The sequence below is a fragment of the Roseovarius sp. Pro17 genome, from assembly GCF_035599575.1.
Lineage (GTDB): Bacteria > Pseudomonadota > Alphaproteobacteria > Rhodobacterales > Rhodobacteraceae > Roseovarius.
In genome coordinates this window covers 1,493,509-1,548,818 of sequence record NZ_CP141179.1, presented here as the reverse complement: position 1 = coordinate 1,548,818, position 55,310 = coordinate 1,493,509, and the positions used below count along the sequence as shown (strand labels likewise).

At 62.3% G+C, this 55,310-nt stretch carries 59 protein-coding genes and 1 tRNA gene (2 of these 60 only partly in view); 33 read left to right on the top strand and 27 right to left on the bottom strand.

Annotated elements, in window-relative coordinates:
- The 3 genes in view from U3654_RS07520 to U3654_RS07510 are tightly spaced (at most 50 nt apart) and all read right to left on the bottom strand, a layout consistent with a single transcriptional unit that may run on beyond the window.
- Nucleotides 1-211 carry the 5' end (the start) of an ABC-F family ATP-binding cassette domain-containing protein gene (locus U3654_RS07520; protein WP_324754721.1) on the bottom strand. The gene continues 1,598 nt to the left of window position 1, outside the view, so only the first 211 of its 1,809 coding nucleotides appear in the window; its start codon is at nt 209-211; its stop codon lies beyond the left edge, outside the window.
- Between the two features lie 9 nt (nt 212-220).
- On the bottom strand, nt 221-985 hold the full coding sequence (locus tag U3654_RS07515; protein ID WP_324754720.1) for a GNAT family N-acetyltransferase: 765 nt from the start codon (nt 983-985) through the stop codon (nt 221-223).
- A 50-nt stretch (nt 986-1,035) separates the two neighbouring features.
- Entirely contained in the window at nt 1,036-1,497 is a 462-nt protein-coding gene (locus U3654_RS07510) for an outer membrane protein assembly factor BamE (RefSeq protein ID WP_324754719.1), read from the bottom strand.
- Nucleotides 1,498-1,586: 89 nt separating this feature from the next.
- Between U3654_RS07510 and U3654_RS07505 the strand changes: the two genes are divergently transcribed.
- The 8 genes from U3654_RS07505 (at nt 1,587) to U3654_RS07470 (ending at nt 7,553) form a co-directional block, all read left to right on the top strand.
- Nucleotides 1,587-2,153, top strand: coding sequence for a DUF177 domain-containing protein (locus tag U3654_RS07505; RefSeq protein WP_324754718.1), 567 nt, complete (start codon nt 1,587-1,589; stop codon nt 2,151-2,153).
- A gap of 159 nt (nt 2,154-2,312) precedes the next feature.
- Nucleotides 2,313-2,519 carry a 50S ribosomal protein L32 gene (rpmF, locus tag U3654_RS07500; RefSeq protein WP_324754717.1) on the top strand — a complete coding sequence of 69 codons (207 nt, stop codon included), beginning with the start codon at nt 2,313-2,315 and terminating at the stop codon, nt 2,517-2,519.
- A gap of 71 nt (nt 2,520-2,590) precedes the next feature.
- On the top strand, nt 2,591-3,820 hold the full coding sequence (plsX, locus tag U3654_RS07495) for a phosphate acyltransferase PlsX (RefSeq protein WP_416384566.1): 1,230 nt from the start codon (nt 2,591-2,593) through the stop codon (nt 3,818-3,820).
- Nucleotides 3,817-4,791, top strand: coding sequence for a beta-ketoacyl-ACP synthase III (locus tag U3654_RS07490; RefSeq protein ID WP_324754716.1), 975 nt, complete (start codon nt 3,817-3,819; stop codon nt 4,789-4,791). Before plsX ends, U3654_RS07490 begins: the two co-directional genes overlap by 4 nt.
- Before the next feature lie 110 nt (nt 4,792-4,901).
- Entirely contained in the window at nt 4,902-5,204 is a 303-nt protein-coding gene (ihfA, locus tag U3654_RS07485) for an integration host factor subunit alpha (protein WP_324754715.1), read from the top strand.
- An 11-nt stretch (nt 5,205-5,215) separates the two neighbouring features.
- On the top strand, nt 5,216-6,205 hold the full coding sequence (locus U3654_RS07480; protein ID WP_324754714.1) for a MerR family transcriptional regulator: 990 nt from the start codon (nt 5,216-5,218) through the stop codon (nt 6,203-6,205).
- An 87-nt stretch (nt 6,206-6,292) separates the two neighbouring features.
- Nucleotides 6,293-6,369, top strand: a tRNA-Pro gene (locus tag U3654_RS07475).
- Between the two features lie 107 nt (nt 6,370-6,476).
- Entirely contained in the window at nt 6,477-7,553 is a 1,077-nt protein-coding gene (locus tag U3654_RS07470; RefSeq protein ID WP_324754713.1) for a 2'-deoxycytidine 5'-triphosphate deaminase, read from the top strand.
- A 24-nt stretch (nt 7,554-7,577) separates the two neighbouring features.
- Here U3654_RS07470 and U3654_RS07465 read toward each other — a convergent pair whose 3' ends face one another.
- From U3654_RS07465 to U3654_RS07430, 8 genes are all read right to left on the bottom strand, one after another.
- Nucleotides 7,578-7,778 (bottom strand): hypothetical protein, encoded by a 201-nt coding sequence (locus U3654_RS07465; protein WP_324754712.1) that lies wholly within the window; start codon nt 7,776-7,778, stop codon nt 7,578-7,580.
- A 72-nt stretch (nt 7,779-7,850) separates the two neighbouring features.
- A complete protein-coding gene (gene scpB / locus U3654_RS07460; protein ID WP_324755247.1) occupies nt 7,851-8,465 on the bottom strand; it encodes an SMC-Scp complex subunit ScpB in 615 nt (204 codons plus the stop codon).
- Nucleotides 8,466-8,508: 43 nt separating this feature from the next.
- Nucleotides 8,509-9,303, bottom strand: a complete 795-nt coding sequence (locus tag U3654_RS07455; RefSeq protein WP_324754711.1) for a ScpA family protein — start codon at nt 9,301-9,303, stop codon at nt 8,509-8,511.
- Entirely contained in the window at nt 9,293-10,303 is a 1,011-nt protein-coding gene (gene nagZ, locus U3654_RS07450) for a beta-N-acetylhexosaminidase (RefSeq protein WP_324754710.1), read from the bottom strand. Before nagZ ends, U3654_RS07455 begins: the two co-directional genes overlap by 11 nt.
- Nucleotides 10,304-10,325: 22 nt before the next feature.
- A complete protein-coding gene (locus U3654_RS07445; RefSeq protein WP_324754709.1) occupies nt 10,326-11,405 on the bottom strand; it encodes an SPOR domain-containing protein in 1,080 nt (359 codons plus the stop codon).
- A gap of 81 nt (nt 11,406-11,486) precedes the next feature.
- Entirely contained in the window at nt 11,487-13,232 is a 1,746-nt protein-coding gene (gene argS, locus U3654_RS07440) for an arginine--tRNA ligase (protein WP_324754708.1), read from the bottom strand.
- Between the two features lie 50 nt (nt 13,233-13,282).
- The gene (locus tag U3654_RS07435; RefSeq protein WP_324754707.1) at nt 13,283-15,181 is read right to left on the bottom strand and encodes a sodium:proton antiporter; all 1,899 of its coding nucleotides are present in this window, start codon (nt 15,179-15,181) and stop codon (nt 13,283-13,285) included.
- On the bottom strand, nt 15,171-16,364 hold the full coding sequence (locus U3654_RS07430; protein ID WP_324754706.1) for a deoxyguanosinetriphosphate triphosphohydrolase: 1,194 nt from the start codon (nt 16,362-16,364) through the stop codon (nt 15,171-15,173). Before U3654_RS07430 ends, U3654_RS07435 begins: the two co-directional genes overlap by 11 nt.
- Nucleotides 16,365-16,454: 90 nt before the next feature.
- Between U3654_RS07430 and U3654_RS07425 the strand changes: the two genes are divergently transcribed.
- Nucleotides 16,455-16,778: an iron-sulfur cluster assembly accessory protein gene (locus U3654_RS07425; RefSeq protein ID WP_324754705.1), complete on the top strand. Its 324-nt coding sequence runs from the start codon at nt 16,455-16,457 to the stop codon at nt 16,776-16,778.
- 35 nt (nt 16,779-16,813) lie between these two features.
- Here the strand turns inward: U3654_RS07425 and U3654_RS07420 are convergent, their stop codons facing one another.
- The 3 genes from U3654_RS07420 to U3654_RS07410 are packed head-to-tail and all read right to left on the bottom strand — an operon-like array spanning nt 16,814 to nt 19,517.
- Entirely contained in the window at nt 16,814-17,722 is a 909-nt protein-coding gene (locus U3654_RS07420; protein WP_324754704.1) for a DMT family transporter, read from the bottom strand.
- The gene (locus U3654_RS07415) at nt 17,719-18,807 is read right to left on the bottom strand and encodes a DUF6902 family protein (protein WP_324754703.1); all 1,089 of its coding nucleotides are present in this window, start codon (nt 18,805-18,807) and stop codon (nt 17,719-17,721) included. Before U3654_RS07415 ends, U3654_RS07420 begins: the two co-directional genes overlap by 4 nt.
- 56 nt (nt 18,808-18,863) lie before the next feature.
- Nucleotides 18,864-19,517, bottom strand: coding sequence for a hypothetical protein (locus U3654_RS07410; protein WP_324754702.1), 654 nt, complete (start codon nt 19,515-19,517; stop codon nt 18,864-18,866).
- A gap of 402 nt (nt 19,518-19,919) precedes the next feature.
- On the opposite strand from U3654_RS07410, the gene xth reads away from it, so the two are divergent.
- From xth to eno, 3 genes are all read left to right on the top strand, one after another.
- Nucleotides 19,920-20,702 (top strand): exodeoxyribonuclease III, encoded by a 783-nt coding sequence (gene xth, locus U3654_RS07405; protein ID WP_324754701.1) that lies wholly within the window; start codon nt 19,920-19,922, stop codon nt 20,700-20,702.
- Nucleotides 20,703-20,725: 23 nt separating this feature from the next.
- Nucleotides 20,726-21,622 carry a DMT family transporter gene (locus U3654_RS07400; protein ID WP_324754700.1) on the top strand — a complete coding sequence of 299 codons (897 nt, stop codon included), beginning with the start codon at nt 20,726-20,728 and terminating at the stop codon, nt 21,620-21,622.
- A gap of 72 nt (nt 21,623-21,694) precedes the next feature.
- A complete protein-coding gene (eno, locus tag U3654_RS07395) occupies nt 21,695-22,972 on the top strand; it encodes a phosphopyruvate hydratase (RefSeq protein ID WP_324754698.1) in 1,278 nt (425 codons plus the stop codon).
- Nucleotides 22,973-23,092: 120 nt separating this feature from the next.
- On the opposite strand, the gene U3654_RS07390 is transcribed toward eno, so the two are convergent.
- The 4 genes from U3654_RS07390 to zwf all read right to left on the bottom strand — a co-directional run bounded on the left by U3654_RS07390 (nt 23,093) and on the right by zwf (nt 27,633).
- The gene (locus tag U3654_RS07390; RefSeq protein ID WP_324754696.1) at nt 23,093-23,368 is read right to left on the bottom strand and encodes a glycine zipper 2TM domain-containing protein; all 276 of its coding nucleotides are present in this window, start codon (nt 23,366-23,368) and stop codon (nt 23,093-23,095) included.
- A 536-nt stretch (nt 23,369-23,904) separates the two neighbouring features.
- Nucleotides 23,905-25,506, bottom strand: a complete 1,602-nt coding sequence (gene pgi, locus U3654_RS07385; RefSeq protein WP_324754695.1) for a glucose-6-phosphate isomerase — start codon at nt 25,504-25,506, stop codon at nt 23,905-23,907.
- Between the two features lies 1 nt (nt 25,507).
- A complete protein-coding gene (gene pgl / locus U3654_RS07380; protein ID WP_324754694.1) occupies nt 25,508-26,179 on the bottom strand; it encodes a 6-phosphogluconolactonase in 672 nt (223 codons plus the stop codon).
- Entirely contained in the window at nt 26,176-27,633 is a 1,458-nt protein-coding gene (gene zwf, locus U3654_RS07375; protein WP_324754693.1) for a glucose-6-phosphate dehydrogenase, read from the bottom strand. Before zwf ends, pgl begins: the two co-directional genes overlap by 4 nt.
- Nucleotides 27,634-27,766: 133 nt before the next feature.
- Here zwf and U3654_RS07370 point away from each other — a divergent pair, with 133 nt between their 5' ends.
- From U3654_RS07370 to U3654_RS07360, 3 genes are all read left to right on the top strand, one after another.
- Complete coding sequence (locus U3654_RS07370; RefSeq protein WP_324754692.1) at nt 27,767-28,723, top strand: radical SAM protein; 957 nt, start codon at nt 27,767-27,769, stop codon at nt 28,721-28,723.
- Between the two features lie 190 nt (nt 28,724-28,913).
- Nucleotides 28,914-29,126, top strand: a complete 213-nt coding sequence (locus U3654_RS07365; RefSeq protein ID WP_324754691.1) for a DeoR family transcriptional regulator — start codon at nt 28,914-28,916, stop codon at nt 29,124-29,126.
- 368 nt (nt 29,127-29,494) lie between these two features.
- The gene (locus U3654_RS07360) at nt 29,495-30,181 is read left to right on the top strand and encodes a M48 family metallopeptidase (protein WP_324754690.1); all 687 of its coding nucleotides are present in this window, start codon (nt 29,495-29,497) and stop codon (nt 30,179-30,181) included.
- Between the two features lie 9 nt (nt 30,182-30,190).
- On the opposite strand, the gene U3654_RS07355 is transcribed toward U3654_RS07360, so the two are convergent.
- The 5 genes from U3654_RS07355 to U3654_RS07335 form a co-directional block, all read right to left on the bottom strand.
- Entirely contained in the window at nt 30,191-30,730 is a 540-nt protein-coding gene (locus U3654_RS07355; protein WP_324754689.1) for an RSP_2648 family PIN domain-containing protein, read from the bottom strand.
- Nucleotides 30,727-31,935, bottom strand: coding sequence for an RSP_2647 family RNA methyltransferase (locus tag U3654_RS07350; protein ID WP_324754688.1), 1,209 nt, complete (start codon nt 31,933-31,935; stop codon nt 30,727-30,729). The genes U3654_RS07355 and U3654_RS07350 overlap by 4 nt, the downstream gene beginning before the upstream one ends.
- A 37-nt stretch (nt 31,936-31,972) precedes the next feature.
- Complete coding sequence (locus U3654_RS07345; RefSeq protein WP_324754687.1) at nt 31,973-32,617, bottom strand: DUF6778 family protein; 645 nt, start codon at nt 32,615-32,617, stop codon at nt 31,973-31,975.
- Between the two features lie 183 nt (nt 32,618-32,800).
- Nucleotides 32,801-33,073 (bottom strand): hypothetical protein, encoded by a 273-nt coding sequence (locus U3654_RS07340; RefSeq protein ID WP_324754686.1) that lies wholly within the window; start codon nt 33,071-33,073, stop codon nt 32,801-32,803.
- The gene (locus tag U3654_RS07335; protein WP_324754685.1) at nt 33,070-35,904 is read right to left on the bottom strand and encodes a glutamine-synthetase adenylyltransferase; all 2,835 of its coding nucleotides are present in this window, start codon (nt 35,902-35,904) and stop codon (nt 33,070-33,072) included. Before U3654_RS07335 ends, U3654_RS07340 begins: the two co-directional genes overlap by 4 nt.
- A 171-nt stretch (nt 35,905-36,075) precedes the next feature.
- Here U3654_RS07335 and U3654_RS07330 point away from each other — a divergent pair, with 171 nt between their 5' ends.
- The 5 genes from U3654_RS07330 (at nt 36,076) to U3654_RS07310 (ending at nt 40,863) form a co-directional block, all read left to right on the top strand.
- Entirely contained in the window at nt 36,076-36,504 is a 429-nt protein-coding gene (locus tag U3654_RS07330) for a DUF2852 domain-containing protein (RefSeq protein WP_324754684.1), read from the top strand.
- Nucleotides 36,505-36,634: 130 nt separating this feature from the next.
- Entirely contained in the window at nt 36,635-37,090 is a 456-nt protein-coding gene (locus tag U3654_RS07325) for an RDD family protein (RefSeq protein WP_324754683.1), read from the top strand.
- 94 nt (nt 37,091-37,184) lie between these two features.
- Entirely contained in the window at nt 37,185-38,009 is an 825-nt protein-coding gene (locus U3654_RS07320; RefSeq protein WP_324754682.1) for an arginyltransferase, read from the top strand.
- 183 nt (nt 38,010-38,192) lie between these two features.
- Nucleotides 38,193-40,238, top strand: coding sequence for an ASKHA domain-containing protein (locus U3654_RS07315; RefSeq protein ID WP_324754681.1), 2,046 nt, complete (start codon nt 38,193-38,195; stop codon nt 40,236-40,238).
- Between the two features lie 184 nt (nt 40,239-40,422).
- Nucleotides 40,423-40,863, top strand: a complete 441-nt coding sequence (locus U3654_RS07310; RefSeq protein ID WP_324754680.1) for a hypothetical protein — start codon at nt 40,423-40,425, stop codon at nt 40,861-40,863.
- A 151-nt stretch (nt 40,864-41,014) separates the two neighbouring features.
- On the opposite strand, the gene U3654_RS07305 is transcribed toward U3654_RS07310, so the two are convergent.
- Complete coding sequence (locus U3654_RS07305; RefSeq protein WP_324754679.1) at nt 41,015-41,641, bottom strand: response regulator transcription factor; 627 nt, start codon at nt 41,639-41,641, stop codon at nt 41,015-41,017.
- A 247-nt stretch (nt 41,642-41,888) separates the two neighbouring features.
- Here U3654_RS07305 and U3654_RS07300 point away from each other — a divergent pair, with 247 nt between their 5' ends.
- From U3654_RS07300 to U3654_RS07275, 6 genes are all read left to right on the top strand, one after another.
- Nucleotides 41,889-43,067, top strand: coding sequence for an aminotransferase class V-fold PLP-dependent enzyme (locus U3654_RS07300; RefSeq protein ID WP_324754678.1), 1,179 nt, complete (start codon nt 41,889-41,891; stop codon nt 43,065-43,067).
- Between the two features lie 278 nt (nt 43,068-43,345).
- On the top strand, nt 43,346-44,281 hold the full coding sequence (locus U3654_RS07295; RefSeq protein ID WP_324754677.1) for a CoA ester lyase: 936 nt from the start codon (nt 43,346-43,348) through the stop codon (nt 44,279-44,281).
- A 10-nt stretch (nt 44,282-44,291) separates the two neighbouring features.
- A complete protein-coding gene (locus U3654_RS07290) occupies nt 44,292-45,482 on the top strand; it encodes a malate--CoA ligase subunit beta (protein ID WP_324754676.1) in 1,191 nt (396 codons plus the stop codon).
- Nucleotides 45,482-46,363, top strand: coding sequence for a succinate--CoA ligase subunit alpha (sucD, locus tag U3654_RS07285; protein ID WP_324754675.1), 882 nt, complete (start codon nt 45,482-45,484; stop codon nt 46,361-46,363). The genes U3654_RS07290 and sucD overlap by 1 nt, the downstream gene beginning before the upstream one ends.
- A 158-nt stretch (nt 46,364-46,521) precedes the next feature.
- A complete protein-coding gene (locus U3654_RS07280; protein ID WP_324754674.1) occupies nt 46,522-46,671 on the top strand; it encodes a hypothetical protein in 150 nt (49 codons plus the stop codon).
- Between the two features lie 56 nt (nt 46,672-46,727).
- Complete coding sequence (locus U3654_RS07275) at nt 46,728-47,072, top strand: TfoX/Sxy family protein (RefSeq protein WP_324754673.1); 345 nt, start codon at nt 46,728-46,730, stop codon at nt 47,070-47,072.
- 16 nt (nt 47,073-47,088) lie between these two features.
- On the opposite strand, the gene ndk is transcribed toward U3654_RS07275, so the two are convergent.
- Complete coding sequence (ndk, locus tag U3654_RS07270; RefSeq protein ID WP_324754672.1) at nt 47,089-47,511, bottom strand: nucleoside-diphosphate kinase; 423 nt, start codon at nt 47,509-47,511, stop codon at nt 47,089-47,091.
- A gap of 137 nt (nt 47,512-47,648) precedes the next feature.
- On the opposite strand from ndk, the gene U3654_RS07265 reads away from it, so the two are divergent.
- From U3654_RS07265 to U3654_RS07245, 5 genes are all read left to right on the top strand, one after another.
- The gene (locus U3654_RS07265) at nt 47,649-49,493 is read left to right on the top strand and encodes an ABC-F family ATP-binding cassette domain-containing protein (protein ID WP_324754671.1); all 1,845 of its coding nucleotides are present in this window, start codon (nt 47,649-47,651) and stop codon (nt 49,491-49,493) included.
- 40 nt (nt 49,494-49,533) lie between these two features.
- Nucleotides 49,534-50,151 (top strand): MarC family protein, encoded by a 618-nt coding sequence (locus U3654_RS07260; RefSeq protein WP_324754670.1) that lies wholly within the window; start codon nt 49,534-49,536, stop codon nt 50,149-50,151.
- A gap of 55 nt (nt 50,152-50,206) precedes the next feature.
- A complete protein-coding gene (locus U3654_RS07255; protein WP_324754669.1) occupies nt 50,207-50,791 on the top strand; it encodes a retropepsin-like aspartic protease family protein in 585 nt (194 codons plus the stop codon).
- A gap of 106 nt (nt 50,792-50,897) precedes the next feature.
- Nucleotides 50,898-51,344: a hypothetical protein gene (locus U3654_RS07250; RefSeq protein WP_324754668.1), complete on the top strand. Its 447-nt coding sequence runs from the start codon at nt 50,898-50,900 to the stop codon at nt 51,342-51,344.
- A gap of 30 nt (nt 51,345-51,374) precedes the next feature.
- Nucleotides 51,375-51,962, top strand: a complete 588-nt coding sequence (locus U3654_RS07245) for a rhodanese-like domain-containing protein (RefSeq protein WP_324754667.1) — start codon at nt 51,375-51,377, stop codon at nt 51,960-51,962.
- Nucleotides 51,963-51,995: 33 nt separating this feature from the next.
- On the opposite strand, the gene U3654_RS07240 is transcribed toward U3654_RS07245, so the two are convergent.
- Together U3654_RS07240 and U3654_RS07235 are read right to left on the bottom strand one after the other, a co-directional pair.
- Nucleotides 51,996-52,469 (bottom strand): DNA polymerase III subunit chi, encoded by a 474-nt coding sequence (locus U3654_RS07240; protein ID WP_324754666.1) that lies wholly within the window; start codon nt 52,467-52,469, stop codon nt 51,996-51,998.
- Nucleotides 52,469-53,941, bottom strand: coding sequence for a leucyl aminopeptidase (locus U3654_RS07235; RefSeq protein ID WP_324754665.1), 1,473 nt, complete (start codon nt 53,939-53,941; stop codon nt 52,469-52,471). Before U3654_RS07235 ends, U3654_RS07240 begins: the two co-directional genes overlap by 1 nt.
- A gap of 215 nt (nt 53,942-54,156) precedes the next feature.
- Here U3654_RS07235 and lptF point away from each other — a divergent pair, with 215 nt between their 5' ends.
- Entirely contained in the window at nt 54,157-55,284 is a 1,128-nt protein-coding gene (gene lptF, locus U3654_RS07230; protein WP_324755246.1) for an LPS export ABC transporter permease LptF, read from the top strand.
- Nucleotides 55,281-55,310, top strand: partial view of an LPS export ABC transporter permease LptG gene (gene lptG / locus U3654_RS07225; protein WP_324754664.1) — the start only. Its footprint extends 1,062 nt past the window's final position; only the first 30 of its 1,092 coding nucleotides appear in the window; its start codon is at nt 55,281-55,283; the stop codon falls past the right edge of the window. The genes lptF and lptG overlap by 4 nt, the downstream gene beginning before the upstream one ends.

Here is a 55,310-nt window from a genome sequence, read left to right as displayed (position 1 = left end):
AGGCGGCTGGCGCAACGACACGCGTGCCGGCATCCACCTCAACCAGGCCCGCCATCACCTTCATCAAGGTAGATTTACCTGACCCGTTGCGCCCGACCAGCGCCACCCGGTCACCAGGCTGAATGACCAGCGACAGGTCCGCGAATACCGGATCGCCCCCGAATGTGAGGGAGATGTCGCTGAGTTGCAAAAGGGGGGGACGTGCGGCCATGCCCGCCCGCTATCCCGCCCCGGCGCCGCCGTCAAGCGTAGCGCGCAATTGCTGCTTTCGCGCCTCTGGAATGGACGCGATCTCGAGCCCGGTAAAGACATGTAGCGTGTCCATTGCCGAATCGACCACCGCATGATCGCTGACCCAACCGCCCATCCGCAGATAACTGCGCAAGAGCGGCGGCACGTCCGCAATAGCGCGGCCTGCATCGTCGGGCGCCGTTGCCCCGGCCAGCGGCACTGTGGTGGCTGCGCGCGGTCGCGGCGCCCATGCTCGCGGTGCCAGATGCGTCCTTGCCAGCGCGGCAAATGCGGCGCGATAGGGTGTGGGATCTGTGCCGCGAAACGACGTGCAGCCGAACAGCATCCCGACCCCGCAGCCGTCCACATGCGCAGCAATCGCGCCCCATGCCGCGCGCAGAATTTCTGGGTCACGCGCAGCCGGGTGGATACAGAATCGCCCCAGTTCTGTCATTGGTTCGGGGTAGGCAGCTAACGCCGAGAGATCATAGAATTGCGCCGCATAGCTGCCCACGATCCCGGCCCCGCTGTCCAGCGGCAACAAGCGGAAACAGCCCGCCAAACTGTCCAGCCTGCGGTCCTCGATCAGCATATGGGTGCACACCGAATCGAACGCGTCGCCGTCCGGCATATCCAAGCCGAACGCCGCTGCGCGCAGCCTTTGCGCCGCGATCAGATCGTCGGGTCCTTCGGCGGCGCGCACGATATAGCGCCTTGGATCTATGGGGTAATTCGGGGACTGATCTTGCTTCATCGACGCGCTCCGCCGGATGGCGGCCCCCGATGGCCACCATGTCATAAGACCTAAAAGAAATCGGCCGGATTGATGTTGCCGAGATTGCCCAGCATCTGCCGCAAGAAGCCTTTGCCCTGCACGGACGTATCCGTGACACGGCGCGACAGCGGCACGACATTGCCGTCGCGCAGATCGAACCGCTCGATATTGGCGACGACGTTCTGCTGATCGAAACTAATGGCCAGCACCTGCCGGTCAATCACTTGGGGGCGAAACATTCCAGAGTGCCGGACCCGGCTGCGCACGTAATAGTAATCGCCCCCAGACAGAACGCCCGCGGTCGATGGTACGCCGATCACTTCGTCGACAGTGGCGCGGGAATCGACCCCCGGCACGATCTGCGCCAGATCCTCGTCCAGCGGCACATAGCCGTGGTTCTGGTAGGTCGCAGAGCAACCTGCTACCGCGCCAAGGCAGATCACCGCCAGCACCGAACAGATGGCTTTCAGCGAAAAATTAGTCCTGAACATGACTGCCCTCTTGCATCTCGGCCCGCTGGGCCTTTTATCCCGCTTACAACATTGCACACCAAAGGTTCAAGAAAGGAAGCGCCCGCGCTATGGTAAAGCTGCTGACAGATCCCGCCGCGCTACGCGTGGCCGAGCTGCCCAAGGGTGCCTCCCTGCCCTTCGATATCGTGCCGGACGCCGCTATGCGCGCGGCCATGGCCGAAGAACTGGGCATCAATGCCCTGCGCAAACTAACCTTTCGCGGCACGCTCGCCCCGCTGGGACGGCGCGACTGGCAACTGAGTGCGCAACTGGGCGCAACCGCCCAGCAAGCCTGCATTGCCACCCTAGAGCCAGTGACCAGCCGCATCGACACCAGTATCCAGCGCCGATTCCTCAGCGACATGCCCCGCCCCGAAGAGCTGGACCCGACGCCCGAGGACGGTGTGCCGATGCCCGAAGATGAGGCCGAAGAGCCGCTGGGCGAGGTTATCGACCTGGCACGCGTACTGATCGAGGCGCTGGCGCTGGCGCTGCCCGATTATCCCCGCAAGGACGGCGCCGGGCCTGCCAGCGCCGCCGTCGCGCCGCCGGGCGAGGTGCCGCTCGATGACGACGCGATCAAGCCGTTTGCGGGGCTGGCCGCGCTCAAGGCGCGGATGGAGGACGGCGATTGAGCCGCCTTGCCGCGAGAATTCGCTTGCGGGCGCGCCAATTCGTTGTATTTTCGCGCCTTCATGGGGATTTGGGGTTGAACCAACGCCCCAAGGCGGACTAAGAGCCGCAGAACCTCATGAAACAGGGCCGATCCGGCCCACAGGAATAGGGATCGCGACATGGCCGTCCAGCAGAACAAAGTATCGAAATCGCGCCGCAACAATCGCCGCGCGCATGACGCCCTCAGCGGCGCCAACCCTAACGAATGCCCGAACTGTGGCGAGCTGAAGCGCCCGCATCACGTTTGTTCAGCCTGCGGTCACTATGCGGACCGTGAAGTCGTCGCCATGGCGGACGAGATCGATCTGGATGACGACGCGGCCTGAACCGCCGCGCGCCGTCACAGTCACGGCCGTTACAGTGGCGCCAGGCCCATTATCAAGGACGGACCGCCCGCATGACCGCGCGTCCAGAGATCAGACCCGCGGATGCAGGTCCTACCGGCGCAAGCCAGGCTGGACCCGACCAGACGGGTATGGACCAGACGGGCGCCAAGTCCAGTCTGAGCGAAACTGACTCCGATATCAAAACTGCCTCCTTCCAGGGCAAGACGGTAATTTCCGTCGACGCCATGGGCGGGGACATGGGCCCTGCCACCGTCGTCGCAGGCATCGCAGCCAGCGCGAACAAGAATCCGGACATTGCCTTTATCCTGCACGGCCCCTTGGCCGAGCTTGAGCCGCTGGTGGCCCGGCATCGCACGCTGGCGGGGCGCTGCGCGCTGCGCAATGCGCCCGGCATCGTCACGATGGAGGACAAGCCCGGCCATGTCGCGCGCCACGGCAAGGACACCTCGATGTGGTCCGCGCTAGAATCAGTGCGCGCGGGCGAGGCGACAGTTTGCGTTTCCTGCGGCAATACCGGCGCGCTGATGTTGATGTCGGTGCTGCGTCTGCGCCGCCTGCCCGGCATTTACCGCCCGGCTATCGCCGTGATGTGGCCCTCGCGCAATCCTCAGGGCTTTAATCTGTTGATGGATGGCGGCGCCGATATCAGCGCCGACGCCAAGGATCTCATGCAATACGCGCTGATGGGCGTGTCCTATGCGCGCAACGGATTTGGCGTGACGCGCCCGCGTATCGGCCTGCTGAACGTCGGCACAGAAGAACATAAAGGCCGCGCCGAGCTGCGCGAGGCGCATGATCTGATCACGGCCCATGCGCGCGGTGCGGATTTCGATTTTGTCGGCTTTGTCGAAGGGCGCGATCTGCCCGGTAACACCTGCGATGTGATCGTGACCGACGGTTTCACCGGCAATGTCGCGCTCAAGACGGGCGAAGGCACCGCGACCCTGATCGCGGATTTGCTTCGCGAGGCGTTTCAATATTCGATCCTGTCGCGCTTTGCAGCGCTGCTGGCCTATCCGTCGCTGCGCCGCCTCAAAAAACGGATCGACCCGCGCCATGTTAACGGTGGGGTGTTTCTGGGCCTAAACGGCACGGTCGTCAAATCGCACGGGGCGGCAGATGCCACAGGCGTTTCGGCCGCAGTTAAACTGGCGTTTCAACTGGCCCAGACCGGATTTTCCGAAAAACTGGCCGCGCGCGTCGCCGCAGCTATGCCGGCCGCCCGGGATGACGATTCAGAAGACGAATCCGCGCCGACCCCTGCGGATAAAAGCACATGACCCGTCGCGCGGTCCCTCTGGGCATCGGGCATTACCTGCCTGAGCGTGTCGTGCCAAATTCCCATTTCGAGGGGCTGGTCGATACCACCGACGAGTGGATTCGCACCCGGTCGGGCATTGAGCGGCGCCATTTCGCCGCCGAGGGCCAGACCACCTCAGACCTGGCCAGCCGCGCCGCGCGCGCCGCGCTAGAGAATGCGGGCCTGACTCCCGATGATATCGACGGAATCATAGTGGCCACCTCGACCCCCGATCTGACCTTTCCGTCGGTCGGCACGATGGTTCAGGCAAATCTTGGCATGACGCACGGCTTTGCCTTTGACGTGCAGGCGGTTTGCGCGGGCTTCATATTTGCGCTCTGCACAGCGGACGCGATGATCGTGTCGGGCCAGGCCAACCGCCTGCTGGTCATCGGCGCCGAGACGTTCAGCCGCATCATGGACTGGACCGACCGCAGCACCTGCGTGCTCTTTGGCGACGGCGCGGGTGCGCTGCTGCTGGGGGCCGAGGATGGCGCAGGGACAACCAAAGATCGCGGTATTCTGGCGAGCGATCTCAATTCTGACGGCCGCTACCGCGAGATGCTTTATGTCGATGGCGGCGTGTCCTCGACCGGCACGTCGGGCAAGGTTCGGATGCAGGGCAATCCACTGTTTCGGCAGGCAGTGGACAAGCTGACCCAGACAGCGGACGCCGTGCTGGACAAGACCGGGCTAACCGCCGCCGACGTCGATTGGATCGTGCCACATCAGGCCAATATCCGCATCATTCAGGGCACTGCGCGCAAGATGGGCGTGTCCATGGATCGCGTGATCCAGACCGTTCAGGACCACGGCAATACCTCGGCGGCATCGATTCCCTTGGCGCTGTCGGTGGGCGTAGCAGATGGGCGGATCAAGCGCGGCGATCTGATTCTGAGCGAGGCAATTGGTGGTGGTTTGGCTTGGGGTGCGGTCGCACTGCGCTGGTAAGTGCAACTCAAGCGCGCAATTTTCGCTTAAACAGCCTCCTGCAAGTCATTGTAATTGACTCGCAAATTTCTTCACCCCTATTGTTGTGCAAATGCAATCGGGGGATAGCAATGAGTGACAAGACTTTGACGCGCATGGATCTGAGCGAGGCGATTTTTCGCGAGGTCGGATTATCGCGAAACGATTCGTCCCAACTGGTCGAAAGCGTTCTGGACCATATGTCGGACGCGCTGGTGCGCGGCGAGCAGGTGAAAATATCATCTTTCGGCACGTTTTCGGTGCGCGAGAAATCGGCGCGCGTAGGCCGTAATCCAAAAACCGGCGAAGAGGTACCTATCAACCCGCGTCGTGTGCTCAGCTTTCGCCCTTCGCATCTGATGAAGGATCGTGTGGCTGCCGGCAACAAGAGCTAGCGAGCCGATCAATGTCCAAATCCGCAGACGCCTTTCGCACCATCAGCGAAGTCGCAGAATGGCTGGAAGTTCCTGCCCATGTCCTGCGCTTCTGGGAAAGCAAGTTCACTCAGGTGAAGCCGGTCAAGCGCGCCGGCGGGCGACGCTATTACCGCCCCGCGGACATGCAGCTGCTGGGCGGCATTCGCAAGTTGCTGCACGATGAGGGCATGACCATCAAGGGCGTTCAGAAGGTGATGCGCGATCAGGGCGTGCGCCATGTGGCCGCGATGTCTCCGCCGCTGGACGTTGATCTAGAGTCCACCGTCGCGGGGATCGCGCTGGATGTTACCGAGGCCGAAGACGAGCCGCGCGGTCAGGTCGTCAGCTTCGACCGCACGACCCCGCAGGAGACAACCGAGCCGGTTGTCGACACGCCTGACCCGGCTGCGCACGACGCACCCACGCCTGTTCAGGAAGATCAAGCGTCCGAAGAACCCACCGCCTCTCGCAGCGATGAGGCCAGCGTGCCAGCAGAAGAGCCAGCATCAGCAGATGCGCCCGCGTCCGACGCCGCTGAGCAGACGGATACCACCTCGGCCAAGGCCGACGTGCCGGAGCCGGAGCCGGAGCAACCTGATACGCCTTCGCCGCAGGCAACAGATACCGACAGCACAACGCCGCCCGAGCCGGACCTCACGCCTGAGGATGCGACCACTTCAGAGCAAACGGCCCCCGCAGAAATTACAGAGCCTCCGATCCAAGAGAAAGCACCGGAAGCTGCGCCGTCCGAGACAGGTGACGCAGCCGCGCCAGACGACTCGCCGCCCCGACCCCGGATTGTAGCAATCGACACACCTGACGATCCGCCCGACACGATTTCTGCGCCGCCTTCCGCGCTCAGCGCGCTGGCTGGGCTGGACCGTGCGTCGTCCACTCAAAACCGCGCTGCACTTGCAGATATTGCGACCCGCCTCACCGATCTGCGATCCCGCATGTCAGGCAGCGCGAAATCATCCTGACGCGACAAACCTATGCTGAAATACGCAGTGGAAAGTGGGTTTCCCCCCTTGTCCCTGCCAGAAAAACAGGTATGACAACGCAATCGTCGGGCTATGGCGCAGTCTGGTAGCGCGTCCGTCTGGGGGACGGAAGGTCGCAGGTTCGAGTCCTGCTAGCCCGACCATTTATCACCTCCCCCTGACATTGTGAAATCGCAGCACCAGCGCCTCTCACAATTGCAATGGTCTGCCAACGCGGCTAAACCAGCGCGAGTTTCAAAGGGGCGCAGCGATGACCGGAGTTCTCTCCAGCCAGCAACTCGAAGGTTTGATCGCGGATGGTGCCATTGCCGCCGATCCGGCAGTTCGCCCCGAGCAGATCCAGCCCGCCAGCATTGATCTGCGCCTTGGCCATATCGCCTATCGCGTGCGCGCCTCGTTCCTTGCCGGGCAAGGGCGGCGCGTGGCCGATCGACTATCCGAATTCGAGATGCACCGCATTGATCTTAGCGCTGGTGCAGTGCTGGAAAAAGGCTGCGTCTATGTCGTGCCGCTGATGGAAACGCTGGCCCTGCCTGCGGGTATTCAAGCGTCCGCCAATGCCAAATCCTCGACCGGGCGGCTTGACCTTCTGACGCGTGCAATCACCGATGGTGGGGCCGAATTTGACCGCATCCCGCCCGGCTATCACGGGCCTCTCTATGCCGAGATTTGCCCCCGGTCGTTTTCCGTGCTGGTGCGACCCGGCATGCGGCTGAACCAGATCCGATTCAGCAGTGGCGACGCGGTGCTGAACGATGCCGAACTGGCTGCGTTGCACGCCTCTGACACGCTGGTCGACAGCACTCCGGTGATCGACGACGGCCTCGGCTTTTCCGTCGATCTGAAACCGCAAACCGGCACGCTGGTGGGCTACCGCGCCAAGCCGCATACCGGCGTGATCGATCTGGACAATATCGGCCATTACGAACCTGCGGACTTTTGGGAAGAGGTCCACTCTGATCGTGGACAGATCATCCTCGATCCGGGCGCATTCTACATCCTAGTCAGCCGCGAGGCGGTGCACATCCCGCCCTGCTACGCAGCTGAAATGGCGCCTTATCTGGCTATGGTGGGTGAATTTCGCGTGCACTATGCCGGATTCTTCGACCCCGGCTTTGGCCACGATGCGGCGGGCGGGACAGGGTCACGCGGTGTGCTTGAGGTGCGCTGCCATGAGGCGCCGTTTGTGCTTGAACATGGTCAGATCGTCGGGCGGCTGATTTACGAGCGGATGAGCGAGCGGCCCGCCACACTATACGGCGCCGGGCTCAGCTCAAATTATCAGGGGCAAGGCCTTAAATTATCCAAGCATTTCAAGGCGTTGTGATGCACGGTTAACGCTCTATTTTTACTACATCCGGCCCATGCGTCTTGCGATCTTCATCGTGCTGCGGGCGCGCTTTTGCGTGGCCTTGCTGTCGGGCGCCGCGCTTGGCGATTTGCCCTTGGACATATGCTTGCCGACGACACCAACGCCTGCATCCACGCCCGAGCGCATTAGACGGCGCATGATCATCCGTATCGCCATGTTGATCAGTTGATTGGCGTTCATCGCGCCCTCCTGCATTTTTCCTCAAGTCCAACACATAGCAGAGAATCAAGAACTTTTCAGGGCATATTCAAACTATTCCTCGAAAAGTTCGCTCTGATCGCCCTCGTTTAGCGGCATATCCTCCTCATCATCGACGGAGTTCGCGCCCGGCATTGATGTTGGTGGCAGGCGGCTGTCCAACAGTCCGGCCGAGCGCAGCTCTTTCAGGCCGGGCAGATCGCGGGCGCTTTCCAATCCGAAATGGGCCAGAAAGCCGTCGGTCACAGCAAAAGTGACGGGCCGACCGGGCGTCATGCGGCGGCGGCCAAAGCGGATCCACTCCATCTCCAGCAGTTGATCGACCGTGCCGCGACTGACCGACACACCGCGGATTTCCTCGATTTCAGCGCGGGTCACGGGCTGATGATAGGCGATGATCGCCAGCGTTTCGATTGCAGCGCGGCTCAGCTTGCGGGTCTCGACTGTCTCGCGCTCCATCAGAAAACCCAAATCAGGCGCGGTGCGCATCGCATAGCCATCGCCCACGCGCGTTAGGTGCACGCCGCGCCCCGCATAGCGTTTGCGCAGGTGCACCAGCGCCTCGGCAGAGTTGCTGCCATGTGGCAGGCGCGCGTCCAATTCGCGTGCGCCAATCGGTTCGGACGTGGCAAAAAGGATCGCTTCGACCATGCGCTCTTGCTCGGCCATAGGCGGGGCCTCGAACAGGCTTTCTCGTTTATCTTCAGTTTCTTCAACCACGTTCTTGATCTCTCGTTCGGATTTCGATGGGGGCGAATACTTCAGTCTGGCGCAGCTCGATGCGTCCCTCCTTGGCCAGTTCAAGTGAGGCCGCAAAAGTTGACGCCATGGCCGAGCGGCGCCGTGCGGGGTCAGTACCGAACCCCTCGGGCAGATAGGTGGCGATATCCGTCCAGTCGCCGCCAAACCCGAGCAACCCGCGCATCCGATCCAGCGCCTGTTCAAGCGAGAATATCGCATCGCGGTCCATCGCATAGGGGCGAAATTCGTCCCGCGTGCGGGTCCGGGCGTAGGCTTGCATCAGGTCCAGCAGCGACGCGGTGTAGGTGATGCGCCGCGTGCGCGTGACACTCTCGGGCGCACCACGAGCAAAGAAATCGCGCCCTAGCTGACCGCGCGCCATCAGTCGCGCGGCGACGTCGCGCATCGCCTGCAAACGCTCGAGCTGAAAGGCCAGATGCGCGGCCAGATCCGCGCCTGAGGGGCCGTCCTCGTCAGGATCCGGGGGCAGTAGCAGGCGTGACTTAAGAAAGGCGAGCCATGCGGCCATGACGAGGTAGTCGGCGGCCAATTCCAACCTCAGTCGGCGGGCCTTCTCAACGAATTCAAGGTACTGGCGGGCCAGTTGCAGTACGCTGATCTTACGCAGGTCCACCTTTTGCGTGCGACTAAGCGTCAGCAGCAGGTCCAGCGGCCCCTCAAAGCCGTCGACATCGACGATCAGCGCCTCTGCGGCCTGCCGCTCAGCGACATCCGCGCGCTTATCGTCCCAATCGTCATCTGCCATATGTCAGCCCGCCGCTCATGGCGGACAGCTTTGCCTCCAGCGCGGAAATGTCAACCTTGGTGGGTGTTCGGCGTGCGGCAAGCGCGGCCTCGGCGCGGGCCTGTCCGACGTCGTTCAGCCGACCTGCCGTGTCCGCCACTGCACGGCGCTCATCAAGCGTGGCGTTGCACAGCAGCGCGATGTCGCAACCGGCGTCCAGCGACGCACGGGTGATGTCCGTCAGGCTGCCGCTGAGCGCCTTCATCGAGATGTCGTCGGTCATGATCAACCCGTCAAAGCCGATCTGATCGCGGATCAGCTGCATCATCGTGGGTGACACCGTGGCGGGCAGTTCGTCGATGGCGGCATAGACCAGATGCGCAGTCATCCCCATCGGCAGATCATTCAACGCCTTGAAGGGCGCGAAATCCCAGGCTGTCAGTGTTTCCAACACATCGTATACGACGGGCAGGTCCAGATGGCTGTCGGATTGCGCGCGCCCATGACCGGGGATGTGTTTCAGCACCGGCAGCACGCCGCCGTCCAAGAGACCATCGGCGACAGCGCGGCCCAACTCAGCCACGCGTGCGGGGTCAGTTCCATAGCAGCGATCGCGCAGGAAATCATGGGTTTGCGCGCCTGCCACATCAACCAACGGCGCACAATTGCTGTCGATTCCCAGTTCGTGCAACTCATGTGCGATGAGGCGATAGCGCAGATACATCGCCTCGGCGGCATTCCTGCCCGCTGCCGCAACATGTGGCAGCGGCGCGGGCCAGTTGCGCCAAAGCGGTGCGCGCAAGCGCTGCACGCGCCCGCCCTCCTGGTCGATGGTGATGGGGGCGTTGCGGCCAACCGCATCGCGCATATCGGCACAAAGGGCACGGACCTGATCGGCGCTGGCGATATTGCGTGCAAATAGGATAAACCCGAACGGATCGGCCTCGGCGAAAAAGCGTTTTTCCTGCGGACTCAGCCGCTCGCCGGTGGCGTCGAGGATGGTGGCGCCAAAATGGGTCATACCCGCACTCCGTAGATTGGGATTACCGCGTAACGACCGGTATACATTCGGCTTTTTCAGCAACAAGGGCTGAGCAGAAGCGCCGGGCATCTGCCAGATCATCAAACCCCATCGCGCGCAGGCGATAGAATGTGCGCCCGCCGCTGGTCGCCTTTTGGATCACACGATCCTTGTCTGCAAGATATTCCTCAAAGCGCGCGCCAAGGCGGCTCCATTCCTCGTTCGCTATCTCTTCGCTGGCAAAGGCGCCCAATTGCGCAAGGCGTGTACCGGTGGCGATTGACTCGGGATCGACGTCGCGCACTCCAGCGCCAGCCCCGCTTGCCGAGACCTGACGGATGTTGCTCAGATCGGCAGGGCGCGCGCGGGGCCTCAGTGAGGTGGCGATGCCGCCCATGGGCTGCTCTGCTTCTTCGGCGTCGGCGTCGGCGTCGGGCAGAGGGGAGTTTGGGGCGTCCTCCAGCGCAGCCATGGGGGTAATCCCTTGGCTTATGGCCTCGGCGAGGGCAAGCATGTCGTCGGAAACGGCCTCGGTTTTGGGCTCAGCAGTTTCCGGCACGGCAGTTTCTGAAGCAGCAATTTCTGAAGCAGCAATTTCGGGCTCAGCGGGTTCGATATCCTGCTGCACCTCGGCTTCAGGGGTCTCGGAGGCGTCAGCAGTCTCGGCGAGGGCCTGCTGCACGCGTTGGGGCGCGGCAGTCGGCGCGTCGTCTTCGCTCAGGTTAAGCGGCGCGGGGGCGAGGATCAGCTCATCCGGGGCATTGCCAGCGGTGCCGACGGCGGCGACCGCGTTGACAGACAAGCCCTGGTTGAGGGTCTGCCGCCCTCCCGGATCTTCGGGCTGGATGCGCATCGGTCCTTCGGCGGCGCGGATCACAGGCACACCGCTCACGTCGCGCACGAGGAGCTTGTACCCCCAGACCCCAAGGCCGATCACTAAACCGACCGACACAATCGAACCAATCGCGTAAGTGGCGCGTGACAAAGGATTTTGCGCCTTACCGTCATCCCATCGCGGCGCAGTTTGCGCGCTGCCATAAGCGCCACCGGTTGCGTCGTCCGCCCGCCCGCTTGCGGCCTCTTGTGCATGAAAATCTGCCATGTCCCGCCTCTTTGCCTCCGGCGTGCCAGAGGCTACCGGGGTGTGAAATCTGCCTCATTCAATCCCGGCGACGCGCGATTTTTATCGCATCTCTTCGGCCGGAGTGACGCCCAAGATACCCAAACCTGCGGAAATAACAACGCTTGCTGCCCTTACCAGCGCGATTTTCGCCTGAGACGTGGCAGGATCGCCCTCTTGGATGAATCGCAGTTCGGGCGCGTCGTGGCCCCGGTTCCACAGCGCGTGCAGGTCCGACGCCAGATCATAGAGATAGAACGCGACGCGGTGCGGCTCGCTGGTGCGGCCCGCGATTTCCACGAGGCGCGGCCATTCAGCGATCTTGCGCGCCAGCGCCAGTTCAGCCTCATGCGCGATCAGCGTCAGGTCGGCGGCCCCAAGGGCCTCGTCGCTGACGTCGATCCCCGCCTCTGCTGCTTTGCGAAGGACCGAGCAGACCCGCGCATGGGCATATTGCACGTAGAAAACCGGATTGTCCTTGGACTGCTCCAGCACCTTGTCGAAATCAAAATCGAGCGGTGCGTCGTTTTTACGGGTCAACATGACAAAACGGGTGACATCCGCCCCGACCAGATCGACCACGTCGCGCAGCGTCACGAACGTCCCTGCCCGCTTGGACATCTTGAACGGCTCGCCGTTCTTCCAGAGCTTGACCAGTTGCGTCAGCTTGATCTCGAGCGGGACCTTGCCATCCGAAAGGGCCGACACAGCGGCCTTCATGCGTTTGACATAGCCACCATGATCCGCACCAAAGACGTCGATCAGCAAATCGAACCCGCGCGTGACCTTGTCATAGTGATAGGCGATATCGGGGGCGAAATAGGTCCACGCTCCGTCGGATTTCTTAACCGGCCGGTCCACATCATCGCCATGCGCGCTGGAGCGAAACAGCGTCTGCTCGCGCGGCTCCCAATCCTCGGGCATTTTGCCCTTGGGCGGCTCAAGAACGCCCTCGTAGATCAACCCCTTGTCGTCGAGCGACTGGATCGCCTTTTCGATCAAGCCGGTTCCGTAGAACGACTTCTCGGACGAAAATTTGTCCATCTCGACGCCCAGAGATTTCAGGTCGGCGCGGATCAGGTCCATCATAGCATCGGTCGAATAGCTGCGCAGTTCAGCCAGCCAGACCTCTTCGGGTTGGCCGACCCAAGCATCGCCGATCTTGTCCTTGAGCGCCTCGCCAACTGCGATCAGGTAGTCACCGGGATAGGTGCCGTCGGGGAAATCGACGGCGCGGCCATGCGCCTCAAGGTAGCGCAGATAGACCGACCGCGCGAGCGTATCGACCTGCCCGCCGCCGTCGTTGATGTAATATTCGCGCGTGACATCATAGCCGTTGAAATCCAGAAGACTGGCCAATGCATCGCCAAAAACCGCGCCGCGCGTGTGGCCCACATGCAAGGGGCCGGTGGGGTTGGCGCTGACATATTCAACGTTGACGCGTTGGCCCTGCCCCACGGTCGAGCGTCCAAAATCGTCGCCGACGCTCAGGACATTACGCACGATGTCGCGCCAGCAGTCCGGCGCAAGGCGAAGGTTCAGGAAACCGGGGCCGGCCACCTCGGCGCTGTCGATGCGCGCGTCCTGTGTCAGCTGTTTGATCAGCGCGTCGGCAATGTCGCGCGGCTTTAGGCCCGCAGGCTTGGCCAGAACCATCGCCGCATTGGTCGCCATGTCACCATGTGCGGGATCGCGAGGTGGCTCGACCGTGACGTTGCCCAGGTCCAGCCCAGTGGGCAGCGTGCCTGCGGCTTCGAGCGCGCTCAGCGCGTCCAGAACGGCGGCGCGGATATCGGTAAAGAGGTTCATCGCAATCATCCCTTGAATTCGCCCCCGGTTTAGCATCGCGGCGCTTGGCGTCAATCCGCCGTGCTGCCCTTCCCTGCGTCACTGGCTGCGTTGGCCGCGGCCTCTTTGGCATTTTCCTCGCCGGTGCGCTCTGCCGCCTCGACCACACGTTCGCGTGCAGGCGACAGCGCCAGCAGGCGCATTCCTGCCCCTGCCTTTAGGGAGGCGTCGGCGGCAAGGATGCGCAGGGCACTACCCGGCGTAACCTCGGCCAGCGGGATCGACTCGGGGTTATCCGCCTGCCACTCATCCAGCCCATACTCCTCAGTCAGGTTGGTCGCGCGAATTTCCCAGCCCTCCTGCATATGGCGGGCCAACTCGAGATAGCGCAGATCACCAGCGATTGTGCGTCCGCCCAGCGTGGCGGGCAAAGCGTGGCGCGTATGTTCCTGCTTGGCGCGGCGCAGCTGATATACATGCTCGCGCCCGAATTCGGGAGCAAGGTCGGTGGCGACCAGCGTGTTATAGGCATCATTGTCGGACGTGGCGATGACGCGACCAAAGCTGATGAACTCAACCCCATGTTCGGCGCCGTCGGACAAGATATCGCCCACATAGATCGGCAGCCCCTGCTCGCGCGCGCTGCGCAGGCGGGCACGGTTGGCGTCGACGACCAGCACCGGGACCTCTTCCTTTTGGAGTGCGGCGGCGAAGGCGGCGGAAAAGCGCGATCCACCAACAAAGATGACCCCCGGCACCTGCCCGCCGGCCAACCCCAGCGCGCGCGCCATGGGCCGCAGAGTAAAGCCGTGCAGAACTACGGTCGCTGCGACCAGCGCAAAGGCCAGTGGCGTCAGCAACGCCGCATCCTCGACCCCTGCATTCACCAAACGGTCCGAGAATAGGCCAGCGACCGCCACCAGCACCACACCGCGCGGGCCGGTAAAGGCGACCAGCAGCCGCTCGCGCATCGGGATATTGCTGAACGCGAGCGAGGTCATCACCGTTACCGGGCGCACAATCAGGATCGTGGCGACCACAAAGGCCAGCGCGGGCCATCCCAGCAGGCTGAGCCGTTCGATATCCATCGATGCCGCCAGCAGGATGAATACGCCGGAAACCAGCAGGATCGTCGCGTGCTCCTTGAAGCGGCGCAGCTCGGTATAACTGGGAAGGCCCGCATTCGCGATGTAAAAGCCCATGATTGTCACCGCCAACAGCCCACTTTCGTGCAGGCTGCTGTCGGCCAGGGCAAAGACCAGCAGCAGCGAGGCAAACAGCACCGGCACCTTCATGTATTCCGGCACGCGGCCCCGGCGGAACCCTTCGGACAGCAGCCAGCCTGCGGCGACGCCCATCACGGTGGCCAGCGCGATACCAACGCCCATGTCCCAGATCGCGGCGCCGAATGTCTCGCTGGCGTAGATCACCAGCACCACCTCAAAGGCGAGGACAGCGGCCAGCGCGCCAATGGGGTCGTTAACGATCGCCTCCCATTGCAGCAGTTGCGCGGGACGTTTGCTGAGCCGCGCGGTGCGCAAAAGCGGCGCGATGACAGTCGGACCGGTCACGATCATGATGCCGCCGAACACTGCCGCACTGGCCCAGCTAAGGCCTGCGATATAGTGCAGCGCCAGCGCTGAGCCTAGCCAACCAATCGGCGCGCCGATCAGCACCAGTCGCCGCACGCCTTTAGCGGCCTCGCGCAAGCTGTGCAGGTTCAGCGTCATGCCCCCCTCAAAGAGGATGATGGCCACCGCAATCGAGATCATCGGCCCCATCAGCGGGCCGATGTCACGCTCAGGGTCAAAGATGCCAAGGCCCGGCCCGATCACTAGCCCCGCAAGCAGCATCAGCACGATGGCAGGCAATCGCAACCTCCACGCTACCCATTGCGCGCCAACGCCGATTGCGCCGACCAGCGCAAAGGCCATGACCGGCGCCATCGCGCCCGCTGTCTCAACTGCCATGGCTTATATCTCCAGTCTCATTCGGCCAGGACCCGGCCCCGCCACGACCGCCCAGATGCCGCGCATGCTGTGCAAACGCGAAACGGTCGGTCATCCCGGCGATATAGTCGCTGACCAGCCGGGCCAGCGCGGTCGTCGTGTCTGCCGCCGCCACGTCGCTCTGCCAGCGGCGCGGCAGAAACTCAGGCTGTGCCATATAGAACGGAAAGAGGCCCTCGACCACCTCGCTCGCCTCAGTGCGCTGCACCATCACCTTGGGCGCGCGATACATACGCGTAAATAGAAAGCGCCGGATCACCTGCAAATCGCGCCAGAGCGTGTCCGAAAACTTGATAACCGGGCGGCCTAGATGCCGCACTGCATCGCTGCTGGCGACGTCCGATGCGGCAATGATATCGCGCGAGGTTTCGATCACGTCGCCGACCATGACGCCAAAGACACGGCGCAAGGCCTCGTGTCGCCGCCGGTAAGGATCGAGCCCGGGATAGAGGAGATCGACCTCGCCGTAGCATGTGTCGAGGATGGGCAGTTCGGCCACTTCGGCCTCGGTAAAGAGGCGCGCGCGCAGACCGTCATGCAGATCGTGATTGTTGTAGGCAATGTCGTCGGCCAGCGCGGCCACCTGCGCTTCGGCGCTTGCATGTGTGTGCAGCTCCAGATCGTGGCGTGCGTCATATTCGGCCAGCGCGTAAGGCAGATCACCCGTTACCGGCCCGTTATGTTTGGCCAGCCCTTCCAGTGTCTCCCATGTCAGGTTCAGCCCGTCGAATTCGGCGTAGTGCCGCTCCAGCACGGTAACGATCCGGATTGCCTGCGCGTTGTGATCAAAGCCGCCGTAGGGCTGCATCAGCGCGTGCAGCGCGTCTTCGCCAGTGTGTCCGAACGGCGTGTGGCCCAGATCATGCGCCAGCGCCACCGCCTCGGTCAGTTCGCCGTTGAGGTCCAACGCGCCGGCAATCGTGCGCGCAACCTGCGCGACCTCAATGGAATGCGACAGGCGCGTGCGAAAATAATCACCCTCATGGGCGACGAAGACCTGCGTCTTGTGCTTGAGCCGCCGAAAGGCACTGGAATGGATGATCCGGTCGCGGTCGCGCTGGAAACACGAGCGGAATGCGCTCTCTTCTTCGGCCTTGAGCCGCCCGCGTGATCGGTCTGGATGTGCGGCGATGCGCGAGGTCATGTGAGCGGCCTCCTTGCCGGGTGGTGCTGGGGGTCATATATTGCATCTCAAGCAATAGCGAAACTGCCCAGTTCCCTTCGGAGGCCATCAATGAATTTGCCACCCACAGTCACCGACCGCGCATTCGAGCGTCTGAGCGAAATCGGCGCAGGCGATAAGGGACAGGCCCTGCGCGTCGCCGTCGAGGGCGGTGGATGCTCGGGCTTTCAGTATGAGATCAAGCTGGACATGCCTGCCGACGACGATCTGGTGCTGGAGGGACAAGGGCAGAGGGTCGTTGTGGACGCTATGTCACTGCCATTCCTGACAGGTGCGGTCATCGACTTTAGCGAAGAGTTGATCGGCGCGCGGTTTGTCATCGAAAATCCGAACGCCAGCAGCAGCTGTGGATGCGGAACATCTTTTTCGATGTAACACAGGGTGTTACGGTGCGCTCCTAATTCCAAACATCACTCAGCTGGAATCAACTTGCGCGACTGCCCGCCCGGAAATGCCTGATCATAGATCAGCCACGCCCCCGCCGTGATCACCAGAGCCGCCCCAAGGTAAAGCGCCGGTCCCGGCACCTCGCCAAAGACGGCAGCGCCAATGATGACCATCCACAGGAATTGCAGGTTCATCAGCGGTGTGATCACATATGCAGGCAGCGCCTTGAACGCTGCCACCAGCACCCAACGTGCGCCGAACAGCAGACCAGCATATAGTGTGGCCCAGCCCAAATCGACCAACCCCATCGGTGCCCAGAAAAAGGGCAGCGCGCAGGCACTGACGGCCCCCAACGCAAGATTTGGCCAGAATACTTGCGCCAAGAGGTTGCCGTCGCGCACTCCGATATAGCGCGATGCCATCATGGACACCGTGCCCAAAAGCACCGCGGCCAGCGCCACCGCATGGCCAAGACCCAATGACTGAAACCCACCGGGCGCGAGGCACAAGAGGCCGACGATGCCCAGCATTACCGCGCCCCACGCCTGTGGGCGCACCATTTCGCCCAGCACCGGGCCGGACAAAAGCGCCGTGATCAGCGGGATCATCGCAATAAAGAGAAACACCTCGGCAAACGGCAAAAGGCGGAACGCATAGAAAAATGCAGCCGCCCCTAGCACGGTCGCCCCGCTACGCAGCGCCATGGCGCGCGGACAGGTCGTGGCGACGCCGCGCGGCGTCGGTCCCGCGCGATTGAACAACACCGCCAGCAGCGCAACGATGCCACCCGACAACGCGAAAAGCTGCGGCGCCGCATAGCTTGCCGCGAACATTTTGGTGATGGCATCGGCGCTGGAAATGAGCGCGGTATAGATCACCGTCAGCCCGACACCGGTCAGAATGGTCGCACCCGCAGCGCGCGCAGCGATCATTGTGCAGCCCCCATGGAAGGCACCCCGCCGCGCAGGCCGACACGCGCGAAACCCTCAAAAAATGCGGCAAATTGATCGGTCGATGCCTCGGCGGCGATCAGCGCCGCCTGCGCCTCGTCCGAGACCTGCGCTGCGACTTCGCCGCGCATGGCCTCCCAATCGGCAGAACGGGCATGGCCCATTGAGTAAATGCACTGCGACAACTCGCGCAGCGGCGCAGATCTGGGCCGCGTGCGTGCAAATGTCAGCCGCCCCTCAGGCACATGATCGCCGAAACCACCCTGCCCCGCGCGGGTCATGAACCAGTTCAGCATGAGATATTCGTGGTAGTCGTCCTGAAATCCGTCCCCGTCCTCCAGCGCAAAGGTGCGGATCTGTTGGGTCAGCCAGATTTCCCAGACTTCGGGCGCTTCCATCCCGGCGAAACGCAGCGCCAAGCAGATTTCGGCCAGCAGATCGGCATTGAAATCGAGGAAGGCCAACGTGCCGGCAAACATCAGGCTGCGCTGAGCGGCATCGTCCAGATGCGGATCGGTGCGGCCATATTCGGACAGATAGAACACAATATGCGTCAGTTCATACGCCGCCTTCTTGTTTGGCATCGTGAAGGTGTGCGACCGCGCGGCGAAGCCACGCAGACGTGCATCAAGGCCGGTATCGCCGGGCAGCGGATCGACGCCGCGCCGTGCGCAAAGGCGTCGTGCCTCGGCGCGTTGCAGATCCGACAGCTCCGCGTCGGCCAGCCCTTGGTGGGCAATCCATTCGGTCAGTGCCGCGCCCTTGCCGCCCTGCATCCCGAGGTCTTCGAGGTCGAGGCAAATCGACAGCAAAAAGCGGTAATACTGCGGAAAGAATTCCATCCGCTGCTCGATTTCGTCGTAAAATGACTGATAGGCGGACAGTGCACCGGGGGCCATGTCGGCGCCGGTGGATTCAAGGATGTTCAGCATTTCGGCGTTTTCCTTGAGCCAGAAAACATCCTCCTGCGTGCGCCGTCCTTGCGCAAAGGTCTTGAGCAAGGCCGCTTGGCGCGCGGCCTTGCTGTGCTGCCGGAACGGGACGTCGAGTTGGACGATGGTGGTCATTTTGGTGATCTCCATTTCAAAAGGTCCGGACCCGAGGCCCCGTTCAAGCGCTGCGATTACATGCTCGAGGTGAACATTTCGACAGCGTCGCCTTCGCGCGCTTCGCCGATAGGCGTCATCGAGGAGGTGAATGCGCCCACTGCCTCGCCAACCGCGACAGGTGCCATCGACGACGTGAACATCTGAACGTTGTCACCCGCGGTCGCATCGGCAGTGATCGAAGGGCCCATCGAGGAGGTGAACATCTCGACGTTGTCGCCGGCAGATGCATCAGTACGGGCCGAGGGGCTCATTGAGGACGTGAACATTTCGACATTGTCACCGGCGCTGGCGTCAGTGTGGGCCGAAGGGGCCATCGAGGATGTGAACATCTGGACGTTGTCGCCGACAGAGGCATCGGCGCGGGCCGACGGGCTCATCGACGAGGTGAACATTTCAACATTGTCGCCTGCGGCCGCCTCGCTGCGCATCGAGGGCGCCATGGATGAGGTGAACATCTCGACGCTGTCACCAGCCGATGCATCGCTGCGCAGGGTCGGCGCCATCGACGACGTGAACATTTCGAGACCTTCGCCCAGGCCAGCATCGGCAGCAGCAACCGGTGCCATGGACGAGGTGAACATTTCTGTCGCGACGCCGTCATGCAGGTTGTGAGTGCGCGTGCTTTGAGCGGCGGCGAAGGTGAGTTCTGTTTTGCGTTGAGCTGTCATTTTCGTAATCCCCAGATTGATGTTGTTGACCCCCAGAGGCTTGCAGCTTGTGGCGAAACTGCCAAGGAAAATTTCAACCTAAAGGCGAGCAAGGGTTCAAAAACGAGGTCAAGAACGGGGTGTAAGGTGCACTGACTCTTGATGAATTTCGGAGGCCAAAAAAACTTATCCACAGGTGTTTTTGACGTGATTTTGCCCCTGTTTCTGTCTGAGAAACAGCCGTTTCATCCACAACTTTAACGTGTTTGCCAGTTTTTATGGATCGGAAGAGGCGACTCACCTCTGTCGGATTCGGGGGTGCGATTCGCGACAAGGCGCACCCTGCGACTTGCCCCTGCCGCAGAGCTGCGCGATAGAGGGGAGCTATACCCAATCCCGCCCCAACCTTGCGAGGACCGGCAGATGAAAGTTGCGACGTTCAACATCAACGGCATCAAGGCTCGGATAAACGCCCTGCCCGATTGGCTGGACGAGTCGGAGGCCGACGTCGTGCTGCTGCAAGAGATTAAATCGGTCGATGAGGCATTCCCGCGCGAAATTTTCGAGGATTGCGGCTATACCGTCGAAACACATGGGCAAAAGGGTTTTAACGGGGTTGCGATCCTGTCGAAACTGCCCCTTGAGGACGTCACGCGCGGCCTGCCCGGCGACGAAAGTGACGAACAGGCCCGCTGGATTGAGGCCACCGTGATCGGCGATCAGACGGCGCTGCGCGTCTGCGGCCTATACCTGCCCAATGGCAACCCGGTGCCGGGGCCGAAATACGATTACAAACTGTCGTGGATGGAGCGGATGCAAACCCGCGCCGCCGAGCTGCTGGCGCTGGAAGAGCCGTTCCTGATGGCGGGCGACTATAACGTGATCCCGCAAGACGAGGACGCCAAACGCCCCGAGGCATGGCAGGAGGACGCGTTGGCCCGCCCCGAAACGCGTGCGGCCTTTCGCCGTCTGCTAAACATGGGCTTTACCGAGGCGTTCCGCGCCCGGACCCAAGGGCCCGGTCACTACAGCTTCTGGGATTATCAGGCGGGGGCATGGAACAAGGACGATGGCATTCGCATCGATCATTTCCTGCTCAGCCCCGCCTGCGCTGATATGCTGGAGGACTGCCAGATCGACCGTGAAATCCGCGCGCGTGAAAAGCCGTCGGATCATGTGCCTGTCTGGGTGCGCCTGCGCGCCTGATCACCCCCGGAAAGGGCAAACTCATGGATAATCTACGCGGCAGCATTCTGATGCTGGTGGCAATGGCCGGTTTCGCCGCCGAGGATCTTTTCGTCAAACTGCTGTCGGAAAACATGCCTGTGGGGCAGATATTGATGATGCTGGGCACGGCGGGCTGTGTCACCTTTGCCATCGCCACGCGCGCCCAGGGCACGCGCCTCATCAGCCCCGTGCTGCTGACGCGCCCTGTTATACTGCGCAACGTGGGCGAAATCATCGCAGCCGTGACTTATATCACCGCGCTGGCGCTGGCGGACCTGTCGACCGTGTCGGCGATCCTTCAGGCGACGCCTCTAGCGGTGACGCTGGGGGCCGCGCTCTTTATGGGGGCGCAGGTTGGCTGGCGACGCTGGTCGGCGATCCTCGTCGGGCTGATCGGCGTGTTGATGATCGTGCGGCCCGGTTTGGACGCGTTCGACGTTTCATCCATCTTTGCCGTCATTTCGGTCGTCGGGCTTGCGATCCGCGATCTGGCGACGCGTGCGATCCCGACCAGTGTGTCATCCATGCAGCTGTCCTGTTACGCCTTTGGCACGATGGTGCCGACAGGTGCTGTGATGCTGATGTTCCACGGAGAGCCGTCGATGCCGGACCCGCTCGCGTGGGCATACCTTCTGGGTGCGATGGTGTTTGGCGTCATGGCCTATTATTTCATCGTCGGTGCCATGCGCATCGGCGAGGTCGCTGCCGTCACCCCGTTTCGATATGCGCGCCTGATCTTTGCGCTGATCCTCGGGATGAGCCTGCTGGGCGAGCGCCCCGATACATGGACGCTGATCGGCGCGGCGGTCATCATCGCCTCGGGCCTCTATACGCTGATCCGCGAGCAGCGGCTGGCGCGGCACGCCTTTCGACAAGCCAAGCCAAAGGGGCCGCTCTGAGCGAAGCAATTCCATTACCCGCGCCAATTTGATAACTGATCGCTAACGCATTTCACCAGACAGGGACGACACATGAGCAGCATCATAGACATCCACGCCCGCGAGATCCTCGACAGCCGGGGCAACCCGACCATCGAAGTCGACGTCACCCTTGAGGACGGCACCATGGGCCGCGCCGCCGTGCCCTCGGGCGCGTCCACCGGCGCCCATGAGGCGGTCGAGAGGCGCGATGGCGACAAGGGACGCTACATGGGCAAGGGCGTGCTGGACGCGGTTGATTCCGTGAATGGCGAGATACTGGATGCGCTGGAAGGGTTCGACGCGACCGAGCAAGTTGCGCTGGACATGGCGATGATCGAAATGGACGGCACCGACAACAAGTCGCGCCTCGGGGCGAACGCGATCCTTGGCGTCTCGCTCGCGACGGCCAAGGCGGCGGCGGATTACACCGGTCAGCCACTCTATCGCTATGTCGGCGGCACCTCGGCCCGCGTATTGCCCGTCCCGATGATGAACATCATCAACGGTGGCGAGCATGCGGACAATTCGATCGACATCCAGGAATTCATGATCATGCCCGTGGCTGCGGACAACATCCGCGAGGCCATCCGCATGGGTGCTGAAGTGTTCCATACGCTCAAGGGTGAGCTCTCGGCGGCTGGGCTATCCACCGGTATCGGCGACGAGGGCGGTTTCGCGCCCAATATCGCCAGCGCCCGCGAAGCACTGGATTTCATCCTGAAAAGCATCGAAAAAGCCGGCTACAAGCCCGGCGAGGATATCTACCTTGCCCTTGATTGCGCCGCGACCGAGTATTTCAAAGGCGGCAAATACGAGATGACCGGCGAGGGTAAATCGCTGACCTCAGCTGAAAACGCCGACTACCTCGCCGCGCTGGTCGCGGATTATCCCATCATCTCAATCGAGGATGGCATGTCCGAGGACGACTGGGACGGCTGGAAGGCGCTTACCGACAAGCTGGGCGATAAGGTGCAGCTGGTCGGCGACGATCTGTTCGTCACGAACCCCGAGCGTCTGGCGCAGGGCATCGCGCGCGGTTCCGCGAATTCGATGCTGGTCAAGGTCAACCAGATCGGCACGCTCACGGAAACGCTACGCGCCGTGGATATGGCGCACCGGGCCGGGTTTACGAACGTCATGTCGCACCGCTCGGGCGAGACGGAGGATGCGACCATCGCGGATCTCGCCGTCGCCACTAATTGCGGGCAGATCAAGACCGGCTCGCTGGCGCGTTCGGACCGGCTGGCCAAATATAACCAGCTGATCCGCATCGAGGAAATGTTGGGCGAGACGGCGGAATATGCTGGGCATAGTGTCTTGCGGGGGTAATCGGTCGCGCGTCTTTGTGAAGGCGCGCAACGTCGCTCGGCTGTCGTATCAGTCACGATATAACAAAAAAGGCGCTGCAGTGATGCCGCGCCTTTTTCGTTCATCCTGTAGCCATCTTACTTACGGGCAAGCCGCCTCGTAATAGGTGCCATCACCGCGCGAGTAGGCGCAAACCTTGCGGTTCTGGTTCTGCGCAACGACCGTACCGGCAGCCGCGCCGCCAAGGGCCGAGATCAACTGCCAGTCGCTGCCAGCGCCCAACGCTTTGGCCGTCAGCAGGCCAGCAGCCGCGCCGCCTGTCACACCTGCGACAGTGCGCTGGTTCGTGGTAAGGTTCTCGCAGGCGCCAAGGCCCAGCACCGCAGTGCATGCAATCGCGGATATCCACATCTTCATAAAGTAACTCCTTCGTGTGTCAGTCGGTTGCACCATTACGGTGCACATAAAGGTGCACACGCGACGGCTGTGAGCTGTAAACGCTATCGGCCCGCCTTAGTTCCACCCCGATAGTTATAAAATGCTGTTCAGGGCAAAAAACTGCCGACGTGCTGCAACTATCCGCCGGAAGGCTGCGTGTATTGGGCCAGACCCCGAACAGGCGGGCCGATTTGTAGGAGACATAGCACAGACTGAGATACTCCATGAAACCGTTTAGCACGCTCGCGCTGGCATCTATCCCGTCGTCACCGCCTCGATTGCATTCGGCGCAAACCCTGTGGTCGGCGGTGCCGACCTGTTTGCGGCCAAGACCATCGTCGACATCACGCTGAAATCTAAAGGGCCATCTATCGTCTTTGCCCCGACGATCGCCAATGTCGATCAATCGAACGGCGCGTTTCACGTCGTCGATATAGTTCTCGTGCCGAAATTAACCGACACGACACGAGACGTCGCAGACACGCCCCATAAGGCGTTAGCGGCGCGAGGACGGGTCACCCATTTGACGATTGTACAAAGTCTACTAGTTGCCGGGTCGATCCGTCCTCACCAGCCGCCGAAGTATCACCTGCCAGAACAGGTCGTAGCGCCGCCGCCAGTTCCTTGCCCAGTTCGACGCCCCATTGATCGAAAGAGTTGATGCCAAGGATCACCCCCTCGACGAAAACGCGATGCTCGTAGAGCGCGATGATCTGGCCCAGTCGGCGCGGCGTCAGCAAATCATAGATCAGCGTCGTCGAAGGCCGGTTCCCCGGAAAAACGCGATGGCGGGCCTGTCTCTCAAGCTCGGCCCCGGCAAAGCCTTTTTCCTTCATCAGCGCGCGCGCCGTCTCCAGATTGCGGCCCTGCATCAGCGCCTTGGACTGTGCGAGGCAGTTGGCGATCAGCAGCGTGTGGTGATGTGCTAGATCCGGCTCATGACCTTTCGTCGCCAGTAGAAATTCGCACGGCACGATCTGGCTGCCCTGATGGATCAGCTGATAGAAGGCGTGCTGCCCGTTGGTGCCCGGCTCGCCCCAGACGACGGGGCCGCTACCTTGGCTGAGGGCGCGTCCGTCCATCGCCACGCCCTTGCCGTTAGATTCCATTTCCAGCTGTTGCAGATAGGCGGGCAGCCGTCCCAGACGCTGGTCATAGGGCAGCACGGCGCGGGTCGGATAGCCACAGGCCTGATGATGCCAAAGGCCGACGAGTGCCAGCAGCAGCGGCATGTTTTCCTCGGGTGGTGCGGTGCGGAAATGCTGGTCCATCGCCTCGGCGCCGCGCAGGAAATCGGTGAAATCGTCGGTTCCGATGGCGATCATCAGCGACAGACCGATCGGCCCCCAAATCGAATAGCGTCCGCCGACCCAGTCCTCAAATCCAAAGACGCGGGATGCGTCGATACCGAACGCGGCTGCCCTCTCTTCATCCGACGACAGCGCGGCGAATTGATCGCCCGGATTGTCGATTGATGCCCCGATCCAATCGCGCGCAGTGGCGGCGTTGGTCATCGTTTCGGTCGTGGTGAATGTCTTGGACGCGACCAGCACCAGCGTGCGCGCAGGATCAAGGCCCGCCAACGTGTCAGCTATATCAGCACCATCCACGTTCGAGACGAAATGGCACCGCGGCCCGTCATGATAAGGCGACAGCGCGCGTGCCGCCATTTCAGGCCCCAGATGCGAGCCGCCGATACCGATATTCACGACGTCAGTGATCGTGCCGCCCGCCCCCTTGAACGCGCCGCTGCGCACTGCCCCGGCAAAGCTCTTCATCCGCGCCAGAGTGTCGCGAACGCCGGGCATGACATCCTCGCCATCCACCATCACCGGCTTGCCCGACAAGTCGCGCAGCGCCGTATGCAGCACGGCGCGGTCTTCGGTCTCGTTTATGGGCTGGCCGGTAAACATCGCCTCCCGGCGCGCCGCGACCCCGCGATCCTCTGCCAGTGCCAGCAAGGCGGCGCGGGCGTCCTCGGCTATCGACGTCTTGGAATAGTCCAGCAGCATTCCATCCCAGCGTACCGAAAAATTCGCTGCGCGCCCGGCGCCAAACAACGGCGCGATGCCACGTGCGCGAGCCTTTTCAGCCAGGGTTTTCAGATCGCGCCACATTTCAGGGGGCCCAATGCACGGTGGCATCGTCCAGAAGGGCGACAATCGGCGCGTGCGCCGCGTCCTGCCCGCGCGCCCGTTCCAGCGCGGCGCGTTTGGCCTCACCGGTGATGACGACGTGCAAATGCATGGCACCCCGCAGCACATGCGCGGCGAGCGTGATACGCGGCTCTGGCTCGCCCTCGATCCGCACGGGGACCAAAATCGGCGCGTCATGCGCCAGCGCCGCCTCAAGATTAGGCGCACGCGGAAACATCGAGGCGGTGTGCATGTCCTCGCCCATGCCCACCAGCGCAACGTCGATCGGCAGGCGTGGTGCGATCCCCTCGGACAATTGCGGTGCGGCCTCTTCGGGCGATGCGCCCTCGATATAAAGTGGCAGCAAGGTCGCCGACGCCGCCCGCTCGCAGATGAGGCGTTGCGCGATCATCCCCCCGTTTGAACGCAGATGCGCCTGCGGTCTCCACCGCTCGTCGCTGGGCAGGACGTCGACGCGGTCCCACTCCAGTCGCGCGCCGCAAAGCGTGTCAAAAACCGGCCCCGGCGTGCTGCCGCCCGGCACCACCAGCAAGGCGCGCTCGCGCTGACGCAAAGCCGCGTTCAGCTGGGTCGAGATGACATCGGCGAGGCCCATCGCCATGAATTCCGAATCTGGATATTCCTGCAGCTTCATGGTCGTATCTCCCGCCAGCTACGCCCGTCGCGATGCATCAAGGCCAGTGCGTCATCCGGTCCTGAACTGCCCGTGGCATAGCGCAGCGGCGCTGCGCCCGATGCCTCCCATGCGTCGATGATCGGGTCGGTCCATTCCCACGCCGCCTCGACTTCGTCCCCGCGCATGAAAAGGGTCTGATCGCCGCGGATCACATCCATGATAAGCCGCTCATAGGCGTCGGGAATGTCGGCGGCCTCCGGCCCCAATGCCTCGGAAAAGGTCATGTCGAGCGGTACGTCGACCAGCCGCATTCCGCCCGGCCCCGGCTCTTTGATGGTTACGCCCATCTCGATCCCCTCATTGGGTTGCAGGCGAATGGTCAGAATGTTGCGGTGGCGCCCCGCAGCAGCGCCAAAGATCGAGTGCGGCGCGTCCTTGAACACAATTGCAATCTCGCTGGCGCGCGCGCGCAACCGCTTGCCTGTGCGCAGATAAAAGGGCGTTCCGGCCCACCGCCAATTGCAGATTCGCGCCTTGATCGCGACAAAGCTCTCGGTCAACGTGTCGCAATTTTCCACCTCGTTGCGATAGCCCGGCAGGCGGTCTGTGCCCTCATACTGGCCGCGCACGACATCACCTGGCTCGACTGGAGACAGCGCGCGAATGACCTTTAGCTTTTCGTCGCGCACGGCGTGGGGGTCATATTTCGCCGGCGGCTCCATCGTGGTCAGGCACAGGAGTTGCATGATGTGGTTCTGCATCATGTCGCGCATCGCGCCGGATTTATCATAATACCCGCCGCGCGTGCCGACGCCGCCGGATTCGGCAACGGTGATCTGGATATGATCGACATATTGGCTATTCCAGAGCGGCTCGAACAATGTGTTGCCGAACCGGATTGCCATCAGGTTCTGCACGGTCTCCTTGCCCAGATAGTGATCAATCCGGTAGATCTGCGTCTCTTTGAAGTGCTTCGCCAGTTCGGCATTCAGCGCGCGGGCCGATGCCAGATCGCGCCCGAACGGCTTTTCCACCACAATGCGCGCCTCGGGCGTGGCCAGCCCATGCGCCTCGATCCGCGTTGCCAGATCGCCAAAGAGCGCGGGCCCGACCGAGAAGTAGAAGGCGCGGATACGCTCTGATCCGTCCAGCCGATCCTTGAGCGCGGCCCATCCGTCGTCGCCACGCGCGTCCAGTGTGACATAGCTCAGCTGGCTCAGAAATGTCTCTAGATGCTCGGCCGCGCAGACGGCGTCATCGTCGAACTCGTCGATGGCCGCGCGGGCAAAATCGCGGTAGGCCGCGTCATCCATATCGCCGCGCGCGGCGCCGATGATGCGCGCATCCCGATCCATCTGGCCTGCGCAATATCGCCGGAATAGCGCCGGCAGGATCTTGCGCCGGGCCAGATCGCCGGTACCGCCGAAAATCACCAGATCGAACGGCTGTGCGGGAATGACGCGCGATACCATGGATTTGCCTCCTCTTCGTCGCGCACCTTAGCACTCTGACGCGCGTTCACAACTGTGTCAGGCGCGTGCAGGCGGCTTTTCATACAGGCGTCACCGGGATAGGCACGGAAGGCAGAGCACCGGAAAGGATCCCATGAAAGACGCCCCCCATGCAGGCGCCGCCAATGCCGGCAAATTTTGTGATCCAGAACGCACCGCCAAGGGCGAGCCGCGCGCGCATGTCGCGCTAGGTCATGCCGAAACGCTGTGGTTCAACACCGGCACGCTATGCAACATTGAATGCGCCAATTGCTATATCCTCAGTTCGCCCACCAATGACGCGCTGGTCTACATCTCCGAGGCCGAGGTGGTCGATTATCTGGACCAGATTGAGGCGCGCGGCTGGCCAGTTCGCGAGATAGCCTTTACCGGCGGCGAGCCTTTCATGAACCCTCAGATGATCGGCATGACCCGCGCGGCACTGGCGCGGGGTTATGATGTGCTGATCCTGACGAACGCGATGCGCCCGATGATGCGCAAATCCATGCGCGCCGGGATCGACGAACTGAACGCCGCATATCCGGGCAAAATGACCTTTCGCATATCGGTAGATCACTGGTCCGAGGCGCTGCATGACCAAGAGCGCGGCAAAGGCGCCTTTGCCCGCACGATCGTTGGCATGGACTGGCTGCGCGATCACGGCGTACCCATGGCCGTTGCCGGACGCACCCTCTGGAGTGAAAGCGAGGCGGACGGGCGCGCGGGCTATGCGCACCTCTTTGCGCAGCGCGGCTACGACATCGACGCGCAGAACCCGGGCGCGACTGTGCTCTTTCCAGAAATGGATGAAGAGGTCGAGGTACCCGAAATTACGACCGCCTGCTGGGACATCCTGAACAAGTCCCCCGACGCAGTGATGTGCGCGTCCTCGCGTATGGTGGTCAAGCGCAAGGGCGCTGCCCGCCCCGCTGTGCTGGCCTGCACGCTCCTGCCCTACGCACCCGAATTCGAGCTGGGCGAAACGCTCGCCGAGGCCGAGCGTGACGTGGCCCTCAACCATCCCCATTGCGCAAAATTCTGCGTCTTGGGCGGGGCCAGCTGCTCGGCTTGAAGCGCGGCGCTCCGCGTCGAGTTTGTGCCGTTCAATTGCTCATCCTAGCCCCCTCTCGTTCGAAAGCCGCGGGGGCGTTCCGGCCAAATCTAGCGCTGCGCACGCATTTCCGTTCGTTGTCCAAGCGCATCACTGGCACCGAGGATGCCAAACCGCGCGCGCCCCTGAACAGTCCGCTGAGGTCTAGCGCATGGTCCATTTGAACAGTCACCTGCGGGACCACATCCTGCACAACTTCAACACACGTGGGCGGATATCGGACACGGCTATCGTCACCGAAGTGAACGTCTCTGATGAAACCGTCCACTGCAATCTGAAGAACTTCGAGACTGAGGGGGCTTTGCGCCGCGCCCATGGCGCAGTGATCCAAGACGTGCAGCGGACCGATTTCCAGTTAGCGTGAAATAACGAAGGCTTATGAGATTGGTATTTTGGTGGCCGAAGTTTTTACCGATCCCGGCACATCGCTGGAAATGATCGAGAGGTCTTATGGTCATGTGCGGGCCAGAACAACGGCGCGCGTGACGGATGCAGATGCAAGGTGGGGGGTCATGGGCGGCGCAGCAGCGGCATCTCTCAAATTGGGATTCCGAATCTCAGCAATATGGCCTGTGGAAATACGGCCGGGCGTGGGTGATGTACGACGATCCCAGATGGGACGACTGACCGCGCCCGATCCAAGCTGGAAACACCGCATAATAACGTCACCGTGTATCGTCCTGTCGCCTATCCCTGCTTGCCCCGGTGGCGCGCGGGCCCCATATTCAAAAGATGTTAAAGTTCACCCCTATCCTGCTGGCATTGATCTACGCCTACGTCATGTTCCGTTTTTCGGTCTGGCGCACGTCGCGCGATCTGACGGGCAATTCCAGTGAACTGGCCGACCCGAAACTCAAAGCGCTGACCGACCGGCTGGCCGCCGCGCTCGATCTTGCGCGCATTCGCGTCCATATCTACGAGATTGATCCGGTCAACGGCCTTGCCGCGCCGGATGGGCGCATTTTCATCACACGGGGGTTTTATGCAAAATTCCAATCCGGTGATGTGTCGGGCGAAGAGCTGACATCGGTTATCGCACATGAGCTGGGGCATGTAGCCTTGGGACATTCGCGACGGCGGATGATCGATTTCTCTGGCCAGAATGCGCTGCGCACCGCCCTCGCCATGGTGCTGTCGCGGTTCCTGCCGGGTATCGGCATCATGATCGCGGGCGCGCTGACATCCCTTCTGGCCGCGCGGCTGTCGCGGGGCGACGAATACGAGGCCGACGAATACGCCGCCGCGCTGCTGGTCAAGGCCGGGATCGGGACCGCACCGCAGAAGTCGCTGTTTCGCAAGCTGGAGGCGCTGACGAAATCCAATTCCGGCGCAGCGCCTGCTTGGATGATGAGCCACCCCAAAACGCACGAGCGTATCGCCGCAATCGAAAAGCTGGAGGCGCGTTGGGGGCAGGCCTGAGGTGGTTGCCTATCCCAGCGCCTTGGCGAGGCGCGGCAGGCGCGCTTTTTTCAGCAGGGCGCGCATCGTCCAGTCCGCGCCGCTAAGGCGCTGCGCCTCGGCCAGAATGTTTGCGCCAACTTGGGCTATCATGTCAGGTTGCGCCTGCCAGATGCCGTGTAACAACGCATCCGGATCGCTGCGCGACAACCCTTCTTCGGCCAGGATCTGGCGTGGAAAATCCTTGGCGTTGAGGGTGACGATGACGTCGGCTGACCCCGCAATGGCAGCGGCCAGAACATGGGTGTCAGCAGGATCGGGCAGCCACAACCGCGCCTCGAGCGAGGGTGGCCATGTCACCTCGGCGCCCGGCCAACCGACCGCTAGCAGCGCCGCCTCTGCCCCTGCCTGTGCTACACCTTCGGGACCTAGCTTGACCGCCGCGCGCTGCCATTCTTCGATGATGCGCGCCGACCAGAGCGGCGTGAAGGCCCCTGCCCGTGCTGCGCCCAGCAGCATCTGGCGCATGACCGTGGGATAGATCACGCAGGTATCCAGCAGTGCCTTCACAGCCGAAAGAAGAGCGCCTTGAGATATCCCGATTCCGCCAGTTGCGGATGCATTGGATGATCAGGCCCCGCGCCGCCGGTATGGATCAGTTGGGCCGCGCGGCCCGTTTCATGCAGGCCCCGTCCGATGCCCCGCAAGCAGGCGCGGCGGAACGCCTCCATGTCGGCCGCGTGGCTGCATGAACAGAGGACCAGAAATCCACCCTCGCGCACCAACGGCGCAGCGAGGCGTGCGGTACGCTCATAAGCGCGCAGACCGGCCTCCAGCGCCTTTTTCGACGGGGCAAAGGCGGGCGGGTCGCAAACGACCATATCGAACGTCGCACCTTCCTGCCCCAGCGCTGTCAGCACATCAAAGGCATCGCCCTTGCGCGTCTCTAGGCGGTCCGAAACACCCATCGCCTCGGCCCCGGCGAGCGCGAGGGACAGCGCAGGCTCGGACCCGTCCACCGCCAGCGCCGAGGTTGCGCCCTGCGCCAGCGCAGCCAGCGAAAAGCCCCCGACATGGCTGAACACGTCCAGCACGCGCGCGCCTTTGGCGAGACGCGCGGCAAATGCGTGATTGGGCCTTTGATCGTAGAAAATCCCGGTCTTCTGCCCGCCGGTCAGATCCGCCAGATAGGTTGCGCCATTCATCGGCACGGGCACGGGCGCGTCTGGCGCGGCACCGATTAACACGGCGCTGATGTCGTCCATGCCCTCATGGCTGCGCGCACGTCCGCTGGAATTTTTCAACACGTTGACTGCGCCCGTCACATCGACCAGCGCGGCGGCCAGATCGTCCAGCATCACGTCGGCCCATGCTGTATTTGGCTGGATGACGCAGGTATCGCCGAAACGGTCGATAACGACGCCCGGCATGCCATCTGCCTCGGCGTGGATCAGGCGGTAATAGGGCGCATCAAACAGCACCTCGCGCAGCGCAAGCGCGCGCCGCAAGCGCACGGTCAGCCAAGCTCGGTCGATGGTGGTCGACGTATCCAGATCCAGCACACGTGCCGTGATGCGCGAGGCAGGATTGACTGCGACCAGCGCCAAAGGCGCGCGGTTTGCATCCTCTAGCATGGCGATTGAACCGGGCGCGATTGCCTTTGTGCGGCGGTCCATGACCAGTTCGTTGTCATATAACCAAGGCACACCGCGCCGCACACCCGTAGGCGAGGTTTTTGGCATCAGGCGAATAACGGGCAAAGGGGATGGCGTCATGCCGTCCCCTTAGAGGAATTCCAGCGCTGCGAAAAGCTCAAAGCGTGTTGAGCATCCCGATCAGGCCTAGCCCTTCGGAGTGAAAGCTGCCGGGCTCTGTTAGCTCGGCGCGGATCACCTGTGCCAGATGGCCGGTGATGCGAACCCTTTGGGTCTGGCCGCGCTGATCAGCGGCGATTGCCTGACTGCCGCCATAGGCCTTGAGGTCGGCCTTGATCTCGCGCGGTTGGGTCATCGCCTGACCGGTGGCAGGATCGCGCAGCGTGATGACAAAGGTCAGCGCGTGAACGCCGCCTACGGTATAGCGCGTCTTTTCGGTCAGCGCGTGAAATCGCTTGACCTCGACGTCAAGCACAGTGGGCACTCCGCTATCCATGCCCGCGGTGCCGCGCGCCATCGCCTCCTCAAAGATTGCGGTCACTTGCTGATAGCGATCGCCTATCGGCTCGCCGCGCCAGACAATATCACCGCCAGGGTAGTAGCGGTTTTTCTCGGACACTTTAAGCGTACGCGGCACGTTCACACGGATCGCCTGAATATCGAGGGCCACCGGCGCAGCGCGCTGAGACGCATCCGCCGTCGTGGCGCTCGACGCGGTTTGGTTCTGGGTGCCGGCGCAGGCTGACACGCCAAGGACGAAGGCCAGTGCGGCGATAATGCGGATCGTTGCTTGGTGTATCATTTCTTTTCTCCTGCGGCCTTCGGCCTGATCTCGTTGGGCAAACTCGCCCCGGCTTTGAGCATGGGCATCGCGCTAGAATAAGGCCCAGTAGCAACAAAATCCTTAAAATTACGTTATTGTTGCGCGGCCAAGCACAGTTTTGCGCCCTCCATTGCTATATGCAATGGCTATATCAGCATCGGGTCAGTCTCGGGGGCGGGTTTTCCAGCCGCCCCGCCTACGCGGGTGCGCGGCGGCCTCCTGCCCCTGCAACAGCACGACGGTCATGGGATGATCTGGATTTTCGGCCTGATAGATACCAAGGAAATGCGCGATGGCGGCTTGCGTGTCCTGCCCATCAGGCAGTGACAACGCCCAGTCCAGAAAGATCGAGCGGCACTCATCAGGGATGATGCCGTCGATGCGGTAGGCCTCATAGATGAGGCCTTTTTTGTCCAGAGGATCGCTTGTCTTCATTTCGTGCCCTCCTGCCCCTCATCCGTGCCAGCCTGCGCCAGCGCTGCATCAATGACGGTTGCGGCACCCTGTGCGCGCGTCTCCAACGCTGCGATAAGATCGGAGATATCCGCGCAACCGGTTTCGCGCAAGACGAAGGCGCGCGCGCCGGACCCCAGCGCATCTGCATCCAGCGCAGCGTCGCCTAAGAGGCGCGCGGCCATCTGCACGTCTCGGCAGAGCGACGCTGCGCGCGATAAAGTCTGCGCGCCGTCCGCGTCCCACCATTCCAGCGCAGTTCCGGCGCTTAGCCCTGCCTGCGTGCCGGGTTTTGCGCGACCGGCGACCAGCGTGGCGGCCTGCGCGATCAACTGAACATCCTGAAGCCGGCCCGGCCCCAGCTTGGCATCCAGCGGGCCATCGCGCGTCTTGGCCGCCGCGATGCGCGCGCGCATGTTTGCGACCTCGTCCGCGATGCGCGCGCCGGTACCGTCGCGCGCCGCAACCTCGGCGATCAAATCGGTGCGAAAGGCCTCGATCTCGGCCCCAAGCGCGGCGTCGCCAGCAATAGCGCGCGCGCGGGTCAGGGCCAAATGCTCCCACCCCCAAGCGCGACTTTGTTGATAGTCCTGAAAGGCGCTCAGCGACGTGGCCACAGGCCCTTGGTTGCCCGACGGGCGCAGGCGCATGTCTACTTCATAGAGCCGCCCGCCCGTCATCTGCGCAGTGAGGCCCGAGATCATGGCCTGCGTCAGCCGCGCGTAATATGCCCCGACGGCAAGGGGCCTGCGCCCCTCCGACGCCTCTACCCCGTCTGCGTCATAGATCACGATCAGATCCAGATCCGACGCGGCGTTAAGCGCGCGCGCGCCCAGCGATCCCATGCCCAAGACCGCCGCGCCGCGCCCCGGCGGCGGCCCGTGCTTGGCCGAGAATTGCTGCACGACCTCGGGCCAGAGTGCGCTCAGCACCGCCTCGGCCAGATCGGCGTAGTGGCGCGCAGACGTGGCGGCATCCACCAGCCCGCGCAGGTGATGCACGCCGATGCGAAAATGCCATTCACGCCGCCAGTTGCGCAGCTCAATCAGCCGCGCTTCGTAGTCGCCCTCACCCGCGAGGCGCGCGGCCAAATCAGCACTGAGCGCCCTCAGCCCCGGCCATGGGGCAAAGAAATCGCCCGCGATCACCGCATCGAACACCGCCGCGTTGCGCGACAGATAGCGCGCCAGCGCGGGGGCTGTTCCGACGATATCGACCAGCAGTTCAACCAGCTGCGGATTGCTCTCGAAAAGGGAAAAGACCTGCACGCCGGCAGGCAATCCGGCGAGGAATCCGTCGAACGCCAACAGCGCCTCTTCGGGATGCGACGTGCGCGACAGCCGAGCCAGAATATCGGGACGAAGGCGGCGGAATATCTGCCCCGCCCGGTCAGAGCGCAGCGCTGGATAGCCCGGCCAGCGCGCGATCACCTTGGCGTCCAGCCATGTGCCCTGCTCAGCTTCGGTCGGTGTATCCTCGCCCTCGTCGGGTTTAAAAAACCGCTCGATCACGCCGTCGACGGTGGTGAGACGCGATAGCAGCTCATCCTTCAGATCGCCCGTTTCGCGATCCATAAAGGCGGCGAGGCGCTGGAACTCGTCCTCGCTGGTGGGCAGATCATGGGTTTGCTGGTCGCGCAGCATTTGCAACCGATGCTCGACCTCACGGTGAAAGCGGTAATGCCCGCTCAGATCCTCTGCCACATCTGCCGGGATCCAATCCTTGTCCGCCAACCCCGCCAGTCCGTCCAGCGTGCCGCGCATCCGTAAACTGGGATCACGCCCGCCGACGATCAACTGGCGGGTCTGGGTAAAGAATTCGATCTCGCGGATGCCACCGCGCCCCAGCTTCATATTGTGGCCCATCAGGTCCAGCGGGCCACCCAGATCGGCACCAAGACCCTTGTGCGCGCGAATGCGCAACCGCATGTTGTGCGCGTCCTCAATGGCCGCGAAATCAAGGTGACGCCGCCACACGAATGGCGACAGCGTTTTCAGAAACCGCTCGCCCGCCTCCAGATCGCCCGCGCAGGGACGCGCCTTGATATAGGCCGCACGTTCCCACGTGCGCCCGAGGCTCTCGTAATAGGCTTCGGCGGCGGCCATCGACATGCAGACGGGGGTGACGCCGGGATCGGGGCGCAGGCGTAGATCGGTTCGAAAAACATAGCCCTCGGCGGTATTTTCGCCCAATATTGCGGCCATACGCCGGGTTGCGCGCACAAACGAGGCGCGCGCATCATGCTGCTGGTCCCGTTCAAAGCGGGTCTCGTCATAGAGGCAGATCAGGTCGATATCCGAGCTGTAATTCAGTTCGCCCGCGCCCATCTTGCCCATGGCCAGCACAGTCATGCCAGCGCAGGTCAGGATATCCTCTTCGCTCATGCCGGGCAGCTTGCCGCGTTTGATCTCATGGCCGACGGTGTGGCGCAACGCCAGATTGCAGGCGAGACCGGCCAGATCAGTGAGGGCCTGCGTAACCGTCTCAAGCGGCCAGACGCCCGCCAGATCGGCGAGGCCGGTCAGCAGAGCCGCGCGCCTCTTGGCTTGGCGCAGCGGGCCGGATGGGTCACCCTCGACGCCGCTAAGCGATTTTAGCAACGCATCCAGCGCCCTTTCAGGCGCGTCAAGGGCGTCCGGCAACCAATCTGCCTCGGATTGCAAGAGCTGGCGCAGGTAGGGGCTGCATCCTGCTGCGCCGCCGATGACGTCCGCCAAATCGCCTGATTGCGTCGGATATCGCGCGCGAACCTCATCGGCGTGATCGCTGTGATAGGGGCGCGGAATACGGCTGATGCGATGGGCGAAATCCATCCCCACAGTGATACCTATGGGACAACGGCGGTCAATGGCGCGCGAACGTTGGCCAACGAATCAATGTAAATTTAGTTTACATTACCTCTTGCATCCGCGCCGTGCCATTCCAATCTATTCAATGTGAAGCCAATTCACATGACCGCACGCAACCCTCGCAAAGGACCTCAAATGAGCACATATGCCCACCCCCCAACAGCCACCGGCGGCCCCCTGCGCTGGATCGAGAACGCTGCAGCTTGGCTGGACCAACGCGGCAAAATGGCCTGGATCGCAGCGATTGTGATCAGTTTCATCTTCGTCTGGCCCGTCGGCCTCGCCATTCTCGCCTATATGATCTGGAGTAAACGCATGTTCGGACCCTGCAAATCGCGCCGCTCAGCGGCCCCCACCACGACCCGCAGCAGCGGCAACACTGCCTTTGATGCTTACCGCGACGAAACGCTGCGCCGCCTTCAGGATGAACAAGCCAGCTTCGAGAGCTTTCTCGACCGGCTGCGTCAGGCCAAGGATAAGGCCGAGTTCGACCAGTTCATGGAAGACCGCGCTAAGGCACCCCGCGACTCGGATCAGAACGATCAGACCCCGAACGAGGCCTGAGCCTGAGCAATTGCGGCCCGTCCAAGTATCTTGGGCGGGCGTCTGAGGGTTGATTATGTCGCCCTGAGTAATTTGGTATTCCTTTGCGACCCTCACGGGCGCACCGCATCCCTGCCTAACGAGAGGCCCCATGAGCTATAGCAATCTGACCGCCGACCTGCATCTGCCCGACCCTGTGGCGCAGCCCGAATTTTATGCCTCGGTGCCGACCAAGCGCCTGCTTGCCTGGCTGATCGATTCGCTGTTGATCCTGATCTTTTGCGTTGTCGCGCTGGTGCTGACCCTTGGCATCGGTTTCTTTTTCCTGCCCGCATTGATGCTGACGGTCGGCTTTGTTTATCGCACTGCCACGCTGGCGCGCGGCTCGGCGACATGGGGCATGGCGTTGATGGCGCTTGAGTTGCGGCGACATGACGGGGCGCGTCTGGACACGCTGACGGCCTTGCTGCACACGCTGGGCTATTCGGTTTCGATGGCGTTCGTCATCCCGCAGGTGGTGTCGGTTCTGCTGATGCTGACCGGGCAACGCGCACAGGGTCTGAGCGATCTGGTGCTGGGCACAGTTGCGATCAACCGGCGCGCCTGACACTGACCTGACTCTGCCGGGACTCCGATTCCCCGCTTGGCGTGACGCGGCATCATTGCTAAGTTTGTTGAAACGCTGATGCAAACGGGTCTTGATGCGACATACCAATACCATTGCGCCGCAGTTCTACGTGACGGCACCGCAGCCCTGCCCCTATCTGGAGGGCCGGATGGAGCGCAAGCTGTTCACCGCCCTGCAAGGCGACGGCGCGCAGCGGCTGAACGACGGGCTGAGCAAGCAGGGCTTTCGCCGCTCGCAAAACGTGCTCTACCGCCCGTCTTGCGCCGATTGCGCTGCGTGCCTGTCGGCGCGCATTAGCGTGGCCGGGTTTTCCCCGTCCAAAAGCCAAAAGCGCACGATCAGGCGCAACGTGGGCCTTGAGCGGCGCGCGACCTCGCCTTGGGCGACCGAAGATCAATATGCCCTCTTTCGCCGCTATCTGGAGAGTCGCCACGCAGCGGGCGGTATGGCCGATATGGACGCGTTCGAATTCGCCTCGATGGTCGAGGAAACGCCGATCCGCACCCGCGTCGTGGAATATGTCGACACTGAGACTGGCGCGCTGGTCGCCGTGTGCCTGACCGACGTGCTGGAGGACGGGGTCAGCATGGTTTATTCCTTTTTCGAGCCGGACCGCGCGCGTGCCTCCCTTGGCACTTACATCATCCTCGATCATATCGAGATCGCCCGCGAGGCGAACCTGCCGCATGTCTATTTGGGCTACTGGGTGCCGGGCAGTCCGAAAATGGGCTACAAGGCTGGGTTTTCCGGGTTGCAGTTGTTTGTCGCTGGCCAGTGGGAAGCGATGCGCGACCCCTCAGATTACAGCACTCAGGCGCATCCGCTGTCGAACGATCCGATCGCGGAACAGGTCGCCGGTATCACCCTGCCGGACGGCGAACCGCTCAGGCGGGGGTGAGGGGCTACTGAAACCCCGCTCGCGCGGCGCCTTCGGCTAGATTCCCGGCAGAGCGGCAGTTTGGGCCGCACTACGCAAAACATGCCGCGACTGAACCAGTTTCCGGCGCTACCGGCCTTCCCCTCCGCGATTAAATCCCTAATGTCCCTCGCAACGCCTTTGCGCAACAGATGGACCACGCTCATGAGCACCGATCCCCTCGTCGTCTTTACCCCCTCCGGCAAACGCGGACGCTTTGCGGTCGGCACGCCCGTTCTTACAGCCGCACGGCAATTGGGGGTCGACCTCGATTCGGTTTGTGGCGGGCGGGGCATCTGCTCAAAATGTCAGATCACGCCCAGCTATGGCGAGTTTGCCAAACATGGCGTGACCGTTGCCGCCGATGCGCTGTCAGAATGGAATTCTGTCGAGCAGCGCTACGAGGACAAGCGCGGGCTAAAGGCAGGTCGCCGCCTCGGCTGTCAGGCAACTGTGCAGGGCGACGTCGTGATCGATGTGCCGCCCGAATCCCAGCTTCACCGCCAGATCGTGCGCAAGGCCGCCTCGACCCGCGTGATCGAAATGGACCCGGCCACGCGTCTCTATATGGTGCAGGTGGACGAGCCCGACATGCATGAACCGACCGGCGATCTGGAGCGTCTGGCGCGCGCGCTGCAACAGCAATGGGACATCCCCGGCATCACCGCCGATCTGAGCCTGCTCAGCAAGCTGCAACCTGTTTTGCGCAAAGGTAAATGGCAGGTTACGGTCGCCCTGAACAAGGCCCATGACGATGATATTGCGCGCGTGCTCGAAATCTGGCCGGGCCTGCACGAATCCGGGCTCTACGGCCTCGCCATCGATCTCGGCTCGACCACAGTGGCGGCGCATCTGACCGATCTGCATACCGGCGCAGTGATCGCATCTTCGGGCATCATGAATCCGCAAATCCGCTTTGGTGAGGATCTGATGAGCCGCGTCAGCTATTCGATGATGAACCCTGGCGGCGACAAGGAAATGACCAGCGCGGTGCGCGAGGCGATCAACACGCTGGCCGAAGAGATCGCCAAGGAGGCTGAAATTGCGCCCGACCTGATCGTCGAGACGGTGATCGTGTGCAACCCGGTGATGCACCACCTCTTGCTGGGAATCGACCCGGTCGAACTGGGTCAGGCGCCCTTTGCGCTGGCCACCTCTCAGAGTATCACGCTGGACGCGCGTGAAATGGATATCACCACGATCAATGACCGCGCGCGGATCTATATCCTGCCGTGCATCGCGGGCCATGTCGGTGCCGACGCAGCGGCCGTGGCGCTGGCCGAGCAGCCGGGAAAATCCGACGATCTGGTTCTGATCATCGACGTCGGCACGAATGCCGAGATCCTCTTGGGCGATAAACAGGGCGTTCTGGCCTGCTCATCCCCGACCGGCCCAGCCTTTGAGGGCGCACAGATATCGTCGGGCCAGCGCGCCGCGCCCGGCGCGATCGACGCAATCCGCATTGATCCTCAGACCAAGGAACCGCGCTTTCGCGTTATCGGCAGCGATATCTGGTCCGACGATCCCTGCTTTGACGAGGCCATCGGCGCCTCAGGTATTACCGGCATCTGTGGCTCTGGCATCATCGAGGCGGTGGCCGAGTTGCGCATGGCCGGGCTGCTGGACGAAAACGGCCTGATGGGTTCGGCCGAGGCGACAGGAACGCCCCGCATGGTGCCCGAAGGGCGCACGCACAGCTACCTTGTCCACGATTCCACCGCCGACGGCGGCCCGCGGATCACCGTAACCCAAGGTGACATTCGCGCAATCCAGCTGGCCAAATCCGCGCTCTACGCAGGCGCGCGCCTGCTGATGGACGAGCGCGGCGTCGACAAGGTGGACCGCATCGTGCTGGCGGGTGCGTTTGGCGCGCACATCTCGAACCTGCACGCGATGGTGCTGGGCATGATCCCCGACGCGCATCTGAGCCGGGTAACATCGGCTGGCAACGCGGCTGGCACCGGCGCGCGCATCGCGCTGTGCAATATTGCCGCCCGCGCCGAGGTTGAGCGCATGGTGCGTCAGATAAACAAGGTCGAAACCGCCATCGCGCCGAAATTTCAGGAGCATTTCGTCGCCGCTAACGCGATCCCGCACAAGACTGACCCATTTCCGGAATTGTCCAAGGTCACGACGCTGCCCAACCCCAATTTCAACGCAGGCTCCGGCGGCGGCGAGGACGGTGGACGGCGACGCAGACGGCGCGGATGACACAGCGCATAATTTTGGGCCAATCGGCGTAGACGTTCGGCCCCGATCTCAGTAAACGCCGTCGAGCATTTGAATGCCCTGCGGCGTTTTTCTTTTGTGCGCTGCACTTTGCGTACGCGCTTTAGCGAAATAGCAACGTCTGGTGGCATATGCTGAGTAACGAGTAACCTTAGGATAATATTGTATGAAACGCTGTCTGCCCCTCTCTCTGCTTGCCGTGATGACCCTTACCGCCTGCGCTGGCCGTGATCCAAATCCGGTCAACGAAATTCAGGACGGCGACGCGCGCCTCTCCTGCCCCGAGCTGCGGCGCGAGATTGATGTCAATTCGCAAGCCGTGCGCGGCCTGATCGACGAAAAGCGCGACAAGCAGACGCAGAATGTGGTCGCAGGCGCGGCAGGCGCAATTCTGTTCTTTCCCGCGCTCTTCTTTATGGATCTGAAAGGCGCCTCTGCCGAAGAGGCGCGCGCCTATCAGCGCCGCAATCAAGGCCTCGTGAGCCGCTATAACGCCCGCGGCTGCAGCCCGGCCATCGCGATCCAGACCTATGAGCCAGCCAAGGCCGCAGCTGAGGCCAAGCGCACGAAAAAGAAACCCCTGGCAGGAAAAGATCCTTCCAACTGAGGCATCGGATAAAGGCGAAACGCGCGCGACGCTGATATGTTGCGCGCGTTTCACGAAAATCTGTGACTCAGGTTTTTCGCGAAACGCTTTAAGTCACGCCACCAGATGACGGGCGAGGGTATTCACCAATAGCCTCGCCCTCGCGGCGGCCTCAGTAATTGCCGGCGACGTATTTCGCGATGGCACCGCCGCGCGAATTCACGTCAAGCTTTTGGTAAATCGCCTTGAGATAGTATTTCACCGTATTCTCCGACAGGCCCAACCGGGCCGAGATCTGAAAATTGGTCAGCCCGTTCGCCAGCAGGCCCAATATCTCATGTTCGCGCCGCGACAGGGTATCCGTCGTCTCGTTCGCGAGGCGGCGCAGGATCTCGGTCGGGACGATGGAATGACCCTCGACCAGCTTGCCCAGTATCTTGGGCAGGCTGACCAGTATCTGCGCCATCATGCAGACCGAGTTGGCCCCCGCCTTGACCGCCGCGCGGATGAACGCGAATTCCGTCTCGTCCGCGACCACGACGACCAGCGCGCCAGGATGCTCGCGCCGCATCATTTCCATCGCCGCGGCCAGATCACAGTCGGCAAGGCGCACGCCCAGAATGACGATCACGCGCCCCTCCTCGGCCTCAAGCAAGGCGCGCAGCGCCGGCAGGTCGGTTGCGAACGCGCCCAGTTCAGTCCCCGGAATCTGACCCACGAGCGATCCGATTCCCTGACACACGATCAGCTGCCGGTCCGCGACGATGACGCGTGCGTCTGTGTTTTGTTGTTCGTTCATCCCGTGATTGCTGCACATGCGCGCTCGCTTGTCACGGGTTTTTACAGCCCGAAAAGCAGGAAACCTATGAATTCGAACGATTTTTCTGTGTGCCGCGGTATGCCGCGCTGCTTTTCACCCCGCCGGGTAGCCCCACCCTACCCGTTTGGCGTCGCAGCGCGACAGATCGCGGCCAGCGCCATGCAGTCGGGCATTACATCCTCATGGACCCCGCCCGATAGATTGATCAGCCAACAGGAGAAACATCATGCACGGCACATCCCATCTATTCATCCCCGGCCCGACCAACGTCCCCGAAGAGGTGCGCCGCGCCATGAACGTCCCGATGGAGGACATGCGCGCGCCCGATTTCGGCGATTTCGTCACCGGCCTTCTGACCGATATCAAGAAGACGTTCCGCCTGAAAAACGGCCGCGTGTTCATCTTTCCGTCCTCGGGCACAGGCGCTTGGGAATCGGCGATCACCAATACGCTCGCTGCGGGCGACCGGGTGTTGATGTCACGCTTTGGCCAGTTCTCACTGCTCTGGGTCGAGATGGCCGAACGTCTCGGCCTTGAGGTCGATCTGTGCGAGGTGGAATGGGGCAAGGGCGTGCCTGTGGAGGATTACGCCGCCAAGCTCAACGCCGACACCGATCACCAGATCAAGGCCGTCTTTGCCACCCATAACGAAACGGCGACCGGCGTCAGCTCTGACGTTGCCGCGGTTCGCCGCGCGTTGGACGATGCGAACCATCCTGCGCTGCTCTTTGTCGACGGCGTCAGCGCGATCGGTTCGATCGAATTCGAGATGGATAAATGGGGCGTTGATCTGGCGGTTGCCGGATCGCAAAAGGGCTTCATGCTGCCTGCGGGCCTTGGATTTCTGGGTGCGTCGGACAAGGCGCTGGCCATTAATGCCTCGAACTCGGAAAAGATGCCGCGCGCCTATTTCAATTTTGCGGACATGATCGCCTTGAACGATACCGGCTATTTCCCCTACACCCCGCCGACGCAATTGTTGCGCGGATTGCGCGTATCGCTCGACCTGATGCTGGGCGACGGGATGGAGGCAATCTGGGCGCGCCATACCTTCCTTGCTGAGGGCGTGCGCCGCGCTGTCGCCGCGTGGGACGGATGCGAATTGGTGGCCAGAGGGCCGGAATGGGCGTCCGACACGGTTTCGGCGATCTATACACCCGAAGGCGTCGATGCCCGCGACGTGATCGCAGGCGCCTATGGCAAATACCGCACGTCGCTGGGCAGCGGTCTGAACAAGCTGGCCGGGCGCGCATTCCGCATCGGGCATCTGGGTTCGCTTAACTCGGTGATGCTGTGCGGCGCTTTGTCGGCCGCGGAAATGGCGCTGATGGACGCCGGCGCGCGCATTACCCCCGGCGCTGGCGTAGCGGCAGCCCTAGAGCATTATCGCACCGCCAAGGCGTAAACTTCGATCACAGCCCAGCGTAGTCCAACTGCGCCATAACCATGCCCTGATGAAACTCGGGGCATGGTTTACGTATTTCGCACTAAAATGTTGTTGCACTTTCCGGTGCACCGTCCGGTGTGCCGATGTGTTCCGAATACCGCGTGCCGGGTAGTCCGCCCTACCCGTTTGCCGGACCGCCCCAACCCGAAACAACCTTTGCTACCCATGCGAAAGTGTTTGGCCAACCGCGTTTGCGGCACCCTTTCCTAACCACGTGATCCTAGGGAGGGACCGACATGAGCTACACTTTGCACCCGCTGAAAAAGCAACGTCTTCAGCGATCCGAACTGGCTGTGCCCGGCTCGAACACCGAAATGTTCGAAAAGGCCGCCAACAGCGATGTCGACTATATCTTTCTCGACCTTGAGGACGCCGTATCGCCCGCCGACAAAGAGCAGGCGCGCAAGAACATCATCCAGGCGCTGAATGACATCGACTGGAAAGGCAAGACCATGTCGATCCGTATCAACGGGCTCGACACGCACTATATGTACCGCGACGTCGTCGATATCGTCGAACAGGCCGGCCAGCACATCCACACGGTTCTGGTCCCCAAGGTCGGCGTTCCCGGCGATCTTTATTGTGTCGAGACTATGCTCAGCCAGATCGAAGTGGCCAAGGGTTTCAAGCATCAGATCGGTCTGGAGGCATTGATCGAAACCGCCCTCGGTATGGCCAATGTGGAGGCGATCGCCGCCGCACCGGGCCGTCTGGAGGCGATGCATTTCGGCGTCGGCGACTACGCCGCTTTCACCCGCGCCCGTACCGTGGTTATCGGTGGTCTCAACCCCGATTATCCGGGCGATCAGTGGCACTACGCCATCTCGCGCATGAACGGCGCCTGCCGTGCCTATGGCCTACGCGCCATTGATGGTCCGTTCGGTGATTTCAACGATCCCGAGGGCTATACCGCGTCGGCGAAACGTGCCGCAGCCCTTGGTATCGAAGGCAAATGGGCCATTCACCCCAGCCAGATCAAGCTCGCGAACGAGACCTTCTCGCCTCCCGAGGCCGAAGTGACCCGCGCGCGCCGCATCATCGAAGCGCTGCGCGAGGCGGAAAAGCAGGGCAAGGGTGCCGCGAACCTTGATGGCCGTCTGATCGACGCCGCCTCCGAGCGCATGGCGCAGAACGTGCTGACGGTGGCCGATGCCATCGCAGCCAAGGGCTGAGGGAAACCAAATGGATATTCACGAATATCAAGCCAAGGAACTGCTGAAGAAATTCGGCGTCAACGTGCCGCGCGGTGGCATTGCCTATAGCCCCGAACAGGCCGTCTACCGGGCACAGGAACTGTCGGGTGAGAAATGCGTCGTCAAGGCACAGATCCATTCCGGCGCGCGCGGCAAGGCGGGCGGCGTGCGCATCTGTTCCAGCGATGACGAGATTTGGCAAGCCGCAGCATGGATGCTTGGCCGCAAGCTGGTCACGCACCAGACTGGCCCCCAAGGCAAGCTGGTTGGTCGCCTCTATATCGAAGAGGCGACTGATATCGCTCAGGAAATCTATCTGGGCTTTGTCATGGACCGCACCGAAGAGCGCGTCGTCGTCGTTGCCTCCGCCCAAGGCGGGATGGAGATCGAGGATATTTCCTCGGACGAGCCGGACAGCATCATTCGCGCGGTCATCGACCCGGCGGTGGGGATGCAGGCCTTTCAGGCGCGCGAAATCGCATTTCAGTTGGGGCTTGATTCTGCGCTGATCCCGCAGGCCGTCAAGCAGATCGTTGGCTGTTACAAGGCGATGGACGAACTGGACGCATCCATGCTGGAAATCAACCCGCTGGTCGTAACCGGCGCAGGCGAAATCGTCGCGCTGGATGCCAAACTCAGCTTCGACGACAACGCGCTGTTCCGTCACCCCGACATCTCGGAGTTGCGCGACAAGAGCCAAGAGGACGCGCGCGAAACCTATGCCAGCGACCGGGGTCTCAGCTATATCGGACTTGAGGGCGAAATCGGCTGCATCGTGAACGGCGCGGGCCTCGCGATGGCGACGCTCGATATGATCAAGATGGCGGGCGGTGAGCCTGCCAACTTTCTCGACGTGGGCGGCGGGGCCAGCCCTGAACGCGTGTTGATGTCGTTCAAGGCGGTGCTGAACGATCCCAATGTCGAGGCGATCCTCGTCAACATCTTTGCCGGGATCAACCGCTGCGACTGGATCGCAGAGGGCGTCGTGCGGGCGGTTCAGGAACTGAAACTGACCATGCCCCTCGTCGTGCGCCTGTCCGGCACCAATGTCGAAGAAGGTCGCAAGGTGCTGAATGACAGCGGGCTGGACATCACGACCACCGAAACGCTGGCCGAAGCTGCGGACAAAGTGGTCGCGGCATGGAAATCGGCATCATCCAAGAACGCGGAGGCAGTCTGATGGCAATTCTGATCGACAAGACATCCAAGGTGCTGGTCACCGGCCTGACAGGCCGCATCGGCAGCTTTCATGCGCAGGAAATGCGCGATTACGGCACCAACGTGGTCGGTGGCGTCACCCCCGGCAAGGGCGGTGTGCTGCATGGCGGGCTGCCGGTGTTCAACACCGTCAAGGGTGCTGTGGCCGAAACGGGCGCGACGCTGGCCATTTGCTTTGTGCCGCCCCCCTTTGCTGCGGATTCCATCATGGAGGCCGCGGATGCGGGCATCGAGACCTGCGTTTGCATCGCCGACGGCATCCCGACGCAGGATATGATCCGCGTCAAACGTTATATGCGCCGCTACAAGGAAGCGCGCAGGATGCGGCTGATCGGTCCGAACTGCGCCGGGATCATCACGCCGGGGCAGGCCTTTGCGGGCCTTATGCCGCCCTCGATCTACCTCGAAGGCCGCGTCGGCATCGTTGGGCGTTCGGGCACCTTGGGCTATGAGGCCGCCAGCCAGATGAAGGCGCGTGGGATCGGCGTGTCCTCTTCTATCGGGATCGGGGGCGATCCGATCAACGGCTCGTCCTTCCGCGATATTCTGGAGCTTTTTGAGAACGATCCAGAAACCGACGCCGTCGTCATGGTCGGCGAAATCGGTGGCCCCCAAGAGGCAGAAGCAGCCGAATACATCCGCGATCACATGACCAAGCCTGTCGCGGCCTACATCGCCGGCCTGTCGGCGCCCAAAGGGCGGCGTATGGGCCATGCAGGCGCGATCGTATCGGCCTTTGGAGAGTCGGCGCAGGAAAAGGTCGAGATCCTGTCCGGGGCGGGAGTGAACATCGTGCCCACGCCGTCGGCATTCGGCGAAATTGTCGAAAAAATGCTTTCCTAAGAGTGTCTTGGGCGTGGTTCCGCCCATGCCCAAGACATCCGGACCTCTGGGGCTTGTATCCGCCACAGTTTCGTCCCAATTGCTCCTTATTCACGCCCCGATTCCTTGCTAGGCTCAAGAGTCATCTGGGGGCGTGATCTTTTTGAAGGAGCAAACCGATGCTTAAGTCAACGCCCGCGCCCAAGGCGCACGTAGCCAAATCCCTTGAATCCGCCCCAAAGCAGATCAAACGCACCCCTCCGCGCAAAACCAAGCCGCAACCCAAGGTTATTTCGCGGCAGGTGTTCAACGACTTTGCCAGCATTTGATTGCGCAGCGTCTCATTGCACTGGCCCGCGCAAAACTACGTCGCTAGGCTAGCTAGATGACCAGCGAACCGCATGACGCCGTATCATCGATCCGAAATCTCGGCCCTGCTGTTGAGGCATCCTGCACGCGTGCAGGCATCCACTCGGCAGCCGAGTTACGCGAACTTGGCGCTGATGCGGCCTATGCGCGGCTGATCGCCAGCGGTACGGTTCCACACTTCATCGGGTATTACGCGATGGTCATGGGGCTGCAGGGACGACCGTGGAATGATTGCCAAGGCGCGGAAAAGACAGCGCTTCGCGCCCGTTTCGATGCGATCAAGGCTGCAAACAAGGACAAAGGCCGCACCCCTCTGGATGCGGCCCTTGCCGAAATCGGTGTGTTCGAGCGGCCTCGCTGACCGCAGATCGTTGCGTTCAGCCGACCAGTTCGAGCCCAGCAAAGAAATACGCGATCTCTTCCTTGGCCGTCTCGGGCGCGTCCGAGCCGTGGACCGAGTTCTCGCCAACGCTTTCGGCGAAATCGGCGCGCACTGTGCCGGGGGCTGCATCCTTGGGGTTTGTCGCGCCCATGACTTCGCGGTTCTTGGCAATGGCGCCTTCGCCTTCCAGAACCTGCACGACGACGGGGCCCGAGGCCATGAAATCGCACAGTTCGCCGTAAAACGGACGCTCGGCGTGGACTTCGTAGAACTTGCCGGCCTGCGCCGGTGTCAGGTGGATCCGCTTTTGCGCGACGATGCGCAGACCGGCATCCTCGAACTTGGCATTGATCTTGCCGGTCAGGTTGCGTTTGGTCGCGTCGGGTTTGATAATGCTCAGCGTGCGTTCGGTTGCCATGTTAGCCTCTTGTTGGTTGATGTGCGTGGGCCGGGCCCCATGCCCTGCCTCTGCGCAATTGCGGCCCCGATAGCATGAGGACCGCTACATGAAAAGGTGCGATTGACGCCGCCCGCTGGCTGAGGCATGGCACACGTATGCTACGCATTGATGACATATCCTATTCCGTCGCGGGTCGCCCGCTGATTGAAAACGCTTCGGCAAGTATCCCGGATGGCCACAAGGTGGGCATCGTGGGTCGCAACGGCACGGGCAAGACCACGCTGTTCCGCCTGATCCGGGGCGAGCTGGCGCTTGAGGGTGGCGCGATCACCCTGCCCCAGCGCGCCCGTATCGGCGGCGTATCTCAGGAAGTGCCGGGCAACGAGGTGTCGCTAATCGACACGGTTCTGGCCGCCGATACCGAGCGCGCTAACCTCTTGGCCGAGGCCGAGACAGCGAGCGATCCCACCCGCATCGCCGACGTACAAACACGCCTTTCGGATATCGACGCATGGGGCGCCGAGGCGCGCGCGGCCTCGATCCTCAAGGGACTGGGTTTTGACGACAAGGCGCAGCGCCAGCCGTGTTCGGCGTTTTCAGGCGGTTGGCGGATGCGCGTGGCGCTGGCTGCTGTGCTGTTCTCGCAGCCTGATTTGTTGCTGCTTGATGAGCCGACAAACTATCTGGACCTCGAAGGTGCGCTGTGGCTGGAAACTTACCTCGCGCGCTATCCGCATACCGTGCTGATCGTCAGCCATGACCGCGGTCTGCTGAACCGTGCCGTCAACTCGATCCTGCATCTCGAAGACAAGAAACTGACGCTTTATCAGGGCGCCTACGACACCTTCGCCGAAACCCGCGCCGCGCGGTTGGCGGCGTTGGAGAGTGAGGCCAAAAAGCAGGACGCGCGCCGCGCCCATCTGCAAAGCTTCGTCGATCGTTTCCGCGCCAAGGCGTCCAAGGCCGTTCAGGCCCAGTCGCGCCTCAAGATGATCGCCAAGATGAAGCCGATCACCACCCCGCAAGAGGCCGCGCTCAAACGGTTCACCTTCCCCTCGCCCGAGGAGCTGTCTCCGCCGATCATCAACATTGAGGGTGGTTCAGTCGGCTATGACGGCAAGGCAGTCCTGCAGCGACTGAACCTGCGCATTGATCAGGATGATCGGATAGCGCTGCTCGGTAAGAACGGTGAGGGGAAATCCACCCTTTCCAAGCTGTTAGCAGGAAAACTTGATCTAATGGGCGGCAAGATGACCACCTCGTCCAAGCTGCGCGTCGGCTTTTTCGCACAGCACCAGGTCGAGGAACTGCACGTCGACGAGACGCCGATCGACCATATCCGTCGCCTGCGCCCCGGCGAGACGCCATCGCGCCTACGCGGGCGCCTTGGCGGATTTGGCATCGGCGCCGAGCAGGCCGAAACGCTGGTGGGCAAGCTGTCGGGCGGACAAAAGGCGCGGCTTAGCCTTATGCTGGCGACCATCGATGCGCCCCATTTGCTGATCCTCGACGAACCGACGAACCACCTGGATATCGAATCGCGCGAAGCACTGGTCGAGGCGCTGACCGCCTATACCGGCGCAGTGATCCTCGTCAGTCACGACATGCACCTGCTCAGCCTGGTTGCCGACCGTCTGTGGCTGGTCAAGGACGGCGGTGTCGCCCCATATGAGGGCGATCTGGAAAGCTACCGTGACATGCTGTTGGCGGGCGACAAGCCTGCGCCGAAGGTGAAGGATCAAAAGCCGAAACGCCCCTCGCGCGATGCGATCACTGCGTTAAAGCAGGAAGCAAAGAAATGCGAGGAACGCGTTGAAAAACTGAACATAATGGCGGACAGGCTAGCCAAAAAGCTGGCCGATCCCGCGATGTATGACGATGACAACAAGGACGAGGCGACGGTCTGGCAAAAGAAGTATTCCGAAGTGATGAATGCTCAGGACCGCGCCGAATCCCTCTGGATGCGTGCACTCGAAAAGCTGGAGCGCGCGACGGCCTGAGCCACGTCGCATTGCAAGGCCAGCACCGAAAAGGACTCTCATGGAAACCGCCACGCTGATCACGACATTCGCCGCACTTTTCATCGTGCTGGACCCCTTCGCGCTGGTCCCGCTGTTTCTGGCAATGACGCGTGGCATGCCAGCGTCGAGGCGCCGCACCATCGCGCTGCATTCGTGCCTGACGGCCGCCGCGCTCTTGTGCCTGTTCGGCGCGTTCGGCGAGGCGGTGCTGGGTTTTATCGGTATTTCCATGCCCGCCTTTCGCATCGCCGGTGGTGTGCTGCTGTTCCTGACCGCGCTCGACATGCTGTTTGAACGGCGCACCAAGCGGCGCGAGGGCCAGGTCGAGCAGGATGATCACGAGGATCCGTCAATTTTCCCATTGGCGATTCCGCTGATTGCAGGCCCCGGCGCCATTGCCACCGTCATCCTGCTGACCGGCGAACATTCAGGCTATTTGGGCTTGACCTGGGTGCTGGGCATGATGCTGTTCGTGATGTTTATGGTCTATCTGTCTTTCCTGAGCGCGGGCATGCTGGAGCACGCGTTGGGCAAGACCGGCATCAGCGTGGTTACGCGCGTTCTGGGCATGTTGCTGGCCGCGCTGGCAGTTCAATTTGTGCTGGATGGACTGCGCGACACTATCATGATCGGATGATCTGGCATGATCGGATGATCTGGCGCATGTGCGCTGCGCACCTTATCTTGGTATCATGAGCGATACTGTCGACACTGCGAACCTCATCTATCTGATCGTGCTGGGCTGCGCGGTTATGATCTGGTTCTTTGCCGCCAACCGCAATTCACTGGGCAAGACGGCGCAGCACGCGGCGGTCTGGGGTCTGATATTCATCGGCGTTATTGCGGCAATCGGCCTCTGGGACGATATCCGCGCCACCGTCGCGCCGCGCCAATCCATCAGCGCCGATCAGGGCCGGATCGAACTGCCCCGCGCGCCTGACGGGCATTACTACCTCGCTGCCGAGGTCAATGGCGCGCCCGTGCGCTTTGTTGTCGATACCGGGGCCAGCGACATCGTGCTCAGTCGCGAGGATGCGATTGCAGCCGGGCTGCATCCCGATGATCTGAACTTTACCGGGCAGGCCACCACTGCCAACGGCATCGTGCGCACCGCACCGGTGCGGCTGGAGACCCTCACCGTCGGCAGCATCAGCGATCGTGGAGTGCGCGCCGTGGTCAATTCGGGCGAACTACGCGAATCTCTGCTGGGAATGGGCTATCTGGAGCGGTTTACAAGCGTGCATATCACAGGTGGCAAGCTGGTTCTGGAGCGCTGATCGTCTGCGTCATCTCACCACAGGATGGGGTTGACCGAAATCAATGCCGCGTTCGCTGCCTTCCTTAGCGTGATCCTCAGACGCGTTTTATCCAAGGAGACCTCCCATGCGCCTTTTGCCCGCACTCGCCCTCTGCACCGCCACGGCGCTGTCCGTGACTGCCCTGTCCGCCAATGCGCAGGACGCGCACAACAATCTGGTCACAGTCATTACCAGCGAAAATCCACAGACCCAGTTGATGGGCATGGTGCTGACCATGGAATCGCTACGCGCGGGCGCGACTGCACACATGCTGCTTTGCGGTCCGGGCGGTGATATCGCGCTCAAGGACGCACCCGATACGGCGACCACCGCGCAGCCGCCAATGGGAATGAGTCCGCAGGCCCTGATGCAAAAGATCATTGAGGCCGGAGGTATGGTCGAGGTCTGCGCACTATACCTGCCCGGCAAGGGCGGCGATGCGGGCATTTTGCTGGACGGCATCACTGCGGCCAAGCCGGGCGATATGGCGGCGCGGCTGATGGCCAAGGACGCCCGCGTCCTGTCTTTCTGATCGCACCTGACCCAGTTTAAAGGAAATATCATGCTTCGCAAAACGCTATCCGTCGCCCTGCTCGCCGCCAGTCTGGCCGCGCCCGGCTTGGCCGCAGACGCGCCCCAAGACCCCAAGCACCAGACCGAGTGGGGCCTCTACCTGACCGCCCGCGAGGCGTTCGAAATGAAACAGGCGCAAGGCGACGGCGTGCTATTCGTGGATGTGCGCGAGCCGGTCGAAATCATGTTTACCGGCTGGACAGATGTCGTGGACGTCAATGTGCCCTTCATGCTGGTCGACCCCGCCGCCTGGAACCCGGAAAAGCCGCGCCTCGCCATGCGCTCGAATCCCGATTTTACCGCAGGTGTCGCGGCGGCGCTCGAGGCGCGCGGCCTGGACCACGATGCGCCGGTGATCGTGATGTGCCGCTCGGGTGGCACGCGCGGCGCGCCATCGGCCACTGCGCTTGCGCCTCTGGGGCTTAGCCAAGTCTATGTGGTTGTCGACGGGTTCGAGGGCGGCACGCTTACGGACGACCCGCGCGGCCCGATGCGCCTGAAAGATGGCTGGAAAAACAGCAACCTGCCGTGGAGCTATGACATGACCAAGGACAAGATCCCGCTTCGCAAAGACTAGCGCGCGAAGGAGGTTCCCGGTCCCAATCCATGGTCAGCCGGTAGCCTCCTTCTCGGCCTTCTTTTCCCACTTACCGGACTCCTCGGACCAGTATTGCGCAGTGCAGCCGGCATCGGTCAGCGCCTTCCACTGGGTGCGCGCGTGGGCGACGGCAGCGTCGTCGTTACCGTCAAAGATCACGCAGACCCGGTCGAGTCGGCTTACCTCGTCCGGCGCCACCTCGGCACCCGCGACGGTCATCAGGCAGCTTGCGCCATTGGGCATGTCCGCCAGCGTGGTCAGCAGGATAGGCTGATCGGCCTCATACGGCTGGCCCGCGCGGCCATGGGGCAGGAACGACTCATCGCCGCCCGTCGTCCATAGCGCCTCGTCCAGCTTGTCCATCTGCGCGGGATCAACGCCTCTGACAGCGACTCGCCAGCCCGCGCCGCGCGCCTTGTCCAAAAGCATGGCCAAGGTGACCTCGAGCGGCGCGCGCGTCAGGTGATAGAAATAGGCGGCGCCCATCAATCCCCCTCAAGCATGTCCGCGACAAGCCGGTTCAGCGCCATTACGCCCCAGCCGGTTGCACCCTTCGGCGCGTAGGCGGTATCGGATTTCACCGAGGCAACCCCGGCGATGTCCAGATGCATCCAAGGCATGTCCTCCTGCACAAACCGCTTGAGGAACTGCGCGGCCGTGATGCTGCCTCCGGGGCGCCCGCCGACATTCTTCATATCGGCGATCTGGCTCTTTAATTCGTCGTCATAGGCTTGCCCCATCGGCATCCGCCATGCACCTTCGCCCTCGGCCTCGGCCGCCTTGAGGAAGTCGCGGGTGAGCGTGTCATCATTGCTGAAAACGCCAGCATTCTCATGCCCCAGCCCGACGATTATGGCGCCCGTCAGGGTGGCGAGGTCGATCATCGCGCGGGGTTTGTAGTTTTCCTGCGCGTACCACATCACGTCCGCCAGCACCAAACGCCCCTCGGCGTCGGTGTTGATCACCTCGACCGTGTCGCCCTTCATCGATGTGACCACATCGCCGGGGCGCGTGGCGCGCTCGGACGGCATGTTTTCGACCAAGCCGACAAGGCCGACGACATTGCCCTTGGCCTTGCGCAGCGCCAGCGTGCGCATGACGCCCGCGACAACCCCCGCGCCGCCCATGTCCATAGTCATGTCTTCCATGCCTGCTGCCGGTTTCAGGCTGATTCCGCCAGTGTCGAACACGACGCCCTTGCCGACCAGCGCCAGCGGCGCGTCGCCCTTGGCACCGCCCATCCACTCCATCACCGCGACTTTCGTCGGGCTGGCACTGCCGAGGCCCACGCATAGCAGGCACCCCATGCCGAGGCTTTCAAGCTTGTCTTCCTCCAGCACAGTAATCTTGAGGCCCAGCTTCTCCATATCCTTGATTCGCTTGGCGAATTCGGTCGTCGTCAGATGGTTCGCAGGCTCGCTGACCAGATCGCGGGTAAAGAAGACACCCTCAACCACGGCGCGCGCCGCTTCTGCCTCGACCTCGATCTCATCGGGTTTCGACACCATCAGCGTCACCTCACCCACCGCCTTTTGATCGCCGGTCTTGCGCGCAGTAAAGCTATAAGCGCGCAAGGCGATCCCCATCATCAAATCGACCGGCCGGCGGATTTGCGCGGCAAGCACAGTCATGCCCTTTTTGTCCAACAGCTTGCCAAGCGACGCGCCAGCCTTGCGTGCCTCGACCTCTTTTGCACCGCGCTCGACGCAGAGAATATCGACCGCCTCGGCCTTGAGGCCCGTTGGCCATGCCAGCGTCTTGACGTCACCGGATTTCATGTCTTCCAGCGTGCCGGCCTCAATCATACGGGCCAGCGCCCCCTTGGTCAGCTTGTTCACGCGCCGCGCGCCTGAATCCAGCTTGCCGTCCTTGCCGATCAGCACGGCGATGCGGCCAGTCACGTCGGCGAGGGCGTCGAGGTCGATCTCAATAATCTGGGTGGATGCGGGTGTCGTCATTTGGCGGCTCCTGATGGTCCGGCGGCGGATCGCGAAGCGGCCCGGCGCACTCAATTCACGTCTGGGCCGGACTGTGCCCATTTTCGGCCCAAGTGCAATGGCGCGCATGACGGCCCTGCCCCCGCTTTAACAGTTTTCCCGCGTCGCCAATTGGGATAGCTTGCCGCGAAATATAGTGTTTCGGAGGGGATGAGGTGGCCAGATTCGACAGATACATGCTGTCGCAATTCATGGTGATGTTCGGCTTTTTCGCGCTGGTGCTGGTGTCGATCTTTTGGATCAACAAGGCCGTGCGCATGTTCGACCGCCTCGTTAGCGACGGGCAGTCGGCCTGGGTCTTTGCCGAATTCACTGCGCTCACGCTGCCCGGCGTGATCGGTGGGGTGTTGCCCATCGCCGCCTTTGCTGGCGCGGTTTACGTGACCAATCGCCTGTCGACCGAAAGCGAACTGACCGTGATGCAGGCCACCGGCTATTCGCCGTGGCGCATGGCGCGGCCCGTTCTATACTATGGCCTGATCGTCGCCGCGATGATGTCGCTGCTGACGCATGTGCTGATCCCGCTCAGCCTGGAGCAGTTGGAAGTGCGCCGCTCCCAAGTTTCGGGCAACATCACCGCCAAGCTGCTTACCGAGGGCGAATTCCTGCATCCGGCCTCAGGTGTCACCTTCTACATCCGTCAGATCACCCCCGAGGGCGAGTTGCGCAACGTGTTCCTGTCGGACCGACGGCGGGCAGATGCGCCGACGACTTACACCTCGGCCAAGGCGTATCTTGTGCAGGAGGGCGGAGGGACCAAGCTGGTGATGCTGGATGGCCTCGCCCAGAACGTGGCGGAGGACGGCCAGCGCCTGTTCACCACCCATTTCGACGATTTTTCCTACGATATCAGCCGCCTCATGTCGCAAAGTGCGCTCAATCGGGACCGGATCGCTTTTGCCAGCACGCCCGAGTTGTTGCGCGATCCTGCCGCCGTGGCTGAGCGCACGAATGTCACTCTGGGCGTTGCCGTATCAGCGCTGCACGCCCGGTTCGCGCAGGCGATCCTGTGCGTTGTGGCGGCGCTGGTGGGCTTTGCCACGCTGCTTCAGGGCGGTTTCAGCCGCTTTGGCGTCTGGCGGCAGATCGTCACTGCATTCGTGTTGCTGATCGGGGTCAAACTGATTGAGGGCGCCGTCGCCGGGCCCGTGCTGGCCGCGCCCGGCATGTGGTTGTTGCTCTACCTGCCGGGGCTGGTGGGCTGCGTGCTGGCGTGGCTGCTGCTTTACTCCGCTGCAAATCCAAGCCTTCTGCGCCGTCTGCGCGGCATGCGGCGCGCGTCGAGCGAGGCAATCGCACCATGACTTTGCATTGGTATTTCGCGCGCAAA

Bases quoted from the DNA above. Each gene is read 5' to 3' on its own strand.
- U3654_RS07515 (WP_324754720.1), bottom strand. From the start codon at position 985: ATGAAGCAAGATCAGTCCCCGAATTACCCCATAGATCCAAGGCGCTAT.
- U3654_RS07510 (WP_324754719.1), bottom strand. From the start codon at position 1,497: ATGTTCAGGACTAATTTTTCGCTGAAAGCCATCTGTTCGGTGCTGGCG.
- U3654_RS07505 (WP_324754718.1), top strand. From the start codon at position 1,587: ATGGTAAAGCTGCTGACAGATCCCGCCGCGCTACGCGTGGCCGAGCTG.
- rpmF (WP_324754717.1), top strand. From the start codon at position 2,313: ATGGCCGTCCAGCAGAACAAAGTATCGAAATCGCGCCGCAACAATCGC.
- plsX (WP_416384566.1), top strand. From the start codon at position 2,591: ATGACCGCGCGTCCAGAGATCAGACCCGCGGATGCAGGTCCTACCGGC.
- U3654_RS07490 (WP_324754716.1), top strand. From the start codon at position 3,817: ATGACCCGTCGCGCGGTCCCTCTGGGCATCGGGCATTACCTGCCTGAG.
- ihfA (WP_324754715.1), top strand. From the start codon at position 4,902: ATGAGTGACAAGACTTTGACGCGCATGGATCTGAGCGAGGCGATTTTT.
- U3654_RS07480 (WP_324754714.1), top strand. From the start codon at position 5,216: ATGTCCAAATCCGCAGACGCCTTTCGCACCATCAGCGAAGTCGCAGAA.
- U3654_RS07470 (WP_324754713.1), top strand. From the start codon at position 6,477: ATGACCGGAGTTCTCTCCAGCCAGCAACTCGAAGGTTTGATCGCGGAT.
- U3654_RS07465 (WP_324754712.1), bottom strand. From the start codon at position 7,778: ATGAACGCCAATCAACTGATCAACATGGCGATACGGATGATCATGCGC.
- scpB (WP_324755247.1), bottom strand. From the start codon at position 8,465: ATGGCCGAGCAAGAGCGCATGGTCGAAGCGATCCTTTTTGCCACGTCC.
- U3654_RS07455 (WP_324754711.1), bottom strand. From the start codon at position 9,303: ATGGCAGATGACGATTGGGACGATAAGCGCGCGGATGTCGCTGAGCGG.
- nagZ (WP_324754710.1), bottom strand. From the start codon at position 10,303: ATGACCCATTTTGGCGCCACCATCCTCGACGCCACCGGCGAGCGGCTG.
- U3654_RS07445 (WP_324754709.1), bottom strand. From the start codon at position 11,405: ATGGCAGATTTTCATGCACAAGAGGCCGCAAGCGGGCGGGCGGACGAC.
- argS (WP_324754708.1), bottom strand. From the start codon at position 13,232: ATGAACCTCTTTACCGATATCCGCGCCGCCGTTCTGGACGCGCTGAGC.
- U3654_RS07435 (WP_324754707.1), bottom strand. From the start codon at position 15,181: ATGGCAGTTGAGACAGCGGGCGCGATGGCGCCGGTCATGGCCTTTGCG.
- U3654_RS07430 (WP_324754706.1), bottom strand. From the start codon at position 16,364: ATGACCTCGCGCATCGCCGCACATCCAGACCGATCACGCGGGCGGCTC.
- U3654_RS07425 (WP_324754705.1), top strand. From the start codon at position 16,455: ATGAATTTGCCACCCACAGTCACCGACCGCGCATTCGAGCGTCTGAGC.
- U3654_RS07420 (WP_324754704.1), bottom strand. From the start codon at position 17,722: ATGATCGCTGCGCGCGCTGCGGGTGCGACCATTCTGACCGGTGTCGGG.
- U3654_RS07415 (WP_324754703.1), bottom strand. From the start codon at position 18,807: ATGACCACCATCGTCCAACTCGACGTCCCGTTCCGGCAGCACAGCAAG.
- U3654_RS07410 (WP_324754702.1), bottom strand. From the start codon at position 19,517: ATGACAGCTCAACGCAAAACAGAACTCACCTTCGCCGCCGCTCAAAGC.
- xth (WP_324754701.1), top strand. From the start codon at position 19,920: ATGAAAGTTGCGACGTTCAACATCAACGGCATCAAGGCTCGGATAAAC.
- U3654_RS07400 (WP_324754700.1), top strand. From the start codon at position 20,726: ATGGATAATCTACGCGGCAGCATTCTGATGCTGGTGGCAATGGCCGGT.
- eno (WP_324754698.1), top strand. From the start codon at position 21,695: ATGAGCAGCATCATAGACATCCACGCCCGCGAGATCCTCGACAGCCGG.
- U3654_RS07390 (WP_324754696.1), bottom strand. From the start codon at position 23,368: ATGAAGATGTGGATATCCGCGATTGCATGCACTGCGGTGCTGGGCCTT.
- pgi (WP_324754695.1), bottom strand. From the start codon at position 25,506: ATGTGGCGCGATCTGAAAACCCTGGCTGAAAAGGCTCGCGCACGTGGC.
- pgl (WP_324754694.1), bottom strand. From the start codon at position 26,179: ATGAAGCTGCAGGAATATCCAGATTCGGAATTCATGGCGATGGGCCTC.
- zwf (WP_324754693.1), bottom strand. From the start codon at position 27,633: ATGGTATCGCGCGTCATTCCCGCACAGCCGTTCGATCTGGTGATTTTC.
- U3654_RS07370 (WP_324754692.1), top strand. From the start codon at position 27,767: ATGAAAGACGCCCCCCATGCAGGCGCCGCCAATGCCGGCAAATTTTGT.
- U3654_RS07365 (WP_324754691.1), top strand. From the start codon at position 28,914: ATGGTCCATTTGAACAGTCACCTGCGGGACCACATCCTGCACAACTTC.
- U3654_RS07360 (WP_324754690.1), top strand. From the start codon at position 29,495: ATGTTAAAGTTCACCCCTATCCTGCTGGCATTGATCTACGCCTACGTC.
- U3654_RS07350 (WP_324754688.1), bottom strand. From the start codon at position 31,935: ATGACGCCATCCCCTTTGCCCGTTATTCGCCTGATGCCAAAAACCTCG.
- U3654_RS07345 (WP_324754687.1), bottom strand. From the start codon at position 32,617: ATGATACACCAAGCAACGATCCGCATTATCGCCGCACTGGCCTTCGTC.
- U3654_RS07340 (WP_324754686.1), bottom strand. From the start codon at position 33,073: ATGAAGACAAGCGATCCTCTGGACAAAAAAGGCCTCATCTATGAGGCC.
- U3654_RS07335 (WP_324754685.1), bottom strand. From the start codon at position 35,904: ATGGATTTCGCCCATCGCATCAGCCGTATTCCGCGCCCCTATCACAGC.
- U3654_RS07330 (WP_324754684.1), top strand. From the start codon at position 36,076: ATGAGCACATATGCCCACCCCCCAACAGCCACCGGCGGCCCCCTGCGC.
- U3654_RS07325 (WP_324754683.1), top strand. From the start codon at position 36,635: ATGAGCTATAGCAATCTGACCGCCGACCTGCATCTGCCCGACCCTGTG.
- U3654_RS07320 (WP_324754682.1), top strand. From the start codon at position 37,185: ATGCGACATACCAATACCATTGCGCCGCAGTTCTACGTGACGGCACCG.
- U3654_RS07315 (WP_324754681.1), top strand. From the start codon at position 38,193: ATGAGCACCGATCCCCTCGTCGTCTTTACCCCCTCCGGCAAACGCGGA.
- U3654_RS07310 (WP_324754680.1), top strand. From the start codon at position 40,423: ATGAAACGCTGTCTGCCCCTCTCTCTGCTTGCCGTGATGACCCTTACC.
- U3654_RS07305 (WP_324754679.1), bottom strand. From the start codon at position 41,641: ATGAACGAACAACAAAACACAGACGCACGCGTCATCGTCGCGGACCGG.
- U3654_RS07300 (WP_324754678.1), top strand. From the start codon at position 41,889: ATGCACGGCACATCCCATCTATTCATCCCCGGCCCGACCAACGTCCCC.
- U3654_RS07295 (WP_324754677.1), top strand. From the start codon at position 43,346: ATGAGCTACACTTTGCACCCGCTGAAAAAGCAACGTCTTCAGCGATCC.
- U3654_RS07290 (WP_324754676.1), top strand. From the start codon at position 44,292: ATGGATATTCACGAATATCAAGCCAAGGAACTGCTGAAGAAATTCGGC.
- sucD (WP_324754675.1), top strand. From the start codon at position 45,482: ATGGCAATTCTGATCGACAAGACATCCAAGGTGCTGGTCACCGGCCTG.
- U3654_RS07280 (WP_324754674.1), top strand. From the start codon at position 46,522: ATGCTTAAGTCAACGCCCGCGCCCAAGGCGCACGTAGCCAAATCCCTT.
- U3654_RS07275 (WP_324754673.1), top strand. From the start codon at position 46,728: ATGACCAGCGAACCGCATGACGCCGTATCATCGATCCGAAATCTCGGC.
- ndk (WP_324754672.1), bottom strand. From the start codon at position 47,511: ATGGCAACCGAACGCACGCTGAGCATTATCAAACCCGACGCGACCAAA.
- U3654_RS07265 (WP_324754671.1), top strand. From the start codon at position 47,649: ATGCTACGCATTGATGACATATCCTATTCCGTCGCGGGTCGCCCGCTG.
- U3654_RS07260 (WP_324754670.1), top strand. From the start codon at position 49,534: ATGGAAACCGCCACGCTGATCACGACATTCGCCGCACTTTTCATCGTG.
- U3654_RS07255 (WP_324754669.1), top strand. From the start codon at position 50,207: ATGAGCGATACTGTCGACACTGCGAACCTCATCTATCTGATCGTGCTG.
- U3654_RS07250 (WP_324754668.1), top strand. From the start codon at position 50,898: ATGCGCCTTTTGCCCGCACTCGCCCTCTGCACCGCCACGGCGCTGTCC.
- U3654_RS07245 (WP_324754667.1), top strand. From the start codon at position 51,375: ATGCTTCGCAAAACGCTATCCGTCGCCCTGCTCGCCGCCAGTCTGGCC.
- U3654_RS07240 (WP_324754666.1), bottom strand. From the start codon at position 52,469: ATGGGCGCCGCCTATTTCTATCACCTGACGCGCGCGCCGCTCGAGGTC.
- U3654_RS07235 (WP_324754665.1), bottom strand. From the start codon at position 53,941: ATGACGACACCCGCATCCACCCAGATTATTGAGATCGACCTCGACGCC.
- lptF (WP_324755246.1), top strand. From the start codon at position 54,157: ATGCTGTCGCAATTCATGGTGATGTTCGGCTTTTTCGCGCTGGTGCTG.